The sequence below is a fragment of the Streptomyces sp. E11-3 genome, from assembly GCF_046540415.1.
Lineage (GTDB): Bacteria > Actinomycetota > Actinomycetes > Streptomycetales > Streptomycetaceae > Streptomyces.
This window is the reverse complement of sequence record NZ_JAZGRL010000001.1, coordinates 3,037,909-3,094,361: the sequence shown is the minus strand read 5'-3', so window position 1 is coordinate 3,094,361 and position 56,453 is coordinate 3,037,909. Positions and strand designations below refer to the sequence as shown.

At 69.6% G+C, this 56,453-nt stretch carries 52 protein-coding genes, 4 tRNA genes and 2 pseudogenes (1 of these 58 running past the window's edge); 40 read left to right on the top strand and 18 right to left on the bottom strand.

Annotated features, from left to right (window positions below):
• The 6 genes from U9R90_RS14070 to U9R90_RS14045 all read left to right on the top strand — a co-directional run.
• Window positions 1-738 carry the 3' portion of an FAD-dependent oxidoreductase gene (locus U9R90_RS14070; RefSeq protein ID WP_411056771.1) on the top strand. It extends 471 nt beyond the left edge of the window, so the window shows 738 of its 1,209 coding nt (coding positions 472-1,209); its start codon lies beyond the left edge, outside the window; it ends in the stop codon at window positions 736-738.
• An 81-nt stretch (window positions 739-819) separates the two neighbouring features.
• A complete protein-coding gene (locus U9R90_RS14065; protein ID WP_411056770.1) occupies window positions 820-1,626 on the top strand; it encodes an HAD family hydrolase in 807 nt (268 codons plus the stop codon).
• Window positions 1,627-1,848: 222 nt separating this feature from the next.
• Entirely contained in the window at window positions 1,849-2,859 is a 1,011-nt protein-coding gene (locus tag U9R90_RS14060; RefSeq protein ID WP_411056769.1) for a polyprenyl synthetase family protein, read from the top strand.
• 254 nt (window positions 2,860-3,113) lie between these two features.
• Entirely contained in the window at window positions 3,114-4,388 is a 1,275-nt protein-coding gene (locus tag U9R90_RS14055; protein ID WP_411056768.1) for a LolA family protein, read from the top strand.
• 85 nt (window positions 4,389-4,473) lie between these two features.
• Window positions 4,474-5,466, top strand: a complete 993-nt coding sequence (locus tag U9R90_RS14050; RefSeq protein WP_411056767.1) for an ATP-binding cassette domain-containing protein — start codon at window positions 4,474-4,476, stop codon at window positions 5,464-5,466.
• Entirely contained in the window at window positions 5,453-6,415 is a 963-nt protein-coding gene (locus U9R90_RS14045) for an ABC transporter permease (RefSeq protein WP_411056766.1), read from the top strand. Before U9R90_RS14050 ends, U9R90_RS14045 begins: the two co-directional genes overlap by 14 nt.
• A gap of 16 nt (window positions 6,416-6,431) precedes the next feature.
• On the opposite strand, the gene U9R90_RS14040 is transcribed toward U9R90_RS14045, so the two are convergent.
• Together U9R90_RS14040 and U9R90_RS14035 are read right to left on the bottom strand one after the other, a co-directional pair.
• Complete coding sequence (locus U9R90_RS14040; RefSeq protein WP_411056765.1) at window positions 6,432-7,814, bottom strand: M28 family metallopeptidase; 1,383 nt, start codon at window positions 7,812-7,814, stop codon at window positions 6,432-6,434.
• Between the two features lie 195 nt (window positions 7,815-8,009).
• The gene (locus U9R90_RS14035; protein ID WP_411056764.1) at window positions 8,010-8,459 is read right to left on the bottom strand and encodes a VOC family protein; all 450 of its coding nucleotides are present in this window, start codon (window positions 8,457-8,459) and stop codon (window positions 8,010-8,012) included.
• Between the two features lie 22 nt (window positions 8,460-8,481).
• Between U9R90_RS14035 and U9R90_RS14030 the strand changes: the two genes are divergently transcribed.
• Both U9R90_RS14030 and U9R90_RS14025 read left to right on the top strand, forming a co-directional pair.
• Window positions 8,482-9,096 carry a CGNR zinc finger domain-containing protein gene (locus U9R90_RS14030; RefSeq protein WP_411056763.1) on the top strand — a complete coding sequence of 205 codons (615 nt, stop codon included), beginning with the start codon at window positions 8,482-8,484 and terminating at the stop codon, window positions 9,094-9,096.
• A 2-nt stretch (window positions 9,097-9,098) separates the two neighbouring features.
• Window positions 9,099-9,503 (top strand): SRPBCC family protein, encoded by a 405-nt coding sequence (locus U9R90_RS14025; RefSeq protein WP_411056762.1) that lies wholly within the window; start codon window positions 9,099-9,101, stop codon window positions 9,501-9,503.
• An 8-nt stretch (window positions 9,504-9,511) separates the two neighbouring features.
• On the opposite strand, the gene rarD is transcribed toward U9R90_RS14025, so the two are convergent.
• Window positions 9,512-10,516 (bottom strand): EamA family transporter RarD, encoded by a 1,005-nt coding sequence (rarD, locus tag U9R90_RS14020; RefSeq protein WP_411057737.1) that lies wholly within the window; start codon window positions 10,514-10,516, stop codon window positions 9,512-9,514.
• 192 nt (window positions 10,517-10,708) lie between these two features.
• Window positions 10,709-11,569 carry an SDR family oxidoreductase gene (locus U9R90_RS14015; protein ID WP_411056761.1) on the bottom strand — a complete coding sequence of 287 codons (861 nt, stop codon included), beginning with the start codon at window positions 11,567-11,569 and terminating at the stop codon, window positions 10,709-10,711.
• 133 nt (window positions 11,570-11,702) lie between these two features.
• Here U9R90_RS14015 and U9R90_RS14010 point away from each other — a divergent pair, with 133 nt between their 5' ends.
• Complete coding sequence (locus U9R90_RS14010; protein WP_411057736.1) at window positions 11,703-12,062, top strand: winged helix-turn-helix transcriptional regulator; 360 nt, start codon at window positions 11,703-11,705, stop codon at window positions 12,060-12,062.
• Window positions 12,063-12,102: 40 nt separating this feature from the next.
• On the opposite strand, the gene U9R90_RS14005 is transcribed toward U9R90_RS14010, so the two are convergent.
• The 4 genes from U9R90_RS14005 to U9R90_RS13990 all read right to left on the bottom strand — a co-directional run bounded on the left by U9R90_RS14005 (window position 12,103) and on the right by U9R90_RS13990 (window position 17,563).
• On the bottom strand, window positions 12,103-13,185 hold the full coding sequence (locus U9R90_RS14005; protein ID WP_411056760.1) for a 2-oxoacid:ferredoxin oxidoreductase subunit beta: 1,083 nt from the start codon (window positions 13,183-13,185) through the stop codon (window positions 12,103-12,105).
• On the bottom strand, window positions 13,178-15,109 hold the full coding sequence (locus tag U9R90_RS14000) for a 2-oxoacid:acceptor oxidoreductase subunit alpha (RefSeq protein ID WP_411056759.1): 1,932 nt from the start codon (window positions 15,107-15,109) through the stop codon (window positions 13,178-13,180). Before U9R90_RS14000 ends, U9R90_RS14005 begins: the two co-directional genes overlap by 8 nt.
• A gap of 261 nt (window positions 15,110-15,370) precedes the next feature.
• The gene (locus tag U9R90_RS13995) at window positions 15,371-16,030 is read right to left on the bottom strand and encodes a LuxR C-terminal-related transcriptional regulator (protein ID WP_411056758.1); all 660 of its coding nucleotides are present in this window, start codon (window positions 16,028-16,030) and stop codon (window positions 15,371-15,373) included.
• 189 nt (window positions 16,031-16,219) lie between these two features.
• Window positions 16,220-17,563: a sensor histidine kinase gene (locus U9R90_RS13990; protein WP_411057735.1), complete on the bottom strand. Its 1,344-nt coding sequence runs from the start codon at window positions 17,561-17,563 to the stop codon at window positions 16,220-16,222.
• A gap of 292 nt (window positions 17,564-17,855) precedes the next feature.
• Here U9R90_RS13990 and U9R90_RS13985 point away from each other — a divergent pair, with 292 nt between their 5' ends.
• The 9 genes from U9R90_RS13985 (at window position 17,856) to htpX (ending at window position 27,346) form a co-directional block, all read left to right on the top strand.
• The gene (locus U9R90_RS13985; RefSeq protein ID WP_411056757.1) at window positions 17,856-18,743 is read left to right on the top strand and encodes a hypothetical protein; all 888 of its coding nucleotides are present in this window, start codon (window positions 17,856-17,858) and stop codon (window positions 18,741-18,743) included.
• Window positions 18,740-19,708 (top strand): complex I subunit 1/NuoH family protein, encoded by a 969-nt coding sequence (locus U9R90_RS13980; protein ID WP_411056756.1) that lies wholly within the window; start codon window positions 18,740-18,742, stop codon window positions 19,706-19,708. Before U9R90_RS13985 ends, U9R90_RS13980 begins: the two co-directional genes overlap by 4 nt.
• Window positions 19,708-20,253, top strand: a complete 546-nt coding sequence (locus U9R90_RS13975) for a NuoI/complex I 23 kDa subunit family protein (protein WP_156726472.1) — start codon at window positions 19,708-19,710, stop codon at window positions 20,251-20,253. The genes U9R90_RS13980 and U9R90_RS13975 overlap by 1 nt, the downstream gene beginning before the upstream one ends.
• Window positions 20,250-20,849 (top strand): NADH-quinone oxidoreductase subunit J, encoded by a 600-nt coding sequence (locus tag U9R90_RS13970; RefSeq protein ID WP_411056755.1) that lies wholly within the window; start codon window positions 20,250-20,252, stop codon window positions 20,847-20,849. The genes U9R90_RS13975 and U9R90_RS13970 overlap by 4 nt, the downstream gene beginning before the upstream one ends.
• Window positions 20,849-21,214 carry an NADH-quinone oxidoreductase subunit NuoK gene (nuoK, locus tag U9R90_RS13965; RefSeq protein ID WP_411056754.1) on the top strand — a complete coding sequence of 122 codons (366 nt, stop codon included), beginning with the start codon at window positions 20,849-20,851 and terminating at the stop codon, window positions 21,212-21,214. Before U9R90_RS13970 ends, nuoK begins: the two co-directional genes overlap by 1 nt.
• On the top strand, window positions 21,211-23,187 hold the full coding sequence (locus U9R90_RS13960) for an NADH-quinone oxidoreductase subunit L (RefSeq protein WP_411056753.1): 1,977 nt from the start codon (window positions 21,211-21,213) through the stop codon (window positions 23,185-23,187). Before nuoK ends, U9R90_RS13960 begins: the two co-directional genes overlap by 4 nt.
• A 3-nt stretch (window positions 23,188-23,190) precedes the next feature.
• Entirely contained in the window at window positions 23,191-24,768 is a 1,578-nt protein-coding gene (locus U9R90_RS13955; protein WP_411056752.1) for a complex I subunit 4 family protein, read from the top strand.
• On the top strand, window positions 24,765-26,324 hold the full coding sequence (locus tag U9R90_RS13950) for an NADH-quinone oxidoreductase subunit N (RefSeq protein ID WP_411056751.1): 1,560 nt from the start codon (window positions 24,765-24,767) through the stop codon (window positions 26,322-26,324). Before U9R90_RS13955 ends, U9R90_RS13950 begins: the two co-directional genes overlap by 4 nt.
• Window positions 26,325-26,482: 158 nt before the next feature.
• Window positions 26,483-27,346: a zinc metalloprotease HtpX gene (htpX, locus tag U9R90_RS13945; protein ID WP_411056750.1), complete on the top strand. Its 864-nt coding sequence runs from the start codon at window positions 26,483-26,485 to the stop codon at window positions 27,344-27,346.
• 87 nt (window positions 27,347-27,433) lie between these two features.
• Here htpX and U9R90_RS13940 read toward each other — a convergent pair whose 3' ends face one another.
• The 3 genes and pseudogenes from U9R90_RS13940 to U9R90_RS13930 form a co-directional block, all read right to left on the bottom strand.
• On the bottom strand, window positions 27,434-27,847 hold the full coding sequence (locus U9R90_RS13940) for a YccF domain-containing protein (protein ID WP_411056749.1): 414 nt from the start codon (window positions 27,845-27,847) through the stop codon (window positions 27,434-27,436).
• A gap of 72 nt (window positions 27,848-27,919) precedes the next feature.
• Window positions 27,920-28,648, bottom strand: a pseudogene (locus U9R90_RS13935) (APC family permease); the annotation flags it as partial.
• Window positions 28,649-28,683: 35 nt separating this feature from the next.
• Window positions 28,684-29,304: pseudogene (locus U9R90_RS13930) on the bottom strand (APC family permease); the annotation flags it as partial.
• A 124-nt stretch (window positions 29,305-29,428) separates the two neighbouring features.
• Between U9R90_RS13930 and U9R90_RS13925 the strand changes: the two are divergent.
• Window positions 29,429-29,695, top strand: coding sequence for a GlsB/YeaQ/YmgE family stress response membrane protein (locus U9R90_RS13925; protein WP_411056748.1), 267 nt, complete (start codon window positions 29,429-29,431; stop codon window positions 29,693-29,695).
• A 99-nt stretch (window positions 29,696-29,794) separates the two neighbouring features.
• Here the strand turns inward: U9R90_RS13925 and U9R90_RS13920 are convergent, their stop codons facing one another.
• Window positions 29,795-30,283 (bottom strand): YajQ family cyclic di-GMP-binding protein, encoded by a 489-nt coding sequence (locus U9R90_RS13920; protein WP_411056747.1) that lies wholly within the window; start codon window positions 30,281-30,283, stop codon window positions 29,795-29,797.
• A gap of 220 nt (window positions 30,284-30,503) precedes the next feature.
• On the opposite strand from U9R90_RS13920, the gene U9R90_RS13915 reads away from it, so the two are divergent.
• Window positions 30,504-30,585, top strand: a tRNA-Tyr gene (locus tag U9R90_RS13915).
• Window positions 30,586-30,658: 73 nt separating this feature from the next.
• Here the strand turns inward: U9R90_RS13915 and U9R90_RS13910 are convergent.
• From U9R90_RS13910 to U9R90_RS13900, 3 genes are all read right to left on the bottom strand, one after another.
• Complete coding sequence (locus U9R90_RS13910) at window positions 30,659-31,321, bottom strand: hypothetical protein (protein WP_411056746.1); 663 nt, start codon at window positions 31,319-31,321, stop codon at window positions 30,659-30,661.
• A gap of 112 nt (window positions 31,322-31,433) precedes the next feature.
• Window positions 31,434-32,090: an NAD(P)H-binding protein gene (locus U9R90_RS13905; RefSeq protein ID WP_411056745.1), complete on the bottom strand. Its 657-nt coding sequence runs from the start codon at window positions 32,088-32,090 to the stop codon at window positions 31,434-31,436.
• Between the two features lie 199 nt (window positions 32,091-32,289).
• Window positions 32,290-33,540 carry an amidohydrolase family protein gene (locus tag U9R90_RS13900; protein ID WP_411056744.1) on the bottom strand — a complete coding sequence of 417 codons (1,251 nt, stop codon included), beginning with the start codon at window positions 33,538-33,540 and terminating at the stop codon, window positions 32,290-32,292.
• Between the two features lie 236 nt (window positions 33,541-33,776).
• Between U9R90_RS13900 and U9R90_RS13895 the strand changes: the two genes are divergently transcribed.
• From U9R90_RS13895 to U9R90_RS13860, 8 genes are all read left to right on the top strand, one after another.
• Window positions 33,777-33,849: transfer RNA gene (locus U9R90_RS13895), tRNA-Thr, on the top strand.
• A 45-nt stretch (window positions 33,850-33,894) separates the two neighbouring features.
• Window positions 33,895-33,967, top strand: a tRNA-Met gene (locus U9R90_RS13890).
• Window positions 33,968-34,056: 89 nt separating this feature from the next.
• The gene (gene rpmG / locus U9R90_RS13885) at window positions 34,057-34,221 is read left to right on the top strand and encodes a 50S ribosomal protein L33 (protein WP_003948671.1); all 165 of its coding nucleotides are present in this window, start codon (window positions 34,057-34,059) and stop codon (window positions 34,219-34,221) included.
• Between the two features lie 87 nt (window positions 34,222-34,308).
• Window positions 34,309-34,761, top strand: a complete 453-nt coding sequence (locus U9R90_RS13880) for a MaoC family dehydratase N-terminal domain-containing protein (protein WP_411056743.1) — start codon at window positions 34,309-34,311, stop codon at window positions 34,759-34,761.
• A 2-nt stretch (window positions 34,762-34,763) separates the two neighbouring features.
• Window positions 34,764-35,192 carry a MaoC family dehydratase gene (locus U9R90_RS13875; RefSeq protein ID WP_411056742.1) on the top strand — a complete coding sequence of 143 codons (429 nt, stop codon included), beginning with the start codon at window positions 34,764-34,766 and terminating at the stop codon, window positions 35,190-35,192.
• A gap of 108 nt (window positions 35,193-35,300) precedes the next feature.
• Complete coding sequence (locus U9R90_RS13870) at window positions 35,301-35,855, top strand: TetR/AcrR family transcriptional regulator (protein WP_411056741.1); 555 nt, start codon at window positions 35,301-35,303, stop codon at window positions 35,853-35,855.
• Window positions 35,856-35,972: 117 nt separating this feature from the next.
• Window positions 35,973-37,406 carry an MFS transporter gene (locus U9R90_RS13865; RefSeq protein ID WP_411056740.1) on the top strand — a complete coding sequence of 478 codons (1,434 nt, stop codon included), beginning with the start codon at window positions 35,973-35,975 and terminating at the stop codon, window positions 37,404-37,406.
• Window positions 37,407-37,410: 4 nt separating this feature from the next.
• Window positions 37,411-38,529, top strand: a complete 1,119-nt coding sequence (locus U9R90_RS13860) for a UDP-N-acetylmuramate dehydrogenase (RefSeq protein ID WP_411057734.1) — start codon at window positions 37,411-37,413, stop codon at window positions 38,527-38,529.
• Between the two features lie 13 nt (window positions 38,530-38,542).
• On the opposite strand, the gene U9R90_RS13855 is transcribed toward U9R90_RS13860, so the two are convergent.
• Entirely contained in the window at window positions 38,543-39,184 is a 642-nt protein-coding gene (locus U9R90_RS13855; RefSeq protein ID WP_411056739.1) for an NAD(P)-dependent oxidoreductase, read from the bottom strand.
• Window positions 39,185-39,272: 88 nt separating this feature from the next.
• Here U9R90_RS13855 and U9R90_RS13850 point away from each other — a divergent pair, with 88 nt between their 5' ends.
• On the top strand, window positions 39,273-39,890 hold the full coding sequence (locus tag U9R90_RS13850; RefSeq protein WP_411056738.1) for a TetR/AcrR family transcriptional regulator: 618 nt from the start codon (window positions 39,273-39,275) through the stop codon (window positions 39,888-39,890).
• 5 nt (window positions 39,891-39,895) lie between these two features.
• Here U9R90_RS13850 and U9R90_RS13845 read toward each other — a convergent pair whose 3' ends face one another.
• Both U9R90_RS13845 and U9R90_RS13840 read right to left on the bottom strand, forming a co-directional pair.
• Entirely contained in the window at window positions 39,896-40,939 is a 1,044-nt protein-coding gene (locus U9R90_RS13845; protein WP_411056737.1) for an adenosine deaminase, read from the bottom strand.
• Window positions 40,940-41,083: 144 nt separating this feature from the next.
• Window positions 41,084-42,310 (bottom strand): pyridoxal phosphate-dependent aminotransferase, encoded by a 1,227-nt coding sequence (locus tag U9R90_RS13840; RefSeq protein ID WP_411056736.1) that lies wholly within the window; start codon window positions 42,308-42,310, stop codon window positions 41,084-41,086.
• Window positions 42,311-42,561: 251 nt separating this feature from the next.
• Here U9R90_RS13840 and U9R90_RS13835 point away from each other — a divergent pair.
• From U9R90_RS13835 to U9R90_RS13785, 11 genes are all read left to right on the top strand, one after another.
• Window positions 42,562-42,634, top strand: a tRNA-Trp gene (locus U9R90_RS13835).
• Window positions 42,635-42,744: 110 nt separating this feature from the next.
• The gene (secE, locus tag U9R90_RS13830) at window positions 42,745-43,026 is read left to right on the top strand and encodes a preprotein translocase subunit SecE (RefSeq protein WP_411056735.1); all 282 of its coding nucleotides are present in this window, start codon (window positions 42,745-42,747) and stop codon (window positions 43,024-43,026) included.
• 77 nt (window positions 43,027-43,103) lie between these two features.
• Window positions 43,104-43,991, top strand: a complete 888-nt coding sequence (nusG, locus tag U9R90_RS13825; protein ID WP_411056734.1) for a transcription termination/antitermination protein NusG — start codon at window positions 43,104-43,106, stop codon at window positions 43,989-43,991.
• A gap of 163 nt (window positions 43,992-44,154) precedes the next feature.
• Window positions 44,155-44,589 (top strand): 50S ribosomal protein L11, encoded by a 435-nt coding sequence (gene rplK / locus U9R90_RS13820; protein ID WP_156726493.1) that lies wholly within the window; start codon window positions 44,155-44,157, stop codon window positions 44,587-44,589.
• A gap of 80 nt (window positions 44,590-44,669) precedes the next feature.
• Window positions 44,670-45,392: a 50S ribosomal protein L1 gene (gene rplA / locus U9R90_RS13815; RefSeq protein ID WP_411056733.1), complete on the top strand. Its 723-nt coding sequence runs from the start codon at window positions 44,670-44,672 to the stop codon at window positions 45,390-45,392.
• Window positions 45,393-45,528: 136 nt separating this feature from the next.
• Window positions 45,529-46,506, top strand: coding sequence for a hypothetical protein (locus U9R90_RS13810; protein ID WP_411056732.1), 978 nt, complete (start codon window positions 45,529-45,531; stop codon window positions 46,504-46,506).
• A gap of 418 nt (window positions 46,507-46,924) precedes the next feature.
• Window positions 46,925-47,452, top strand: a complete 528-nt coding sequence (gene rplJ / locus U9R90_RS13805) for a 50S ribosomal protein L10 (protein ID WP_411056731.1) — start codon at window positions 46,925-46,927, stop codon at window positions 47,450-47,452.
• Window positions 47,453-47,566: 114 nt separating this feature from the next.
• The gene (gene rplL / locus U9R90_RS13800; RefSeq protein ID WP_411056730.1) at window positions 47,567-47,950 is read left to right on the top strand and encodes a 50S ribosomal protein L7/L12; all 384 of its coding nucleotides are present in this window, start codon (window positions 47,567-47,569) and stop codon (window positions 47,948-47,950) included.
• A 549-nt stretch (window positions 47,951-48,499) separates the two neighbouring features.
• Window positions 48,500-51,985 carry a DNA-directed RNA polymerase subunit beta gene (rpoB, locus tag U9R90_RS13795; protein ID WP_411056729.1) on the top strand — a complete coding sequence of 1,162 codons (3,486 nt, stop codon included), beginning with the start codon at window positions 48,500-48,502 and terminating at the stop codon, window positions 51,983-51,985.
• 120 nt (window positions 51,986-52,105) lie between these two features.
• Window positions 52,106-56,005 (top strand): DNA-directed RNA polymerase subunit beta', encoded by a 3,900-nt coding sequence (locus tag U9R90_RS13790; protein ID WP_411057733.1) that lies wholly within the window; start codon window positions 52,106-52,108, stop codon window positions 56,003-56,005.
• A 164-nt stretch (window positions 56,006-56,169) separates the two neighbouring features.
• Window positions 56,170-56,453, top strand: a 284-nt coding sequence (locus tag U9R90_RS13785; RefSeq protein WP_411056728.1) for a DUF1707 domain-containing protein, incomplete at its 3' end; no start/stop codon positions are given.

Below are 56,453 nucleotides of genomic sequence, written 5' to 3'. Positions count from 1 at the left end.
GACGGACCCACCCCCACAGGGCCCGTCTCGCACAGCTCCCAACACGCCGGCCTGGACCGCTTCGCCGACCGCGAGCTGATCGTGGTGGGCGCCGGCCAGTCGGCGCTGGAGGGCGCGGTGCTCGCCGCCGAGGCCGGGGCGCGGGTGCGCCTGGTGGCCCGCACCACTCCGGGCTTCGGCGGCCCGCCCTGGGAGCAGCCGCGGCTGCGCCCCCGTTCACCCTTCGGGCGCGCCTGGTCCCTCTACGCGATCAGCTACCACGCGCATCTGTACCGCCACCTCCCGCCGCAGGCCAGGCACTATCTCGTACACCGCATACTGGGCCCGCTCGGCGCCTGGTGGCTGCACGACCGCTTCGAGGGCCGCGTCGAGGTGACCGAGGTCCGCGAGATCACCGGCGCGGCCGTGGCGGACGGCCGCCCGGAGCTGACCGTACGGACCCCCGGCGGCCGGCTCCGCGAGATAGCCGCCGACCATGTGCTGGCCGCCACGGGCTACCGCGTCGACCTCGCCGCCCTGGACTTCATCGGACACGCGCTGCGGGCCCGCCTCGCGGTCAGCCGCGGCACCCCGAAGCTCGGCGCCGGGTACTGCTCGTCGGTCCCCGGCCTGTACTTCACGGGCCTGCCGGCGGCCGCCTCGTACGGCCCCGCGATGCGCTTCGTCTGCGGCACGGAAGCGGCCTCGCCACGCCTGGTGAGGCATCTGGTGCGGGCGCACGGGGCAGATTCCGGGTAGCACGGCAGGGGTCCAGGGCGCCGCCAGACTGCCAACGTCCTCTTTCTCGCAGTTTGTTGGGGTCTCCGTATCCTGGTGGGCATGGCCATCCCACCTGCGTACTCGTTGATCGCCACCGACCTGGACGGGACCCTGCTGCGCCACGGCGACGTCGTGTCGGGGCGCTCCCGGGCCGCGCTCGCCAGGGTGGCGGCGGCGGGTGCGCAGCACATCGTGGTCACCGGGCGTCCGGTGCCCCAGGTCCGGCATCTGCTGGTGGAGCTGGACTACCGCGGCCTCGCCGTCTGCGGCCAGGGTGCGCAGGTGTACGACGCCGGGGCGGACGCCATGGTCAGCTCCAGGACCCTGGACCTGGAGCTGGCCGACACCGCGCTCGGCAAGATCGAGGCCGAGGTCGGCGAGGTGTTCGCCGCGGTGAACCAGGACGGGACCGACGGCCTGATGCTCATGGAACCGGGCTATGAGCTGCCGCACCCGATGCTCCCCGCGGTCCGGGTGGGCAGCCGGGCGGAGCTGTGGTCCGCGCCGATCAACAAGGTGCTGATGCGCCACGCGTCGCTGACCGACGACGCGCTGGCCGCCGCCGCCCGCAGCGCCGTACACGGCCTGGTCACGGTGACGATGGCGGGCCCCGGGACCGTGGAGCTGCAGCCGCTCGGCGTGGACAAGGCGGCCGGGCTCGCGCTCGCCGCCCAGAGCCTGGGGGAGCCCGCCGCGACCACGATCACGTTCGGTGACATGCCCAACGACATTCCGATGTTCCGCTGGGCGGCGTACGGCGTGGCGATGGCCAACGCCCATGAGGAGCTCAAGGCGGTCGCGGACGAGGTCACTCTGTCGAACGAGGACGAAGGTGTCGCCGCCGTCCTGGAAAGACTCTTCGCCTGACCGGGCGACCGGTTGCGATTGGTCCCTTGTGTCCGGCATATCCGCGATCGTCGTATGCTGCCTCGCCCGGTCGGGCAGGTGCTCGCCGTGATCGAAAGTCGACCGGATACGCTGACTTGAGTGATGGCGGCGACACATCGACAAACCGAGTCCCCGAACGGGTGACCGACCTTGTGCTCGTCAGCAGACACTCGTGACCGCCAGCAGACAGGAGACCCCCTCGTGACCGTCGTCGGGCCGTTCGGGCTGAGCGTGCGGGACCAGGCTCTCGAGGCCGATGTCCAGGCCGGATTGGCGGCTGTCGAGGAAGGCCTGCTCGAGGCCACCAAGAGCGAGGTCCCCTTCATCACCGAGGCCGCGCAGCACCTCGTCAGGGCGGGCGGCAAGCGGCTCAGGCCGCTGCTGGTGATGCTCGCCGCGCAGTTCGGCGACCCGCACGCGCCGGGCGTGGTGCCCGCCGCCGTGGTCGTCGAGCTCACCCATCTCGCGACGCTCTACCACGACGACGTGATGGACGAGGCCGAGGTGCGCCGCGGAGTGGAGAGCGCCAACAGCCGCTGGGACAACTCGGTCGCCGTGCTGACCGGCGACTTCCTGTTCGCACGCGCCTCGCACACCCTGGCCGACCTGGGCCCGGAGGCGGTACGCGTCCAGGCCGAGGCCTTCGAACGGCTGGTCACCGGGCAGATCCTGGAGACCGCAGGACCGCGCGACGGCCGCGACCCGATCGAGCACTACCTCGACGTACTCGGCGGCAAGACCGGCTCCCTGATCGCGGTCGCCGGACGCTTCGGCGCGATGATGTCGGGCGCCGACGAGACGGTCGTGGACGTGCTCACCCAGTACGGCGAGCGGCTCGGTGTCGCCTTCCAGCTCGCCGACGACGTCCTGGACATCGCCAGCGACAGCCACGAGTCGGGCAAGACACCCGGCACCGACCTGCGCGAGGGCATCCCCACCCTGCCGGTACTGCACGTGCGGGCCCAGGCCGCCGCGCACGGCAGGCCCGAGGACCTGGCCCTGTGCGAGCTGCTCGCCGGCGACCTCACGGACGACACCCGGCTCGCCAAGGCACTGGCGGGCCTGCGCGTCCACCCGGCGCTCGAACAGGCCAGGCGGGACAGCGTGCGCTACGCCGAGGAGGCGCGGGCCATGCTGGCGCCGCTGCCCGACTGCGGTGCCAAGGCGGCGCTGGTCGAGCTCTGCGACGCGGTGGTGCACCGCGCGGGCTGAGAGCCCGTCTTTGACGCTCACTGTCACTCCTATGCGACTTCCGGTGGCGCTTCCCCTACGGGTTGGGGGAGGCGCCACCGTCGTATGTCATCCCAGGGCAGTACGCGGAGTTGATCCCGGGGTCTGACGCTTTTGGGCAGCCGATTTGGTCGGATAGAGACACGAGAACGACAACCACTCCTGACCAATTCGGGTGAGAATGGCGGCGGAGAGTAGACGCTTACGCCGCCGCCGACCACGGAGGTAGTGCACACATGGCACCCAACGGACCGGAACAGCGACCCATGAGCGACGAGGTGACCGACGACGTGACCGACGAGCTCAGGTCGGGCCGCCGCAAGGCGGCGCGGTACGTCGTCCCGGTCGCGGTGGCGGGTGTCGCGGCGGCGACCATCGGGCTGGTCCCGGCGCTCGCCAGCAGCGGCGACCCCGATCTGCCGAAGATCACCGCAGAGGAACTCATCGAGAAGATCGCCGCGTCGGACACCGAGCAGCTCTCCGGCAGCGTCAAGATCAGTACGGATCTGGGCATCCCGGGGCTCGGCGGCGCCGCCTCGTCCATGCTGGGCGAGGCCGGGGACCACGGCGGCTCGTCGGTCGCCCCCGAGGACAAGCTGATGGAGCTGGCCTCCGGCACCCACACGCTGCGTGTCGCGGCGGACGGCCCCGACAAGCAGAAGCTCTCCGTCCTGGACGACGCGTCGGAGTACAGCGTCATCCACAACGGCGACGACGTATGGGCGTACGACAGCGCGTCGAACGAGGCCTACCACGCGAAGGCGGACGGCTCGGAGCACGGCGAGAAGGGCAAGCACGGCGAGAAGCACAAGGGTCTGCCGGACGACGCCCCCGCCACCCCCAAGGAGTTCGCCGAGCAGGCGCTCAAGGCGGTCGACGACACGACTTCCGTGTCCGTGGACGGCACCGCGAAGGTCGCGGGCCGCGACGCCTACCAGCTGCTCATCAAGCCCAAGGAGACCGACGGGGTCAAGTCGACCGTCGGCTCGATCCGGATCGCCGTGGACGCGGACAACGGCGTACCGCTGAAGTTCACGCTCACCCCGAGCAGCGGCGGCAAGGCCGCGATCGACGCGGGCTTCACCAAGGTCGACTTCTCCGCCCCCGCCGCGTCCACCTTCGACTTCAAGCCCGCGAAGGGCATGAAGGTCACCGAGGCGGACGACCTGCACCAGGACGCGCGGCACGCGCCGAAGTCCCCCGGTGAGGGCAAGGAGTTCGAGGGTATGGAGGACCTCGCCGGGCTGAACGTCATCGGCGAGGGCTGGAGCTCGATCGCCACCTTCGAGATGCCCGGCGGCCAGGGCCTCACGGTCCCGGAGGACAGCGATGTCCCGCCGGAGGCGTCGAAGTTCCTCGACGCGCTCGGGGACAAGGTGAGCGGGAAGTTCGGCTCCGGCACGGTCTTCTCCACCCGCCTGGTCAACGCCCTCGTCACGGACGACGGCAAGGTCTACGTGGGCGCGGTCGACAAGGCCTCGCTGGTGAAGGCGGCCAACGCGGCGAAGTAGCCGCGACATGGGTCAGGGCGCGGCGGGTACGGGGTGCGGGACACCTCGTACCCGCCGCGCTGGTGCGCGATACGACAGGGGAACGATGATCGATACGCCGAGCGTGCGGGGTGTGCCCGGTGCGCCCACCGACCCCGACCGGGGCTCTGGCGGGCCCGTGATCGAGACCCGCGCACTGACCAAGCGCTACGGCGCCCAGGCCGCCGTGGACCGGCTGGACCTGAGCGTGCCGTCCGGCAGCGTCTTCGGGTTCCTCGGCCCGAACGGCTCCGGCAAGACGACGACCATCCGGATGCTGATGGGCCTGATCGAGCCGACCTCGGGCTCGGCGCACGTCCTGGGCCACCGCATGCCCCGCGCGGCCCACACCGTCCTCCCGCACGTCGGCGCGCTCATCGAGGGCCCCGCGCTGTACGGCTTCCTCTCCGGCCGGGACAACCTCCTGCGGTACGACGCCGCCGACCCGACCGCTGATCCCCGCACCCGCCGCACCCGCGTCGCCGCCGCCCTCGACCGGGTGGGCCTGACCTCCGCCGCGGCCAAGAAGGCCAAGGCGTACTCACTCGGCATGAAGCAGCGGCTCGGCCTGGCCGCCGCGCTGCTCCAGCCACGCCGCCTCCTCGTCCTGGACGAGCCGACCAACGGCCTGGACCCGCAGGGCATGCGGGAGATCCGCACGCTGGTACGGGAACTGGCCGACGACGGCGCGACCGTCTTCCTCTCCTCGCATCTGCTGGACGAGATCGAGCAGGTCTGCTCGCATGCCGCGGTGATGGCCAGGGGCCGCCTGATCACCCAGGGCACGGTCGCGGAGCTCGCCGCGACCACTCGCGGACGCCTCGCCGTGACCACCCCCGACCCGGCCGACGCGGCGCGCGTCCTCAAGGAGCACGGCGTGACCGACCTGACCGTCACCGACGACCGCGTCACCGGCGACCCACCCACGACCGACCTCGCGGACCTCAACGCGGCGCTGGTCCGCGCGGAGGTCCGGGTACGCGGCTTCGCCCTGGAGCGGGCATCGCTGGAGGACGTGTTCGTGGAGCTGACCGGGGAGGGCTTCGATGTCGCGGGTTGATGCGCGGGTTGGTGCGCGGGTTGGTGCGCACGTTGATACGCAGGCTGACGCCCCCGTGACGCCTTCCGGCGAGGCGCCTGGCGTCTCCGGCGTACGTCGTCGGCTCTGGACCCTCGGGCTCTTCCGGTCTGAGCTCGGGACCACCCTCCGCCGCTGGCGGACCCTCGTGCTGCTCGGCGTACTCGCGGTGCTCCCCGTCCTCATCGGGATCGCCGTGAAGATCGAGACGAGCGACGGCGGTTCGGCCGGGTCCGGCGGAGGCGGGGGCGGAGGCGCGGGCCCGGCCTTCTTCAGCCAGATCACCAACAACGGCCTCTTCCTGGTCTTCGCCGCGCTCGCGGCGACCCTCCCCTTCTTCCTTCCGATGGCCATCGGCGTCATCGCGGGCGACGGCATCGCGGGCGAGGCGAGTGCCGGAACCCTGCGCTACCTCCTGGTCGCACCGGCGGGCCGCACCCGGCTGCTGCTCGCCAAGTACGCCACGACGCTGGCCTTCTGCCTGATCGCGACGGTCACCGTGGCGGCGTCCGCGCTCGCCACGGGCGCGCTGCTCTTCCCGCTCGGCGACCTGACGACGATCTCCGGCACCCGGATCAGCTTCTCCGAAGGGCTGCTGCGCGCCCTGCTGATCGCCCTGGTCGTGGCGGCCTCGCTGATCGGCTTCGCGGCGCTCGGCGTGTTCGTCTCGACGCTGACGAACAGCGGTATCGCCGCGATGGCCACGACCGTCGGGCTGCTGATCACCGTGCAGATCGTCGGCTCGATCCCGCAGCTCGACGCCGTACACCCCTATCTGTTCTCCCAGCACTGGCTGTCCTTCGCCGATCTGCTGCGGGACCCGGTCCACTTCGACGACCTGGTCGCCAACCTGCGGCTGCAGGGCCTGTACGCGGCGGTGTTCGGGGCCGCGGCCTGGGCGCGCTTCACGACGAAGGACATCAGTGCGTAGGTGAGGCAGCGGGGGTTCAGAAGGTGAGCCGCCAGCTGTCGACGCGACCGGTGTCGTACCGGGCCACGTCCTGGACCCGTAGCCGCCAGGTGCCGTTGGCTGTCTCACTCGACGCGTCGACGGTGTACGTCGTGATGACGTTGTCCGCCGAGTCGCCGCCGCTGGAGTTCTTCAGGCGGTACGCGGTGCCGTCCGGCGCGATCAGATCGATGACCAGGTCTCCGCGCCAGGTGTGCTTGATGTCCACGCCGACCCGGAGCGCGGCGGGCGCGTTGCCGGTACGTCCGGAGACCGTGATCGGGGAGGTCACCGCGGACCCGTTGTCCGGGATCGCGACGTCCTCGGTGTTCTCGTACACGTCGCCCGGCGGGGGTGGCTCCTCGGTACCGAGCGCCCAGACGGTGTGCGCGAGCGCGTCGCTGTTGCGGTCGAGGGCGGTGTCGTTGATGTTCGATGTGGTGTCACACGACGAGTGGTAGCAGCGGTCGAAGGCCTGCCCGGCCGTGCCGCCCCACTTCTGGGCCTGCGCGCTCGTCTTCGTACGGCTGGCCCCGGTGAAGAGCCCGCCGACCGGTATCCCGACGTTCTTGAAGGACGCGTGGTCCGAGCGGCCGTCGCCCTCGGTCTCGATCTCGGTCGGTACGCCGATTCCGGTGAAGTAGTCCTGGAAGGTCTTCTCCAGCACCGGGTCGTCGTCGTAGACGAAGTAGCCCGGGTTCGGGGAGCCGACCATGTCGAGGTTCAGATAGCCGGAGATCTTGGCGCGCTCACCGCTCGACAGGCTGTTGACGTAGTACCGGGACCCGACCAGGCCCAGCTCCTCCGCGCCCCACCAGCCGAACTTCAGCTTCTTGGTGGGCTCCAACTGGGCGCGGGACACGGCGAGCGCGGTCTCCAGTACGGCGGCCGAGCCCGAGCCGTTGTCGTTGATGCCGGGCCCTGACGACACCGAGTCGAGGTGCGCCCCGGCCATCAGGACCTGGTCCGGGTCGCCGCCTGGCCATTCGGCGATCAGGTTGTAGCCGGTCCTGCCGCTGGCCGTGAACTGCTGGACGGTGGTGGTGTATCCGGCCGCGTCCAGCTTGCCCTTCACGTAGCTGATCGAGGCCTGGTAACCGGCCCGGCCGTGGGCCCGGTTGCCGCCGTTGGCGGAGGCGATCGACTGGAGCTGGGACAGGTGGGCCTTGACGTTGGCGAGGGGTATGTCGGGGGCGTCGGCGGCCGCGGGCGCGGCGGGCGGCGCGGTGGGTGAGGCGGCGGAAGCGGCCGGGACCGCGGCGGCGAGCAGACCGGCGAGGGCGAGCGCGACGCCCGCGGCGGCCCGTCTGGAGCTGGACCGGGAACTGACGGCGGACCGGGATCTGGAGGTGGACTGGTATCTGGACGTGGACGGTCTCATGTGTGGGGGCTCCCAATTCCGTACGGGGACAGAGACGGAACGTGCAGGACACCCCGCGGCGTCAGGGCCACGGGGTGCTGGAGCAGTTACTGAGCCGTGCTGAGCTGTGCGTGCTGAATGTGGTGCGGTTTTGACCAACCGTCAAGAGCGGAAACCGGTCACGAGTGTTCGCCCACCGGACACGGGGCGTAAGGCCTAGGCCACGCAGAACTCGTTCCCCTCCGGATCTGCCATCACCACCCACTCCCCGCCCGGGTCCTTCACCTCGCGCACCATCCTCGCGCCGAGCCCCTGCAGCCGTAGGACCTCCGACTCCCGCCGCTCCGCGCCGACATGGAGATCGATGTGCAGCCGGTTCTTGCCGCTCTTCGCCTCCGGTACGCGGTTGAAGAGCAGCCGCCGCCCGAGCCCCGCCCCGCTGTGCTTGTCGAACGGCTCCTCCGGGTGCCGCACGGCCGCGGCGTCCCGCCAGGCGTGGCGGCCGTGGTGCTGGACGGTGATCTCGGGCTGTACGACGCCGAGTCCGAGGAGCTGCTCGATCTGCGGGCTGTTGTCCTCGACCTCGTAGCCGAGTGCGGCGGCCCAGAAGTCCGCCTGCGCGTGCGGGTCGGTGGAGTCGATCACGAGCTTCCATTGCAGAATCATGGTAACCACTTATAGTGGTTACATGACGCAGTCCGCAACGGGCCTGACCCTGAAGACACCCGAAGGGCGGCCGTTCCGCTTCGATCCGGGCGCGCTCTGCCTGGAACTGCTGCCGACCGGCGGTCCGGGCGGCTACGCGCGGTACGAAGTGCTGCACACGCCATCCGACCTGGTGCGCTGGGCGGGCGAGAGCAGGCTCGCCGGAGGCCTCGCGATCTCCGTGACTCCGGCCGAACTGACCGCGGCCCGCGCCCTGCGCGCCGCCCTCTGGTTCCTCACCGCTGCCCGCGCGCACGATCGGGCCCTCGATCCCGCGGACCTGGACGTGGTCAACGCCGCCGCGGCCGGGCCCCCGCTCGTCGCCCGCCTCGCACCGGACGGCACGCGCGCGTGGGCGTCGGGGGCCACCGGGGGGCAGCTCCTGTCGACGGTCGCCCGTGACGCGGTCGAGTTGTTCACCGGCCCGTACGCCCACCGCATCCGCGAGTGCGGCGCCCACGACTGCCTGCTGCTCTTCGTCGACACCTCGCGCCCGGGCCGCCGCCGCTGGTGCTCCATGGAGCGCTGCGGCAACCGCAGCAAGGTCAAGGCCCACCGGACCCGCACGCCCGGCACGCCCGGCATGGAAGGAGATTAGTCATGCCCACCGGACTCACCCAGGACGCGGGCTGGCAGATCGGCGTCTCCAAGACGCTGCCCCAGCCCCTCTCGGCGGTGTGGGAGTTCATCGCGAGCCCAGAGGGCATCGCGCTCTGGCTGGGCGAAGGCGCGGTGCTGCCGTCGTCCCCACCGCCCGCGAAGGGGACGCGGTACGAGACGGCCGACGGCGTCACCGGCGAGGTCCGCGGGTACCGCCCAGGCGACCGCATCCGCGCCACCCACGGCGCGACCACCGTGCAGGTCGCGGTCTCCGCCTCAGGGTCCGACCGGACCGTACTCCGCTTCCATCAGGAGCACTTGGCGAGCGCGGACGAGCGCGAACGCCAGCGCGCGCACTGGCAGGCGGTGATGGCGAGGGTCGCGGCCGCGCTGGGCCGCGCGTAGCCCCTGGCTCACCTAGAGCCGGTCGGCGTCCGGCTGACGTCAGGCGTGCTCGCCGCGGCGGCGGACGAGGCGGTGGATGACACGGCAGACGCGGCGGCGGACGGTGCAGCCGCTGAAGCCGCCGTCCCTGAAGCCGCCTCTGCAGCCGCCGCCGAAGCCGCCCGCGCGGCCGCCGCCCGGATCCGGTTCTGCCGTGCCGTACGCAACGCGTCCCAGGTCAGCAGCGACAGCGCCAGCCAGACCAGGCCGAACCCGGCCCACCGCTCGGGCGGCATCGCCTCGTGGAAGTACAGGATGCCGAGCAGGAACTGGAAGACCGGTGCCAGGTACTGCAGCAGGCCGATCGTGGACAGCGGGATACGGATCGCGGCCGCGCCGAAGCAGATCAGCGGGATCGCGGTCACCACTCCGGTCGCCGCGAGCAGCGCCGCGTGCCCCGCGCCCTCGGTGCCGAACGTGGCGTCGCCCTGGGCGCCGAGCCAGAGCAGGAAGGCCAGCGCGGGCAGGAACTGGATCGCGGTCTCGGCCGCCAGGGACTCCAGGCCGCCGATGTTCACCTTCTTCTTCACGAAGCCGTACGTGGCGAAGGAGAAGGCCAGGGTGAGGGAGATCCACGGCGGGCGGCCGTAGCCGATGGTCAGGACGACCACGGCCGCGAAGCCGGTCGCGACCGCCGCCCACTGCGCGGGGCGCAGCCGTTCCTTGAGGATGAGGACGCCGAGCGCGATGGTGACCAGCGGGTTGATGAAGTACCCGAGCGAGGCCTCGACGACGTGACCGGTGTTCACCGACCAGATGTACAGGCCCCAGTTGACGGTGATCACCGTCGCGGCGAGGGATATCAGGCCGAGCTTGCGCGGCTGCCGGAGCAGCTCACGGGCCCAGCTCCAGCGGCGCAGCACCAGCAGTACGAGGCCGACCAGGACCAGCGACCACACCATGCGGTGGGCGAGGATCTCGATGGCTCCGGAGGGTTTCAGGAGGGGCCAGAAAAGGGGGACGAGTCCCCACATTCCGTAGGCGCCGATGCCGTACAGCAAACCGGCTCGCTGCTCCGTGGCAGACGTCAACGGACCCTCCCCGCGTCGTTCCCTGGTTGAAGCTCGAAGCGTGAACGCTCGAAGTTCGAAGGTAGCGCCGAGAGGGCCCGAGTGTCATGCCCAATATCCGCTTTCGGACCTGTCAGTTCTAGAGGGGCGTGCCCGTCAGTTCTTCAGGGCCGCGGCGACCGCATCCGCGATCGGCGTTGTCGGCCGTCCGATCAGCCGCGCCAGGTCGCCACTGGTCCCGGCGAGCAGCCCGCGCTCGATGGCGGCGTCCACGTCCACCAGGATCGCGGCCAGCTGCTCGGGCAGTCCGGCGCCGGTGAGGATGGCCAGGAGCTGCTCGGCGGGGACGTTCGCGTAGCCGATCTCCTTGCCGGACTGCCGGGCCACCTCGGCGGCGTACTCGGCGAAGCTCCAGGCGACGTCGCCACTCAGCTCGTACGTGGCGTTCTCGTGGCCCTCGCCGGTCAGTACGGCGACGGCGGCGGCCGCGTAGTCGGCGCGCGAGGCGGAGGCGACCCGGCCCTCGCCCGCGCGGGCCACCACGGCGCCGTGCTCCAGGACCGGCGCGAGGTTCTCGGTGTAGTTCTCGTGGTACCAGCCGTTGCGCAGGAAGACGTACGGCAGCCCGGAGTCGAGGATCGCCTGCTCGGTCACCTTGTGCTCGGCGGCCAGCTGGAAGTCGGCCGCGGGCCCGCCCAGTACGCCGGTGTACGCGAGCAGCGCGACGCCCGCCGTACGCGCCGCGTCGATCACGGCCCGGTGCTGCGGAACCCGCTGGCCGACCTCGCTGCCGGAGATCAGCAGCACTTTGTCGCCCGCACCGAAGACGCCGGCCAGGGTCTCGGGTGCGGAGTAGTCGGCGACCCGTACCTCGACACCGCGTGCGGCGAGATCCGCGGCCTTCTCCTTGTTGCGTACGACGGCGGCGATCTGGTCGGCCGGGACCTGGGCGGCGAGCAGCCCGTCGATGACGAGACGGCCGAGGTGTCCGGTGGCGCCGGTGATAACGAGGCTCATGCCTGAAACTCCCTGTTCCTGCTGTTCATCCTGTTCGAAGTGGTCTGCCACTTACCTTAGGAGAGGTACTTACTTCACGTAAGTACCCACTTTGAAGTAAGGTACTGGTGTGGAAGTTAGCTGGCAGCCAGGAATGAAGGCCGACGTCACCGACCCGATGTGCCCGTCGCGTGGCGTCCTGGAACATGTCACCAGCCGCTGGGGGGTGCTGATCCTGCTCGCGCTACGGGACCGCTCGTACCGCTTCAGTGAACTGCGCCGAGCCGTCGGCGGCGTGAGCGAGAAGATGCTGGCCCAGACGCTTCAGACACTGGAGCGCGACGGCTTCGTGCACCGTGACGCCAAGCCGGTGATCCCGCCCCGCGTCGACTACTCGCTGACCGAGCTCGGCCAGGAGGCGGCCCTGCACGTCAGGGAGCTGGCCCTGTGGACGGCGAAGCGCACGGAGACGGTGCTCGACGCCCGTACCGCGTACGACGAAGCCCGGTCCTGAGCACGCTCAGGACCGGGCTTCGCAGGTACGGATCAGCCGGTCAGCCGACGACCGTCCAGGTGTCGCCACCGGCGAGCAGCGCGGCGAGATCGCCCTTGCCGTTCTGCTCGATGGCGGTGTCGAGCTGGTCGGACATCTGGGTGTCGTAGACCGGGCGGTCGACGCTGCGCAGCACACCGATGGGGGTGTGGTGCAGGGTGTCCGGGTCCGCGAGCCGGGACAGCGCGAAGGCCGTGGTCGGCGACGGGGCGTGCGCGTCGTGGACCAGGACCTGCGACTGGTTCTCCTCGGTGACCGCGACGACCTTCAGATCGCCGGTCAGGGAGTCGCGTACGACCCCCTTGGCGCCGTCGACCCCGAAGCGGATCGGCTGCCCGTGCTCCAGGCGGATCACCGCCTCCTCGGCCTGCTGCTTGTCCTTGAGGACCTCGAAGGCGCCGTCGTTGAAGATGTTGCAGTTCTGGTAGATCTCCACCAGCGCGGTGCCCGGGTGGGCGGCGGCCTGCCGCAGCACGTCGGTGAGGTGCTTGCGGTCCGAGTCGACCGTGCGGGCCACGAAGGACGCCTCGGCGCCGATCGCGAGCGAGACCGGGTTGAAGGGCGCGTCCAGGGAGCCCATCGGAGTGGACTTGGTGATCTTGCCGACCTCGGAGGTCGGGGAGTACTGGCCCTTGGTGAGTCCGTAGATCCGGTTGTTGAACAGCAGGATCTTGAGGTTCACATTGCGGCGCAGGGCGTGGATCAGGTGGTTGCCGCCGATGGACAGCGCGTCACCGTCACCGGTGACCACCCACACCGACAGGTCACGGCGCGAGGACGCGAGGCCGGTGGCGATCGCCGGGGCGCGGCCGTGGATGGAGTGCATCCCGTAGGTGTCCATGTAGTACGGGAAGCGCGAGGAGCAGCCGATCCCGGAGACGAAGACGATGTTCTCCTTGGCCAGCCCGAGCTCGGGCATGAAGCCCTGCACCGCGGCCAGCACCGCGTAGTCGCCGCAGCCGGGGCACCAACGCACTTCCTGATCGGACTTGAAGTCCTTCATGGACTGCTTGCCCTCGGCCTTCGGCACCAGCTTGAGCGCCTCGATCGTGCCCGTGCCTTCCGACATCGTCGCCTCAGTCATCGATGGCCTCCTTGAGTGCCGTGGCGAGCTGCTCGGCCTTGAACGGCATTCCATTGACCTGGGTGAAACTCTGGGCGTCCACCAGGTACTTCGCACGCAGCAGGGTGGCGAGCTGGCCGAGGTTCATCTCGGGCACCACTACCTTGTTGTAACGCCCGAGGACCTCGCCCAGATTCCGCGGGAAGGGGTTCAGATGCCGCAGGTGGGCCTGGGCCACGCTGTGTCCCGCGGTGCGCAGGCGTCGCACGGCGGCGGTGATCGGTCCGTACGTCGATCCCCAGCCCAGCACCAGCAGCTCGGCCTGGCCGTCGGCGTCGTCGACCTCCAGGTCCGGGACCTCGATCTGGTCGATCTTGGCCTGGCGGGTGCGGACCATCAGGTCGTGGTTGGCCGGGTCGTAGGAGATGTTGCCCGTGCCGTCCTGCTTCTCGATGCCGCCGATCCGGTGCTCCAGGCCCGGGGTGCCCGGCACCGCCCACGGCCGCGCCAGGGTCTGCGGGTCGCGCTTGTACGGCCAGAACACCTCGCTGCCGTCGTCCAGGGTGTGGTTCGGGCCCTGGGCGAACTGCACCCGCAGGTCGGGCAGTTCGTCGACGTCCGGGATGCGCCACGGCTCGGAGCCGTTGGCCAGATAGCCGTCGGAGAGCAGGAACACCGGCGTGCGGTAGGTGACCGCGATCCGGGCCGCCTCCAGCGCCGCGTCGAAGCAGTCCACCGGCGTCTTCGGAGCGATCACCGGGACCGGGGCCTCGCCGTTGCGGCCGAACATGGCCTGCAGCAGGTCGGCCTGCTCGGTCTTGGTCGGCAGCCCGGTGGACGGGCCGCCGCGCTGGATGTCCACGACCAGCAGCGGCAGCTCCAGGGAGACCGCCAGCCCGATCGTCTCGCTCTTCAGCGCGACACCGGGGCCCGAGGTGGTGGTGACGGCCAGCGAGCCGCCGAACGCAGCCCCGAGCGCGGCACCGATGCCCGCGATCTCGTCCTCGGCCTGGAAGGTCCGTACGCCGAAGTTCTTGTGCTTGCTCAGCTCGTGCAGGATGTCGGAAGCCGGGGTGATCGGGTACGAGCCCAGGTACAGCGGCAGATCCGCCTGCCGGGCCGCGGCGATCAGCCCGTACGACAGCGCGAGGTTCCCGGAGATGTTGCGGTACGTGCCCGTCGGGAACGCCTTCGCGGCCGGCGCGACCTCGTAGGAGACCGCGAAGTCCTCGGTGGTCTCACCGAAGTTCCAGCCCGCGCGGAACGCCGCGATGTTCGCCTCGGCGATGTCCGGCTTCTTGGCGAACTTCTGCTTCAGGAACGCCTCGGTGCCGTCGGTAGGCCGGTGGTACATCCACGACAGCAGCCCCAGCGCGAACATGTTCTTGGAGCGGCCGGCGTCCTTGCGGGACAGCTCGAACTCCTTGAGCGCCTCCACCGTCAGCGTGGTCAGCGGCACCGGATGCACGCTGTAGCCGTCCAGCGACCCGTCCTCCAGCGGAGAGACGTCGTAGCCCACCTTGGCCATCGCCCGCTTGGAGAACTCATCCGTGTTCACGATGATCTCCGCGCCACGCGGCACATCCTCGATGTTCGCCTTCAGCGCGGCCGGGTTCATCGCCACCAACACGTTCGGCGCGTCGCCCGGGGTGAGGATGTCGTGATCAGCGAAGTGCAACTGGAAGCTGGAGACGCCCGGCAGGGTTCCGGCGGGCGCCCGGATCTCGGCCGGGAAGTTCGGCAGCGTCGACAGGTCGTTTCCGAACGACGCCGTCTCCGACGTGAAACGGTCACCCGTCAGCTGCATCCCGTCACCCGAGTCACCCGCGAACCGGATGATTACCCGATCCAGACGGCGGATCTCTTTGTCTCCGGACGGTTTGCGCTGCTCGCCGACCACGGTTCCGTCGGTCTGCTCGGCTCGGCTACTGACCTGGCTGGTCACTGAACTGGACCTCCCTCGAGGCTGCGGCACGGAAGGCATCGGCTGACCGGTCCTCCCAAGGCCACCCTACGTCTGTAAGGGTCGCCTTCCCGGGGCTGCTCGCATAATGAATGCACGTCTGAGACGGTGTGTCGCACTGGTTTGCCACGCTTCATTCGCCCCCCACGATCCCCCCACGGTCCCCTCTGTAGTGACGATCCTCTTGCATACTTTGGTTCTCTGACTACCGTTTCGCTCGACACCTGGCAGAGTTTCAGCGCGCTAGGAGTTGAGGTAAGTGAGGACCGCCAGGACGCGGCGGTGATCTCCGTCACTCTGGGAGAGTCCCAGTTTCAGGAAGATGTTCGAGACGTGCTTCTCGACCGCACCGTCACTCACCACCAGCTGTCGGGCGATCGCCGAGTTGGTCCGCCCCTCCGCCATCAGCCCCAGGACCTCCCGCTCGCGCGGGGTGAGCCCGGTCAGCACGTGCTGCTTGCGGCTGCGGCCGAGCAACTGCGCCACGACCTCCGGGTCAAGCGCGGTCCCGCCCTCGGCGACCCGCACCACGGCGTCCACGAACTCCCGTACCTCGGCCACCCGGTCCTTGAGCAGATAGCCGACGCCGTGGCTGGATCCGGCCAGCAGCTCGGTGGCGTACCGCTCCTCGACGTACTGCGACAGCACCAGCACCCCGAGCCCCGGGTGGGCGCGGCGCAGCTGCACCGCCGCGCGCACGCCCTCGTCGGTGTGGGTCGGCGGCATCCGTACGTCCGCGACCACCACGTCCGGCAGCGCGCCCTGCGCGTCCAGCTCGCCGATGGTCTTGATCAGCGCCCCCGCGTCCCCGACCCCTGCGACGACCTCGTGCCCACGGTCGGTCAGCAGCCGGGTCAGGCCCTCCCTCAGCAGCACTGAATCCTCGGCGATAACCACCCGCACGTCCTGCCGCCCCCCATGTCGCGGCTAAACCGCCGCCGCTCTCGCGGAGGCGGCCGACCGCCGTCGTGGTTTCTCAGTTCCTTGTTGATGTTGAGCCACGAGGACTCTCCTACGTGTATACACGCATGAGGGCTGCTGAGGTTGCGGTACGCGGCACTCCTCAGCCAGGGGTGTCGTCGGGGGCCGGGCTCAGCGGCGCCAGGGCAGCTCCGCCGTGATCGCGGTCGGCCCGCCGGCGGGGGAGTCCACCACGAGGATCCCGTCGACCGCGTCCAGGCGCTCCGCCAGCCCCGCGAGCCCGGAACCCTTGGACGTGTCCGCGCCACCCGTGCCGTTGTCGGTGACCTGGAGCATCAGCCGGTCCTCGACCCGCCACACATCGACCGTCGCGCGGCTCGCCTGAGCGTGCTTGCTGACGTTCTGCAGCAGTTCGGAGACGGTGAAGTACGCGATGCCCTCGATGGCGGCGGCGGGCCGGTACGGCAGGTCGACCTCGACCTGGACGGGGACGGTGCAGCGCGAGGCCACGGAGGAGAGCGCGGCGTCCAGGCCGCGGTCGGTCAGGACGGCCGGGTGGATGCCGCGGGCCAGGTCGCGCAGCTCCTGCAGCGCCGTCTTCACCTCGCCGTGCGCCTCGTCCACCATGCGCGCCGCGGTCTGCGGATCTTCGCGCAACTTCTCCTTGGCGAGCCCCAGATCCATGGCGAGGTTCACCAGCCGGGCCTGGGCGCCGTCGTGCAGATCGCGCTCGATACGGCGCAGATCCGCCGCCGCGGTGTCCACCACGACCCCACGGTCCGACTCCAGCTCGACCACCCGGCTGTCCAGCCGCGAGGGGCCGAGCAGCCCGATCACCAGCACCCGGTCCACCATCGTCAGGGCTCGGATCAGCCACGGCGTCGCCATCGTGATCAGCAGCCCGACCAGCGCGGTGAGCCCGACCTCCAGCGGCGAGTCCAGGTAGAAGGTGTGCGTGTCGTCGCCGTACAGCTGGATGCCGTCCTGGTCGCCGTACACCGGGAAGAGCCACTGCCACAGCGGGTACGTCAGCAGCGTCCAGCCGGTCGTCCAGAACACCACCGCCACAGTGAAGGCGAAGGTCGCCCACGGGAAGTGCAGCACGGTATACAGCAGGTTCCGCCAGGACGTGCCGCTCTTGAGTACCGCGCCCATCCACCCCATCAGGCTGCGCTGCTTCGGACGCAGCGGCGGCGGATCGGCGATGTCCAGGTGCAGCAGCCCGCGGGCCCGTGCCCGCTCCAGCGCCGCGAAGCCGCGGCCGCTCGCGAGGGCGCCGGCGAGCACCGGGACGCCGATGAAGGTGATCAGCAGGCCCGCGCCGAGCGAGACCATGGTGACCGAGTAGACGAACGCCATGAGGCTGAGCGGAAAGCTCAGCAGCAGATAGCCGAACTCGCTCCAGGTCCTGGCCTCGATGGGCGCGCGCAGTGCGGGCGGCAGGACGTGATGGCGCTCGTCGGGGGCGTCGTCCCGGAACTCAGGCCGGGTCTGCTGTCCGTACTCGGTGGCCATCGGTGTCGTCCGTTTCTGCTCGGCGGTGCCGGGAGTGGGGGCGGNGGACGCGGCTGCCCCGCGTCGTACTCGCAGCGCGAGCGAGGGCTCGGCAAGCCAGGCCGAAGCGGCCACGCCACGCCGCGCGCGGACGGCGGGAGAGGGCTCGGCGAGCCAGCCGGACGCGGCTGCCCCGCGTCGTACTCGCAGCGCGAGCGAGGGCTCAGCAAGCCAGACCGCCTCGCCCACGCCGCACACCACGGGCGAAACGGCCACGGGCCAGGCCGACGCCGCCGCGCCTAGCGAGGGTCCGGTGGGCCAGCGGGACACGCCCACGCCACGCACCACAGGCGAGGGGCCCGAGAGCCAGCCCGGCACTACTCCCCGCCGCGCGCGCAGCGCGAGCGAGGGGTCCGCAAGCCAGCCGGACGCTGCCGCCACGCGCCGGGCACGGGGCGCGGGCGACGGATCCGCCTCCCAGCGTGCCGAGGCCGCGCCTCCGGCTGCGGACGCGGAGCAGGGTGATGCCGTACCCGCGTCTGCGCCCGGCGCCGCCGACGCGCCGACACCACCCGAGGCCAGCGACGCCCCCGCGGTCCCGGCCGCCGCGCCCGGCGACGCACCCAAGGCCGAGGAGGCCGCCGAGGCCGCCCCGCCTCCGACCTCCCCCCGCCGTACCCGTACGGCGGGGGAGCGCTCGGCGAGCCAGGCCGGATCGGCCTCGCCGCGCCGTACCCGCAGCGCGGGCGACGGATCCGCCTCCCAGCGTGCCGAGGCCGCGCCCTCGGCTGCGGACGCGGAGCAGGGTGATGCCGTACCCGCGTCTGCGCCCGGTGCCGCCGACGCGCCGACACCACCCGAGGCCAGCGACGCCCCCGCGGTCCCGGCCGCCGCGCCCGGCGACGCACCCAAGGCCGCCGAGGGGGTGCCGCCCACCCCCCGCCGCACCCGCAGCTCCGACGCGCCCTGGCACCACGCTCGACCGGCCTTCGACGAGCAGGGCCGGGGCCGGACGGAACAGTCCGGGGAGGGTGACGCCGGAGTCGAACCCCGCGGCGAGGCGGACGGGGACGGTTCGGCCGATGGCACGAGCGAGGACCCCGCCGAACCCCGCACCCCCCGGCCCAAGGCCGGTACCGACGACGAGCCCGGGACCGACGGGCCGCGGCCTGACAACCCCGCCGGAGGCACCCCCGCATGAACGACGTACTCGACGTCGCCCTGCGACTCCTCGTCGTCCTCGCCGTCTTCCTGGTCCTCCCCCTGGTGATCGGTCAGACCGAGCACAAGGTGATGGCGCACATGCAGGGCCGCCTCGGCCCCATGTACGCCGGCGGCTTCCACGGCTGGGCCCAGCTCGTCGCCGACGGCGTCAAGTTCGCCCAGAAGGAAGACATCGTCCCGGCGGGCGCCGACCGCCGTATCTTCCAACTCGCCCCGGCCGTCGCCCTCATCCCGTACCTCATCGTCATCGTGGCGATCCCGATCGGCCCCGGCGAAGGCGCCGTCGGCACGGTCGTCGACGCGGGCATCTTCTTCGTCCTCGCCGTCATGGGCGCGGGCGTACTCGGCTCACTGATGGCCGGCTGGGCCTCCGCCAACAAGTTCTCCCTCCTCGGCGGCCTCCGCACCGCCGCCCAGCTCCTGTCCTACGAACTGCCGATGCTCCTCGCCGCCGCCTCCGTCGCGATGGCCGCCGGCACCGTCTCGCTGGTCGGCATCCTCGACGCCTTCGAGTGGTGGTGGCTGCCCTGGCAGTTCATCGGCGCCTTCGTCTTCTTCGTCGCCGGTCTCGCCGAACTCCAACGGCCCCCCTTCGACATGCCGATCGCCGACTCCGAGATCATCTTCGGCGCGTACACCGAGTACACCGGCCTCCGCTTCGCCCTCTTCCTGCTCGCCGAGTACGCCGGAATCGTCATCCTCTGCGGCCTCACCACCGTCCTCTTCCTCGGCGGCTGGCACGGCCCCTGGGGTGCCGACGGCCTCGGCTGGGTGTGGACCCTGCTCAAGACGGCCGTGCTCGCCTTCGTGATCATCTGGCTGCGGGTCACCACCCCCCGGCTGCGCGAAGACCAGCTCCAGAAGCTCGCCTGGACGACCCTCGTCCCGCTCGCCCTCGCCCAGATCGCCCTCACCGGCATCGTCAAGGTGGTGATCCAGTAGTGCCCCCCATCCCCGGCAGCGGCCTGGCCAAGGGCCTGGCCGTCACCCTCAGGACGATGACGAAGAAGACCGTCACCGCGCAGTACCCGGACGTCCAGCCGGACCTGCCGCCCCGCACCCGCGGCGTCATCGGGCTGTTCGAGGAGAACTGCACGGTGTGCATGCTGTGCGCCCGCGAGTGCCCCGACTGGTGCATCTACATCGACTCCCACAAGGAGACGGTGCCGCCCGCCGCCCCCGGCGGCCGCGAGCGCAGCCGCAACGTCCTGGACCGCTTCGCCATCGACTTCTCGCTCTGCATGTACTGCGGTATCTGCATTGAGGTCTGCCCCTTCGACGCCCTGTTCTGGTCCCCGGAGTTCGAGTACGCGGAGACGGACATCCACGAGCTCACCCACGAGCGCGACAAGCTCCGCGAGTGGATGTGGACGGTGCCCGCACCGCCCGCCCTCGACCCCGGCGCCGAGGAGCCGAAGGAGATCGCCGCCGCCCGCAAGGCCGCCGACAAACTCGCGGCGCAGCAGCGGCAGGAGGGCCAGGAGTGACCCTCGCAGCAACCGCACCCCAGGGCTTCCTCTCGCCGACCGGCGTCGAGATCGTCTTCGTACTCGTCGGTGTGGTCACCGTCGGCGCGGCGATCATCGCCGTCACCACCAGACAACTGGTGCACGCCGCGCTGTGGCTGGTCGTCGCGCTCGGCGGGGTCGCCGTCGAATACCTCCTCCTCACAGCCGAGTTCATCGCCTGGATGCAGGTCCTGATCTACGTCGGTTCCGTCGTGGTCCTCCTCCTCTTCGGACTGATGCTCACCAAGGCGCCCATCGGCCGCTCCCCGGACGCCGACTCCGGCAACCGCTGGGCCGCGCTCGCGGTGGCCGGCGCCGCCGCGAGCGCCCTGGTCTGGGTCGTGGTCGACGCCTTCCGTACGGAATGGATCGACCTGGACGCCACCCAGGGCTCAACAGGGGATCTCGGCGAGATCCTCTTCCGGCACTGGGTACTGCCCTTCGAAGCGCTGTCCGTCCTGCTGCTCGCCGCCCTCGTCGGCGCGATCGTCCTCTCCCGCAAGAACGCCACGCCGGACGAGGTCAGCCCCACGGCAGACGAGGACAGAGCCGCCAGTGAAGAGGGGAAGAGCTGATGCATCTCGCCTACCCCGCCGTACTCGCCGCCCTCCTCTTCTGCGTCGGGCTGTACGGAGTACTGGCCCGCCGCAACGCGATCCTGGTCCTGATGTCCGTCGAGCTGATGCTCAACGCGGTCAACCTCAATCTGGTCGCCTTCGACGTCTGGCTGCGTGACGGCCTCCACGCCGGCCAGGCGCTCACCCTCTTCACCATCGCCATCGCCGCCGCCGAGATCGGCATCGGCCTGGCGATCGTGCTGATGGTCTACCGCAACCGAGGCACCTCCGACGTCGACCGCCTCCGCGACACCGCGGAGGGCCCCGACGACGGGACCGACGAAGCAGCCGCCGCGGCGAAGAAGGCTGAGGCCACCGCGTGACCACCACGACCCTCGCCGTCCTCGTCCCCCTCCTTCCGTTCCTGGGCGCCGTCACCGGGTTGCTCGTCGGCCGCAAGGCCCCCGGCTTCGTCCGCCCCCTCGCCGTACTGCCCGCCCTGACCTCGACGGTGCTGGCCGTACTGATCGCCATCCGTCAGGGCGGCGGCACCGGCGACGGCACCGCGCCCGTGGACGCGGCCACCGAGCTCACCCCCACCGGTTCGGTCCCCATCGAACTGGCCCTGCACATCGACGGCTTCGCCGCCCTGGTCGCCGTCCTGGTCGGCCTCGTCGCGTCCTGTGTGCAGATCTATTCGACGGGCTATCTGCGCGACGACCCGCGCTACCCCTCGTACGCCGCCCTGGTCTCGCTGTTCACCTCCGCGATGCTGCTCGTCGTCTACTCCGGCGACCTGATGGTGCTGCTGGTCGGCTGGGAGGTCATGGGCATCTGCTCGTACTTCCTGGTCGGCCACTACTGGGAGACCCCCGAGGCCCGTGCCGCGTCCCTCAAGGCTTTCCTGGTCACCAAGCTGGGCGATGTCCCCTTTCTGATCGGTCTGTTCGCGCTCGCCGTCGACGCCGGTTCGTTCCGGATCACGACAGTCCTGGACACCGTCGCGACGGGCGGGCTCGACCATCCGACCGTGATTGCGCTGCTCCTCCTCGCGGGCGTCGCGGGCAAGTCGGCGCAGTTCCCGCTGCACACCTGGCTGCCCGACGCGATGGCCGGCCCGACTCCGGTCTCCGCGCTGATCCACGCCGCGACGATGGTCGCCGCCGGTGTCTACTTCGTGGCCCGGCTCCTCCCCGTCTTCGCGGCCTCGGCTGCCGCCCTGGTCGTCCTCGCCGTGATGGCCGCCGTGACGATGGTCGGTTCCGCCCTCGCGGCCCTCGCCCAGGACGACATCAAGCGGGTACTCGCCTACTCGACCGTCGGCCAGCTCGGCTACATGACCGGTGCCCTCGCCGTCGGTGACCGCGGTGCCGCCGTCTTCCACCTCCTCTCACACGGCGCCTTCAAGGCGCTCCTCTTTCTCGCCGCGGGCGTGATCATCCACGCCGCGGGCACCAACTCGCTGGCCGCCATGTCCCGGATGCGGGGCCTGCGCGCCCGGGTACCCGACGCCTACTGGACGATGACCGTGGCGCTGCTCGCGCTCGCCGCGATCCCGCCGTTCAGCGGCTTCTTCTCCAAGGAGGCGGTGCTCGGCGCCGCCGAGCACGCGGCCACCGGACACGCCGAGGCCGTCCCTGGCACCGCGGGCTGGCTCGTCCTCGTCGCGGGCCTGGCCACCGCCCTGCTCACCGCCGCCTATGCGATGCGGCTGTGGCTGCTCGCCTTCCACGGCAGCGGAGCCGAGGCCCCCGACCACGGCAGGCAGCCGATCGCGATGAACGCCGTGCTCTGGGTGCTCGCCGTCCCCTCGCTCGCCTTCGGCCTGAGCGTGGGGGTGCTGCCCGACTGGTTCGACGGCCACTCACTCGCCCCGACCCTCACCACCTCCGTCCTCGGTACCGGCCTCGCCCTCGTCGGCGGCCTCGTCACCTACGGCACCTGGCGCCACACCACGGCACTCGCCGCCCGAGTCCCGGCCGCCGCCATGACCGGCCCCTCCGACGCGGAGCCACCCGCCCCGGCCGAAGGCCACCCCGTCGCACCGCTGCCGGACGCCGACCCCGGCCGCCTGCTGCTCGGCCCGCTGCGCCGCCACGCGGCCACCGGCTTCCACCTGGACACCGTCTACGGTGCCCTCTTCGTCCGCCCCGTCCGCGCCGCCGCGGCGCTGGTCCGGTTCCTCGACCGCGAGGTCGTCGAGACCTACGTACGCGGCGCCGGCGCCACCCCCCGGTGGCTCGGAACAGCCGTCCGCCGTGCCCAGACCGGCAATGTGCAGACCTACTTGAGCGTCTTGCTCGCCGGCTCCGTCGTGCTGACCGTCGCCGTCGTCCTCGTCGCAGCGGGAGCCTGAGCCGTGATCGATATCAACGACACCGTCATGCAGTTCCTCCTCCTCTTCGTGGTGGTCGCGCCGCTGCTCGGTTCGGCCGCCGCGCTGCTGCCCGCACCGCCCGGACTCAAGGGCACCTCACCGGACCAGGCCGTGCTCCGCCACGGCGTGACCGTCACCGGCGCTGTGCTCGCGGCGGCCCTCGTCCTCGCCGCGGGCTTCGACCACGGCGAACCGGCGCGGATGCAGGCCACGACCGACATCAGCTGGATTCCGGCACTCAACATCCGGCTTCACTTCGGTATCGACGGCATCTCTCTCCCCCTCGTCGTCCTGACCGCGCTGCTGACCTTCCTCTGCGCCCTCTACAGCTACTTCAAGATGCCCGCGGGCCCGTCTCCCAAGGCATTCGTCGCGCTGCTGCTCGTCCTCGAGTCCGGCACCCTCGCGACCTTCGCCGTACTCGATCTGCTGCTGTTCTTCCTGGCGTTCGAGATGGTGCTCATCCCGATGTACTTCCTGATCGCCCGCTGGGGCGGCGGCCAAAAAGCCGAGGCCGCCTGGAAGTTCATCCTCTACACGCTGCTCGGCTCCGTTGTCATGCTGCTGGGCCTCCTCCTCATCGGCTTGAATTCCGGCACATTCGACATGGTGGCACTCGCCACTGACAACGGCCGCGGCCTGACAACGTCCGTGCAGGTCATCGCGGTTCTGGCGATCGGCATCGGGCTCGCGGTGAAGACCCCGATGTGGCCGCTGCACAGCTGGCTGCCGGACGCCCACACCGCGGCGCCCACCGTCGGCTCGGTCCTCCTCGCCGGGGTCCTGCTCAAGATGGGCACGTACGGGTTCGTGCGCATCCTGCTCCCCGTCGCGCCGGACGGGATGCGGACCTTCGCGCCCTACCTCGCCGCCTTCGCGGTCGTCGGCATCATCTACGGGTCCCTCGCCTGCCTGGCCCTGGCCCGGCAGGGCGTCAAGGGCGACCTCAAGCGCCTCATCGCGTACTCGTCCGTCGGCCACATGGGCTTCGTGCTCCTCGGCATCGCCTCCATGACCCCGACCGGAGTCAACGGCGCGCTCTTCGCCAACATCGCCCACGGCCTCATCACCGGCCTGCTCTTCTTCCTGGTCGGCGCGTTGAAGGACCGCACCGGAACCACCGACCTGGACGCGCTCGCGCAGCAGAGTGGCGCCGCACTCTACGGCCGGGCCCCACGCTTCGGCGGACTCCTCGCCTTCGGAGCCGTCGCCTCGCTCGGACTGCCCGGACTCGCCGGATTCTGGGGCGAGATGCTCGCGCTGTTCGGCGCCTTCGACCCCGCCGACGGCCTCAACCGCCCCGCCTTCCTCACCTTCGTGGCGATCGGCGGCTTCGGCACCCTGCTCACCGCCGCGTATCTGCTGCTCGTCGTGCGCCGTGTCTGCATGGGCGCCAAGCCCGAACCGGACGCACCCCAACTCGCCGACGTCCAGCGGTACGAGTTCGCCGCCTGGACCCCGCTCGTCGCCCTCACCGTCCTCGCCGGACTCTGGCCCGCGCTGCTGCTCGGCCTCACCGACCCGGCCGTGCAGAAGCTCCTCGCAGGAGGCAAGGCATGACCGCGACCGCCGCAGGCCTCGTGCAGTCAGTCGACTGGCTCGCGATCGCGCCGCCCGCCATCGCGGCGGTGGTCGGCCTGATCGTCCTCGTCGCCGACCTGTTCGTCCGCGAGACCAACAAGACGGTCCTCGCCTGGATCTCCGTCGCGGGCCTCGCCGCGGCGTGCCTCGCGCTGCTGCCGCTGCTCGACGGCGACCGCGCGACCTTCTGCCTGACGGACGACGCGGGCGTGTGCAGCTACACCGCCGACCGCTTCACCGTCGTCATCCAGTTCCTGGTGCTGGCCGGGGCGTTGCTTACCGCGCTGCTCTCGATCAGCCCCCTCAAGGACAAGGAGCTCCCCGCGGGGGAGTTCTGGTTCCTGCTCCTCTCCTCCGCCGCCGGTGCCGCGCTGCTCCCGGCGTCCCGCGACCTCGCGACCCTCGTCGTCGCCCTGGAGGTCGCCTCGCTGCCCGCCTTCGCGCTCGTCGGCCTCAAGCGCGGCGACCGGCGCTCATCGGAGTCGGCCCTCAAGTTCTTCCTGTCCTCCGTCACCGCGACCGCCGTCACCCTCCTGGGCGTCAGCTTCGTCTATGCGGCGACCGGCACGATGCACCTCACCGAGATCGCCACCCAACTCACCGAGGTCGACGGGCAGCTGCAGACCCTCGCCCGCACGGGCGTCGTCCTCACCCTCGTCGGCTTCGCCTTCAAGACCGCCGCGGTGCCCTTCCACTTCTGGGTGCCCGACACCTACATCGGCGCGCCGCTGCCGGTCGCCGCCTATCTGTCCGTCGTCGGCAAGGCGGTCGGCTTCACCGGCCTCATCCTGGTCACCGTCGTCGCGTTCCCTTCGTACGCCGACGTATGGGGCCCCGCGCTCGCCGTACTGGCCGCCCTCACCATGACCGTGGGCAATGTCGCGGCTCTCCGACAGAGCGCCACGCGCGCGTACAGCGCGGTCCGCCTGCTGGCCTGGTCATCGGTCGGCCAGGCCGGCTACCTCCTGGTGCCGATCGCAGCGGCCGGGTACGCGGACACCGCGGCCGAGACCGAGAAGGCCATCGGCGCCACGGTCGCGTACGCCCTGATGTACGCCGCCGTGAACCTCGGAGCCTTCGCGGTGGCCGCCCTGGTGGCCCGTACGCGGCCGCTGAACCGCATCACCGACTACCGCGGCCTGTACGCGACACGGCCCCTCACCGCACTCGCGCTCGGCTTCTTCCTGCTCTCCCTGGCCGGCCTGCCGCCGGGCATCATCGGGCTCTTCGCGAAGGTCACCGTGTTCTCGGCGGCCGTCGACGCGGGCCTGGGCTGGCTCGCCGTCGTCATGGCGCTCAACGTCGTGATCGCGCTCTTCTACTACCTCCAGTGGACCGCCGTCCTGTTCCGCGCACCGGAAGTCCGCGCACCGGAAGTCCACGCACCCGAGGGGGAGCCGGAAACAAAGGAACGGCCACGGCACGCCGTCCCGGCCCCGCTCACCGCCGCCATCGCCCTGACGGCCGTCCTCGGCATCGCGCTGTCCGGAGCGCCACAGCTCGTCCTGCGCTTCTCGGCCACCGTGCTGTTCTGACGGCCCCGGCCGCATCACCCGTACGGCGTACGCCGCCCTCGGTGCGCACAAGGGAACTAGCACCCCTCGCCTGGCGTTGACCAGGAAGGGAAGGTCCACTGGAGAGTGGAAACCCGTCAGTAAAGGGTTCCCCTGCCGCATCACCAGGAGGGCGCACCGTGCACCGGCGCAACAACGGTCTGAAGACTGCCGTACTTCTCGGAGGACTGTCCGCGCTCATCCTCGTCATCGGCAGCTTCTTCGGTCGTACGGGCCTGATCGTCGCCCTCGTGGTGGCCATCGGCACCAACGCGTACGCGTACTGGAACAGCGACAAGCTCGCCCTGAAGGCCATGCGCGCCCGCCCGGTGAGCGAGTTCGAGGCGCCCGCGCTCTACCGGATGGTCCGCGAGCTCTCCACCCAGGCCCGCCAGCCCATGCCCCGGCTGTACATCTCACCCACCGAGGCGCCCAACGCCTTCGCCACCGGCCGCAATCCGCGCAACGCCGCCGTCTGCTGCACCGACGGCATCCTGCGCCTCCTGGACGAGCGCGAGCTGCGCGGCGTCATCGGGCACGAGCTCAGCCATGTCTACAACCGCGACATCCTGATCTCCTCGGTCGCCGGCGCCCTCGCCTCAGTGATCATGTTCCTGGTCAACTTCGCCTGGCTGATGCCCGGCAGGTCGAACAACAACGGCGGCGGCCCCGGCATCCTCGGCATGCTGCTGATCATGCTGCTCGGCCCGCTCGCCGCGTCCGTGATCAAGCTGGCCATCAGCCGCTCCAGGGAGTACGAGGCCGACGCCTCAGGCGCCCAACTCACCGGGGACCCACTGGCCCTGGCCAGCGCCCTGCGCAAGCTGGAGACCGGCACCAAGCAGCTCCCGCTGCCGCCCGAGCCCAAGATCGAGGCGGCCAGCCACATGATGATCGCGAATCCCTTCCGGCCGGGGGAGGGGATGGCGAAGATGTTCTCGACCCATCCGCCGATGGCCGAGCGCATCAGCCGCCTGGAGCAGATGGCGGGCCGCCAGAGCTGACGCCACGCGCGCGTGCGGACCCACGCGCGTAGGGACGGCCCACGTGCACGTAGGGACGACCCACGCGCGTAGGTGCGCGCCATCAGCTCACCAGGAACCGGCACGCGCCCCGAACTGCTGGTCGGTCGGCACGATTTCGCGCCCCAGCGGCATCAGCGCCATGGGGATCAACTTCAGGTTCGCCCACCCGAAGGGGATGCCGATGATCGACAGGAAGAGCGGAATGCTGGTCAGGACGTGCCCGAGGGCGAGCCACCAACCGGCAACGATGATCCAGATCACGTTGCCGATCATCGACGGAGCCCCGGCACCCGGCTTCTCCACCGTCGTGCGCCCGAAGGGCCACAGCACGAACGCGGCGTTCCGCAGCGCGGCGACCCCGAAGGGGATCGTGATGATCAGGACGAAGCAGATGAGCGCGGCCAGGGTGTAGGCGATCGCCATCCAGATCCCGCAGAAGATCAACCACAGGAGGTTGAGGATCAGGTTGATCAGCTTCATGGTCTGTGCCCTTCGTCGTGAGCTGCCGCGATGGTCCCACTACCAGTATCTGGGCCGAACCCGGTTCCCGGCCTAATTCGCTCCCGCCAGCCGCCGCCTGACCCCGTACGTCACGGCACCCGCCGCGAGTACCGCCGCCCCCGTCAGTACCGACACCAGCGGCAGCGCGAAGGCCAGCACCAGGCACCCGCCCAGCCCCACCACCGGCAGTACGCGCTGTACGCCAGGGCCCAGCGTCCACGCCGAGGCGTTGGCGATCGCGTAGTACACCAGCACCCCAAAGGACGAGAACCCGATCGCCCCGCGCACATCCGCCACCAGAACCACCGCCACGACCACGGCGCCCACCACCAGCTCCGCCCGGTGCGGCACCTGGAACCGCGGATGCACGGCCGCGAGCGGCCGCGGCAGATGCCCGTCCCGCGCCATCGCCAGCGTCGTACGCGACACGCCGAGGATCAGCGCGAGCAGCGACCCGAGCGCCGCCACCGCGGCGCCCACCCGCACCACCGGCACCAGCCCCGGCACCCCGGCCGCCCGCACGGCGTCGGCCAGCGGCGCCGTGGCCCCCGCGAGGCCTCCCGCCCCCAGTACGGAGAGCACCGCCACCGCGACAGCCGCGTACACCACCAGCGCGATACCGAGAGCCAGCGGAATCGCCCGCGGAATGGTCCGCGCCGGATCCCGTACCTCCTCACCCAGGGTCGCGATACGCGCGTACCCCGCGAAGGCGAAGAACAACAGCCCGGCGGCCTGCAACACCCCGCCCACGCCCCCGGAACGCCCCGATCCCAGCCGCGCGAACTCCGCGCTCCCCGNGTCCGCGCCGGATCCCGTACCTCCTCACCCAGGGTCGCGATACGCGCGTACCCCGCGAAGGCGAAGAACAACAGCCCGGCGGCCTGCAACACCCCGCCCACGCCCCCGGAACGCCCCGATCCCAGCCGCGCGAACTCCGCGCTCCCCGACCCCACACACATCACGACCACCGCCGCGAGCACCGCGAGCACCACCGCGACGATCGCCCGTGTCAGCCACGCCGACTTCTGCACACCCCCGTAGTTCACGGCGGTCAGCGCCACCACCGCGGCCACCGCCACCGCATGCGCCTGGCCCGGCCAGACGTATGCCCCGACCGTCAGCGCCATCGCCGCACACGAGGCCGTCTTGCCGACGACGAACCCCCAGCCGGCCAGATACCCCCAGAACTCCCCGAGCCGCTCCCGCCCGTACACATACGTCCCACCCGACGCCGGATACCGCGCTGCCAGCCGCGCCGACGCCGTGGCATTGCAGTACGCGATCACCGCGGCCACCCCGAGCCCGAACAGCAGCCCCGACCCGGCGGCATCCGCAGCAGGCCCCAGCGCCGCGAAGATCCCGGCCCCCACCATCGACCCGAGCCCGATCATCACGGCATCGGTGACGCCCAGCGTCCGGCGCAACTCCTGTGTCATGCGCCGCACCCTACTGAGCACCGCAACCGTGCTCGCACGCCAGTACGTCCCCCAAGTAAGACGCACCAGCGGCAGACAGACCCACCGGGCGAGCTCCGCACAACTCGAAGGGCAGGTTCACGCCATGGGCATCATCAGCTGGATCATTCTGGGACTGCTGGCCGGCGCCATCGCCAAGATCCTGCTCCCCGGCCGTGACCCGGGCGGCCTCATCGGCACCATCTTCATCGGCATAGCCGGGGCGTTCGTCGGCGGCTGGCTCTCGGCCCGCTTCCTCGACCGCCCCATCGCCAACGACTTCTACGACATGGCCACCTGGCTGTCCGCGATCGGCGGCGCGCTGGTCCTACTGATCGCCTACCGCGTCGTGTTCGGCAGGTCCCGACGCTGACCGCGGGCCGCGGCCGCGGGCCGACAGAACGAAGGGCGGGCACCCACCGGGATGCCCGCCCTTTCTCGTGCCTGGCCCAACCGCTCAATCAGCCCACCGTCACCGGTAGTTCACGAACTGCAGCGCGAAGTCGAAGTCCTGACCCTTCAGCAGAGCCTGCACGGCCTGCAGGTCGTCCCGGCTCTTCGAGCTGACCCGCAGCTCGTCGCCCTGCACCTGGGCCTTCACGCCCTTGGGGCCCTCGTCGCGGATGATCTTCGCCACCTTCTTCGCGTTCTCCTGGGAGATGCCCTCCTCGATCGAGGCGAAGATCTTGTATTCCTTGCCGGAGATCTGCGGCTCACCGGCGTCCAGGGCCTTCAGCGAGATCCCGCGCTTGACCAGCTTGGACTGGAAGACGTCGAGGATCGCCTTGACCCGCTCCTCCGAATTCGCCTCCATCAGGATCTTCTCGCCGGACCAGGCGATCGAGGCGCCGACGTTCCGGAAGTCGTAGCGCTGGGAGATCTCCTTGCCGGCCTGGTTGAGGGCGTTGTCGACCTCCTGCCGCTCGACCTTCGAGACGATGTCGAAACTGGAGTCGGCCATGTCCTGTGGCTCCTTGTGCTCGGGGTTCGGGGTGCGCGTGCTCGTCCGTGTGCTCGACGGAACGTACGGCCGGTGGCCCGGCCCGCACCGTCAAAGCCTAGTCATCACCCGCGCGCGGAGCGCCGTTCTATCGAGTGGCGAAGCACCCCTGGGCATCAGGTATCGTTTACGTCGTTGCCACGGACAGCCGCCGCAAAGCGGCTCCCAGGGCGGCACACTTGGCGGTGTGCCCGAGCGGCCAAAGGGAGCAGACTGTAAATCTGCCGGCTCAGCCTTCCCAGGTTCGAATCCTGGCGCCGCCACACGAGACACTGGGCCCCTGCCCTGCGACTATCGCAGGCCAGGGGCCCATTGTCGTGCGGCCAGGTGAGGGCGTCAGTAGCCGCCGGTGACGCCTGGGTCGCCAGTGTCTTGGGCGTCGCCCTCGGCCTTGTCGCCGGAGGCGGTCAGGGCGAACCACGCGGCTCCGAAGCCCTCCACGCCCTGGCCCGTGGTGTCGCCGGGCTTCTTGTCGTTCTGGAAGAAGTACAACGGGTGCCCGTTGTAGGTGACCTGGGTGCTGCCGTCGTCCCGTTCCGTCGTACCCAGCAGCTCGGCGTCGGCTTTCTCCCCGGCCTTCGGCTCGCCCGACGTCGTCAGGGGCGGCCAGGCCACCGCGCATGCGTCGTTGCAGGTGGACTTCTCGTCCTCGTCCGCCTCGAAGAGGTAGAGCGTGCGACCCTCGCCGTCGGTCAGGATCGGCCCCAGATCACCCGCCTCGCGCACCATGACGGTCGCCGCCTCGCCGGCCGTCGCGGTGGGCGACTCCGTGGGCGAGGGCGATTCCGTGGGCGTGGGCGACTGCGTGAGTGTGGGGGACGCGGTGGGGCTGGGCGACGCCCCGCCGTCACCGTTGTCGTCATCGTCGCCGCAGCCGCCCACTGCGGCGAGCAGCGCGACGGTTGCCACCGCCACGCCCACCCGCGTCCGTCTCGTCGTCTTCATCCCGGTCGTCATTCCGGTCTTCCTCCGGTGCTCCTCGGCCGATTCCGCTGTCATGGCTCCACTACGGACGCAGCCGGGAGAGCACGGCAAGGCGGGCGGGCCGTTCGGGGTACGGGGCAGACCGAGGGCAGAAGGAGGGCAGGCCGAGGGCAGACCGTACGTTCGCTCAGTTGCCCGCGACGTCCTTGACCGCGACCGGGATCGGCGTCGTGCCGCTGATCAGTTCCAGGGTCAGGCCCGCTGTCCCCGGGGTGTCCACCAGTTCCGCGATCGCCATCGCCACGTCGTCGCGTGGGATCGGGCCGCGGCCCGTCGAGGCCTCCAGGCGGACCAGGCCCGTGCCGGGGTCGTCCGTCAGCAGACCGGGGCGCAGGATCGTCCAGTCGAGGCCCGTACGGGCCCGGACGTAGGCGTCGGCCTCGCCCTTGGCGCGCAGGTACGCGTCGAAGACCTCGTCGCCCTGGTGGGACGGGTCGGCGCGCATCGCGGAGACCGCGATGTACCGGCGTGCCCCGGCCCGTTCCGCGGCCTCGGCGAAGAGGACCGCGGCCGCCCGGTCCACGGTGTCCTTGCGTCCGATGCCGCTGCCGGGGCCCGCGCCGGCCGCGAAGACCGCCGCGGTGGCGCCCTGGAGATGGGCCGCGACCTGTTCGACGGAGGCCGACTCCAGGTCGCACAGGACGGGTTCGGCGCCGGCTTCCCGTAGGTCGTCGCCTTGGTCGGGGTTGCGGATCAGGCCCGCGACCTCGTAGCCGCGCGCGCTGAGCAGCCGCTCAAGGCGCAGCGCGATCTGTCCGTGTCCACCTGCGATGACAATGCGCATGCTTCCGACCGTACGCCGCGTCGGGCGGCCGCGCCGCACAACCTCGAACGCGCCTCCATAGCGATGAGTTTGCGAAGGGTTTCACGCTACGCGCGCGTGGACGCGAATGTGCGTGCGGATTCCGGGCGCGGATCCGCGGGACATGCCGCCTGTGGGTGCGGATTCGCAGGACCTCCGCGCGAGTTGGCGGCCGCGGCGGTCAGGACGGGCCGGTGCTCTTCGCGCGGCCCTGCCGGGGCAGGTCCAACGCCACCGCGACCGCCGAGTCGCAGTACTCGCGGACCGCGCTGGTACGCGCCACAACCCGCCCCCGGTGCACCACGATCCGGCTGTACGCGAGTGACAGCGCGCCCGCGAGGCAGTCGCCGCGTACGGCCAGCAGCTCGGCCGGGAAACCGGCCTCCACCCGGACCTCGGGCAGCCCCAGCGTCTCCCGCCCCGCCGCACTGACCGCCTCGTACGCCTCGTCGGGCGCGAGGCCGTGCTGCGCGGCCAGCAGATACGCGGCCTCCAGCGGGTCGCCGCGCCCCACCGGGTTCGCCGCGTCCCGCAGCGCCCCGCTGCCCGCCGCCACCCGTACCCCGGCGGCCCGCAGCAGCCGTACCGGCGCCGTGGCGGTCCCGCGCCGGGCCAGGGCCCCGCAGTCGCCCTGTGGCAGGCAGACCACCGACACACCCGCCGCGGCCAGCGCGTCGGCGGTACGGGACGCCACCTCGGCCGGTGCCCTGCCGAGCCCGCCGCACGGCCCGACCGCCACCCCGGGCCGCAGCCCGCCCGCCATCGCCGCGAGCCGGGTGAGCCGCGTCGGATCGTCGCCGTCCGTGTGCAGATCGACCGGGCAGCCGTGCTCGGCCGCGAGCTCCAGGACCGCCTCCACATACCCGGTCGGGTCGGGGTCGAGGTCGGGGCATCCGCCCACCACACCGGCGCCCATCTTGACCGCGTCCCGCAGCATCGCCAGGCCGTCCGCCCCCGCGGTCCCGGTGAGCAGCCGGGGCATCGCGACGGCCGTCAGGTCGGCGAGCCCGCGCAGCGACCGGCGTGCCTGGAGCACCGCCTCCAACGAGCCGAGACCCACCACATCGCCGACCCTGACGTGCGAGCGCTGCGCGGTGGCGCCGTGCCCGAGCTGCAGCAGCGCGGCCTCGGTGGTACGCCGCTGGACCTCCGGGACGTCGTACGAGACCGGGCCGTCGATGGCCGCGGAGAGCGCCGTGTCGCCGTGCGCGTGCGGTTCCGCGGGGGCGGGCAGCAGCAGATAGCCGTCGAGGTCCACGCGCGCGGCGTGCGCGGTGAGACTGCCCGCGGTCCCGACCGCTTCGATGCGCCCGCGCCCGAGCCGTACGTCCACGGTCCTGCCGTCGGTGAGCCGGGCCCCGCAGAGCAGGAGTGACGTGGTGTCCTCGGGGGCCTCGTCACGGCGCGGTGGCTGCGGCTGGCTGTCGGGCATCGCGCTCCTGGAGCTGGAGATCAAGGCAGCTACGGCAAGATCACGCAGCTGACGCGAGCCTAGGACGCGCGGCGGTCCGCTTCGAGGAGGTTCGGGGAGGAGCCCGAATAGTCATACCGGCATGGGCGTCCAGTCATACCGGCGTGGGGCGTCCGATACGGGAGAGGCGGGTGAGGTTGCCGCACCGAAACGGATTTGGGCGATCGGCGGCCGACCGTGTAATGTCTTCATCGCTCGCCCCAATAGCTCAGTCGGTAGAGCGTCTCCATGGTAAGGAGAAGGTCTACGGTTCGATTCCGTATTGGGGCTCTGATGTGCGGCACCCTCGCCTTCGGGTGAGGGGGCTCGCATCAAAGCGGTGTAGCTCAGTCGGTAGAGCAAGCGGCTCATAATCGCTGTGTCACCGGTTCAAGTCCGGTCACCGCTACGAACAGTAGCCGATTGTGGGGTCGGTCCTCCGGTCGGCTACTCTTGTCTGCGTTCATCCGTTCATCTGTCCGTCCAAGGAGCACTCACGTGGCTGCCACCGACGTCCGCCCGAAGATCACGCTGGCCTGCGTGGAGTGCAAGGAGCGGAACTACATCACCAAGAAGAACCGGCGTAACAACCCGGACCGTCTTGAGATGAAGAAGCACTGCCCGCGCTGCAACGCGCACACCGCGCACCGCGAAACGCGCTGAAACAGGCTCGTACACGAGGCCGTCCCCTTTGTGGGGGCGGCCTCGCGTCGTTTGTCACATCGACTCTGTTGTAGGAGGTGCCGAGCCATGGCGCTCGACCAGTCCTTCGTTGGACGGACCTACCCGCCCACCGACCCCTATGAGGTCGGCCGGGAGAAGATCCGCGAATTCGCGGAGTCGGTGGGGGACCCCAACCCCGCCTACACCGACCCGGACGCCGCCAAGTCGCTCGGTCACAGTGATGTGATCGCTCCGCCGACCTTCGTCTTCGCGATCACCTTCAAGGCCGCGGGCAAGGTCATCGAGGACCCGCAGCTCGGCCTGGACTACAGCCGGGTGGTGCACGGCGACCAGAAGTTCGCGTACACCCGCCCGGTGCGCGCGGGGGACCGGCTGACGGTCACCTCGACCATCGAGGCGATCAAGTCCATGGCGGGCAACGACATCCTGGACATCCGCGGTGAGGTCCACGACGAGGCGGGCGAGCACGTGGTGACCGCCTTCACCAAGCTCGTGGCGCGCGCGGCAGAGGAGGCGTGACGATGACGGCGAAGATCTCGTACGAGGACGTCGAGGTCGGCACCGAGCTGCCGGCGCAGACCTTCCCCGTGACCCGCGCCACGCTCGTGCAGTACGCGGGCGCGTCGGGGGACTTCAACCCGATCCACTGGAACGAGAAGTTCGCGCGTGAGGTCGGGCTGCCGGACGTCATCGCGCACGGCATGTTCACCATGGCCGAGGCGGCCCGAGTGGTGACCGACTGGGTCGGCGATCCGGGCGCGGTGGCCGAGTACGGCGTCCGCTTCACCAAGCCGGTCGTCGTCCCCAATGACGACCAGGGGGCGGTCATCGAGGTCAGCGGCAAGGTCGCGGCCAAGCTGGACGACAACCAGGTGCGGGTCGACCTGACCGCGATGAGCGCGGGCCAGAAGGTCCTCGGGATGGCTCGGGCGGTCGTACGGCTGGCCTGAGGGCGAGCCGCACGTGCAGGTGTGGGTAAGGGGCGTCCGGCCATGCTGGACGCCCCTTACCCGTACAGGCTGTTGACTTCGTTAGTGATTGGCCACTAACTTACTCGCATGGTCAGGATGAGCGCGGCGGAGCGACGTGAGAGCGTCATCCGCGCCGCGATTACGGAGTTCGCGCGCGGCGGCTACAAGGGCACCTCCACCGAGGTGATCGCCAAGCGGGTGGGCGTCTCGCAGCCGTACCTCTTCCGGCTCTTCAAGAACAAGCAGGAGCTGTTCCTCGCGGCGGCGACCCGCTGTGTGGGAGACATCCGGCAGGTGTTGGTGGAGTCGGCGCGTGACGTGCCGCCCGAGGGTGTCCACATGGCCATGGCGAACGCCTACAAGGAGCTGCTCGCGGCGGACCCCGACATGCTGCTGATGCAGATGCAGGCCTATGTCGCGGTGGCCTCGGCGGAGGCGGCGGGTGACCGTGAGTTCGGCGAGGGGGTTCGTGCGGCCTGGGAGGACCTGTGGGATTCCACTCACCTGATCCTCGGTGCCGATGCCCACGAGACCACGTACTTCCATTCCTACGGGATGCTCATCAACGCCCTCGTCTCGATGGGCTTCCCTCCGGAGCACCGGGTGTGGTCCGGCTTCGCCGAGTTCCCGGCCCCGGAGTAGTCCCCAGTAGTCCGGAGTAGTACCGAGAGTCGCGCCAGCGGTGCGGCTCATCTATGTCCGTGAAATGTGTCCGTGAAAGTTAGTAATCAATAACTAACCATTGCATCAAGGGGAGTCATGCAAGAGGCACAGCAAGGAGTCCGCACGAGGACCGCGTGGACCCTGGTCATCACCAGCGCCGCCGGATTCATGGCGGCCCTCGACAACCTGGTCGTCACCACCGCCCTGCCCTCCATCCGCAAGGACCTCGGCGGCAGCCTGGAGCACCTTGAGTGGACGGTGAACGCCTACACCCTCACCTTCGCGGTCCTGCTGATGTCCGGCGCGGCACTCGGCGACCGCTTCGGCCGCCGCCGGCTGTTCGTCATCGGGCTCGCGATCTTCACCGGTGCCTCCGCCGCGGCCGCCCTGGCGCCCGGCATCGACGCCCTGATCGCCGCGCGTGCCGTCCAAGGCGTCGGCGCCGCGATCATGATGCCGCTGACGCTCACCCTGCTCGCCGCGGCCGTGCCCGCCGAGCGGCGCGGGACGGCCTACGGGATCTGGGGCGCGGTCAACGGCCTCGCCGTCGCGAGCGGCCCGTTGGTCGGCGGTGCCCTCACCGAGCACATCTCCTGGCAGTGGATCTTCTGGCTTAACGTCCCGATCGGCCTCGCCCTGCTGCCGTTCGCAAGGCTCCGGCTCACCGAGTCCTTCGTACCGAACGCCCGGCTCGACATCCCCGGCACCCTGCTCGTCAGCGGCGGCCTCTTCGGGATCGTCTACGCCCTGGTCAGCGCCGTGTCCCACGGCTGGACGAGTGTCCCGGTGCTCACCGGGCTGATCGTGGGCGGCGCGCTGACCGGCGGCTTCATCCACCACGGGATACGCCACAAGAACCCCATGGTGCCCATGCGCCTCTTCCGCAACCGGGCCTTCGCGGCCGTCAACGCCGCGAGCCTGCTGATGTTCCTCGGGATGTTCGGCTCGATCTTCCTGCTCAGCCAGGCCCTTCAGATGGTGCTCGGCTACTCGCCCACCGAGGCGGGCCTGCGGATGCTGCCCTGGACCGCCATGCCCATCGTGGTCGCGCCCCTCGCGGGCAAGCTCTCCGACCGGATCGGCGGCCGCCCGGTCGTCGCCGCGGGCCTCTTCCTCCAGGCCCTGGGGCTCGGCTGGTACGCGGTGATCGCCGCCCCCGGCATGTCGTACGCGGCCCAGCTGCCCGCGCTGATCATCAGCGGTATCGGGATGGCCCTGTACTTCGCACCGGCGGCCAGCCTGGTGATGGCCAGCGTGCGCCCCGCCGAGCAGGGCATCGCCTCGGGCGCGGCCAACTCGCTGCGCGAGGTCGGCGGCACGCTCGGCGTCGCGGTACTGGCCGCGGTCTTCTCGGCGCGCGGCGGCTACGAGACGCACCAGGAGTTCGCCGACGGCCTGACCGCGGCGCTCTGGCTGGGCGCGGCGGTGGTCGCCGTGGCGGGAGTGGCCGCGCTGCTCATCCCGGCCAGGGGGACGGCGGCGCCGGTGGCCGCCGCGCCACCCGAGGAGCGCACGAAGGTACTCGCCTGACCCCCTGCTCGCACGCCGGCAACGGCCCCGCCCCGACCAGCGGGGCCGTTCTCGTACCCTTGAGCCCGTGCAGGAACTTCACGACGCCCCCCTCGCCCCGCTGACCACCTTCCGGCTCGGTGGCCCCGCGACCCGACTGATCACCGCGACCACCGACGCCGAAGTGGTCGCCGCCGTCCGCGAGGCCGACGCCGCGGGCACCGAACTGCTGATCATCGGCGGCGGCAGCAACCTGGTCATCGGCGACCAGGGCTTCGCCGGAACCGCCCTGCGCATCGCCACCACCGGCTTCGCGCTCGACGGTACGAAGCTGGAGCTGGCGGCCGGCGAGGTGTGGACCGACGCCGTCGCCCGCACCGTCGACGCGGGCCTCGCGGGCATCGAGTGCCTCGCCGGAATCCCCGGCTCCGCCGGTGCCACGCCGATCCAGAACGTCGGCGCGTACGGCCAGGAGGTCTCCTCGGTCATCACCGAGGTCGTCGCGTACGACCGCAGCACCGGCGAGACGGTCACCCTGCCGAACGCCGAGTGCGCCTTCGCGTACCGCCACAGCCGCTTCAAGGCCGACCCCAGCCGCTATGTGGTCCTGCGCGTCCGCTTCGAGCTGGAGGACGCCGACGGCCTGAGCGCTCCCCTGAAGTACCCCGAGACGGCCCGCGCCCTCGGTGTGGAGGCGGGCGACCGCGTCCCGCTGGCCACCGCGCGCGAGACGGTGCTGAAGCTGCGCGCGGGCAAGGGCATGGTGCTCGACCCCGAGGACCACGACACCTGGTCGGCCGGGTCGTTCTTCACCAACCCGATCCTCGACGCGGAGGAGCTGGCGGCCTTCCACGCACGCGTGGCGGACCGTCTCGGCCCGGATGTCACCCCGCCCGCGTACCCGGCGGGCGAGGGCCGCACCAAGACCTCCGCGGCCTGGCTGATCGACAGGGCCGGATTCACCAAGGGCTACGGCACGGGCCCGGCCCGGATCTCCACCAAGCACACCCTGGCGCTCACCAACCGCGGCGAGGCCACCACCGACGACCTGCTCGCACTCGCCCGCGAGGTCGTCACTGGCGTGCGGGACGCCTTCGGGGTCACCCTGGTCAACGAGCCGGTGACGGTCGGCGTCAGCCTCTGACGCGGGCGCGTGGTCAGTAGGCGACGCTCACGCCCTGCTTCACCGTCGTCGGGTCGTCGACCATCGCCAGCATCGCGTGCGCCACATCGGCCCGCCCGATGGTGCCGCCGCCGCGCAGGTTCTCGTTGCGCGCCATCCGGTATGTGCCGGTCACCGGCCTGTCCAGCAGCCTCGGAGGGCGTACCAGCGTCCAGTCCGTCGCGCTCAGTCTGATCTCCGCCTCCATCTGCGCGAGATCCGTGTAGACAGGCCGCAGCAGGGTGCTGACCAGGGGTGTCAGCAGTCGGCGGTGGACGAAGGTCTGGTTCTTCGGCTCGGGTGCCAGCGGCCCGGCACTCACCGCCAGGAAGCGCCGGGTGCCCTCCGCGTCCAGCGCTTTCAAGACCGGGCGCGTGAGGTTCGCCGCGATGCCTGCGCGCGCGTCCTTCACACTGCGCGCCCCGAGACCGGAGAGCACCGCGTCGCGCCCCGCCACCGCGGGACCGAGCGCCCGCGGGTCCCCGAGCCCCGCCGTGAACACCTGGAGCCCTTCGCCGGTCACCGTCAGCCTGGCCGGGTCGCGCACCACCGCCGTCACGCGGTGGCCCGCCGCCAGGGCCTGCCGGACGATCTCCTGCCCGATACCACCGGTCGCACCGAGAACCGTGAGTTCCATTGCCCTGCTCCCCCTGGGTGGGTAAGTATTCACTCACCCATAGGGTGAGTGACCGCTCACCCACGCGTCAAGGTTCGTTGGAGTACTCATGCAGAAACCGGCCAGGACCCGAATCCTGGACGCCGCGCACACCCTGATGCTCAGCGTCGGGCTCGCCCGGGCCACCACCAAGGAGATCGCCAAGGAGGCGGGCTGCTCCGAGGCCGCGCTCTACAAGTACTTCGCGAGCAAGGAAGAGCTCTTCGTGACCGTGCTGCGCGAGCGGCTGCCGCAGCTGGCCCCGCTGCTGCACCGGCTGATCGAGGAGCCGGGGGAGCGGAGCGTCGAGCAGAACCTCACCGACATCGCCCGCGAGGCCGCGCTCTTCTACGAGCAGAGCTTCCCGATCGCCGCGTCACTGTACGCCGAGACCCAGCTCAAGCACCGCCACGAGGCGGCCATGCGGGAGATGGGCACCGGACCGCACGTGCCGATCCAGGGCCTGGACCAGTACCTCCGCAGGGAGCAGCGCCAAGGCCGCATCCGCGCCGACGCGGACACCTTCGCGGCCGCGTCCCTGTTGCTCGGTGCCTGCGCCCAGCGCGCCTTCGCCTACGAGGCCGCCGACCCCGACCCCGAGACCGGTACCGAAGCCCAGAACCCCGCGCCGCCCGTCGACACGTTTGCCGCCGCCCTGGCCCGCACGCTGCTGAGCGGGATCGGCTGACAGCCTCAGTCCGCCAGCCAGTCGTCGATCCCGGCCAGCAGCTTCCGCCGTACGTCCGCGGGCGCGGCCGAGCCTCGTACCGACTGCCGTGCCAGCTCCGCCAGCGCGGCGTCGTCGAACCCGTGCTTGGTGCGCGCCATCTCGTACTGCGCGGCCAGCCGCGACCCGAACAGCAGCGGGTCGTCGGCACCCAGCGCCATCGGCACCCCGGCGTCGTACAGCGTGCGCAGCGGTACGTCCTCGGGTTTCTCGTACACCCCGAGCGCGACGTTCGACGCCGGGCAGACCTCGCAGGTCACCCCGCGCTCGGCCAGCCGCCGCAGCAGCGCGGGGTCCTCCGCGGCCCGTACGCCGTGCCCGATCCGCGTCGCGGACAGGTCGTCCAGGCAGTCCCGTACCGACGCGGGCCCGGTCAGCTCGCCGCCGTGTGGCGCCGCGAGCAGCCCGCCCTCGCGCGCGATCGCGAAGGCCCGGTCGAAGTCCCTGGCCATGCCGCGCCGCTCGTCGTTGGAGAGCCCGAAGCCGACGATCCCACGGTCCGCGTAACGCACCGCGAGCCGCGCCAGGGTCCGTGCGTCCAGCGGGTGCTTCATCCGGTTCGCCGCCACCAGCACGCGTATCCCGAGGCCGGTCTCCCTCGACGCGGAGTCCACCGCGTCCAGGATGATCTCCAGCGCCGGAATGAGCCCGCCGAGCCGGGGCGCGTACGAGGTCGGGTCGACCTGGATCTCCAGCCAGCCCGAGCCGTCCGCGAGATCCTCCTGCGCGGCCTCGCGCACCAGCCGCTGGATGTCCTCGGGCGCCCGCAGACAGGAGCGGGCCATGTCGTACAGCCGTTGGAAGCGGAACCAGCCGCGCTCGTCGGTCGCCCGCAGCTGCGGCGGCTCTCCGCTGGTCAGCGCGTCGGGCAGATGCACGCCGTACTTGTCGGCGAGCTCAAGCAGGGTCGAGGGCCGCATGGACCCGGTGAAGTGCAGGTGCAGATGGGCCTTGGGCAGCTGCCTCAGGTCTCTTGTCGCGGCTTCACCGCGGGCGGGGACGCTCTCCATCCCAGGATCTTGCCGTACGTACCCGCCGTCCCGGTAGCGTCTTTTCCTCAAGGAGTACGCGCCCGAACGAACAAGCGGACCCGAACGAACAAACGGGCCCCCGGCCGAAGCCGGAGGCCCGCTCGCGTGGAGGCGGCGTACGCGTCAGTCCCTGGCCTCGGCCAGCAGCTTCTGCATCCGCGAGACACCCTCGATCAGGTCCTCGTCACCCAGGGCGTACGAAAGCCGCAGGTAGCCCGGCGTGCCGAAGGCCTCGCCCGGAACGACGGCGACCTCGACCTGGTCCAGGATCAGCGCGGCGAGCTCGACCGTCGTGGCCGGGCGCTGGCCGCGGATCTCCTTGCCGAGCAGGCCCTTCACCGAGGGGTAGGCGTAGAAGGCGCCCTCGGGCTCGGGGCAGACGACGCCGTCGATCTCGTTCAGCATCCGCACGATGGTCTGGCGGCGCCGGTCGAAGGCCGTACGCATCTCGGCCACGGCGGTCAGGTCGCCGGACACGGCCGCGATGGCCGCCGCCTGCGCCACGTTGGACACGTTGGAGGTCGCGTGCGACTGCAGGTTGGTCGCGGCCTTGACCACGTCCTTCGGGCCGACGACCCAGCCGACCCGCCAGCCGGTCATCGCGTACGTCTTGGCCACGCCGTTCACGATGATGCACTTGTCGCGCAGCTCGGGCACGACCACCGGCAGCGAGGAGAACTCAGCGTCGCCGTAGACCAGGTGCTCGTAGATCTCGTCGGTCAGGACCCACAGGCCCTTCTCGGCGGCCCAGCGGCCGATCTCCTCGACCTGCTCGCGCGAGTAGACGGCGCCGGTCGGGTTGGACGGCGAGACGAAGAGCAGCACCTTGGTGTTCTCCGTACGAGCGGCCTCGAGCTGCTCGACGGAGACCCGGTAGCCGGTCGTCTCGTCCGCGGTGACGTACACCGGCACGCCGCCCGCGAGCTGGATCGACTCGGGGTACGTGGTCCAGTACGGGGTCGGCACGATGACCTCGTCGCCCGGGTCCAGGATCGTGGCGAAGGCCTCGTAGATCGCCTGCTTGCCACCGTTGGTGACCAGGACGTTGGCGGCCTCGACCTCGTAGCCGGAGTCGCGCAGCGTCTTCGCGGCGATGGCGGCCTTGAGCTCGGGGAGCCCGCCGGCCGGCGTGTAGCGGTGGTACTTCGGGTTGCGGCAGGCCTCGATAGCGGCCTCGACGATGTAGTCCGGCGTCGGGAAGTCGGGCTCGCCCGCGCCGAAGCCGATCACCGGGCGCCCGGCGGCCTTGAGGGCCTTGGCCTTGGCGTCGACGGCGAGGGTGGCGGACTCGGAGATCGCACCGATGCGGGCGGAGACCCGGCGGTCGGTCGGAGGAGTTGCAGCGCTCATGGGCCCCATCGTTTCAGACCGGGAACACCCCCGGCACTCGGGATTCACGGACGGGCGGTACGTCGTCCGAAGGAGGAGCAGGACGCTGTCCGAAGGATGGGCGGGACCCTGTCCGAAGGGCGGGCGCAGCGCAGTCTGTTCGACGCGGAGGCGCAGACCACGTACACTCTTCCCTCGTTGGCCCTCATCGGTCGCACTCACCACGCGCACTCCGTGCACTTGGGCGGATGCGGTACGTTGGGGGAAATCAAAGGGTCGTAGCTCAATTGGTAGAGCACTGGTCTCCAAAACCAGCGGTTGGGGGTTCAAGTCCCTCCGGCCCTGCTACACACACCTTTCGCCAGGATGTGTGCGCATGTACGTACTGCAGAATGCACAGCCGTGCGGCTCAACCGGGCGCGGCACGGCCACGACCCGGAATCAGGTGAGGACGAGTGACGGACGCCGTGGGCTCCATCGACATGCCTGATGCTCCGGACGAGGCAGACAAGAAGAAGGGCCGCAAGGGCGGCAAGCGCGCCAAGAAGGGCCCGTTCGGCCGCTTCGCGCTCTTCTACCGGCAGATCGTTGCCGAGCTCCGCAAGGTCGTCTGGCCGACTCGCAATCAGCTCACCACTTACACGACAGTGGTAATTATCTTCGTTGTCATCATGATCGCGTTCGTGATGATGGTTGACTTTGGCTTCGCAGAAGCCGTCAAGTACGTCTTCGGCTAGAAGTCGAGCGAAGGGCGCCCTCTCCGGCGTCCCATTCGCGCGTTCCACCCATATGTATCCAGGAAGAAGCAGCCACAGTGTCTGACCCGAACCTGAACGACGCCACCGAGTCGGTCGAGTCCGTAGCGGACGAGCTCGGCATCGTCGAGGCGGCGGACTCCGTGGACCCGGACCAGGCCGAGGCTGCCGACGCCGCCGCGGGCGTGCCCGCGGAGGAAGCCGCCCTGCACGTCGAGGTCGAGGGCGAGTCCGAGAGCGCCGACGAGGCCGAGGACGCGGCCGAGGTGGCGTCGGACGAGGTCGTCGCCGAGGCGACCGAGGACGAGGACGTCGAGCCCGCCGAGCCGGTCGACCCGATTGCGGCCCTGCGCGAAGAGCTCCGCACCCTCCCCGGCGAGTGGTACGTCATCCACACGTACGCCGGTTACGAGAACCGCGTGAAGACCAACCTCGAGCAGCGCGCCGTCTCGCTGAACGTCGAGGACTTCATCTTCCAGGCCGAGGTGCCCCAGGAAGAGGTCGCGCAGATCAAGAACGGCGAGCGCAAGACCATCCGTCAGAACAAGCTCCCCGGATACGTCCTGGTGCGCATGGACCTGACGAACGAGTCCTGGGGCGTCGTCCGGAACACCCCCGGTGTCACCGGCTTCGTGGGCAACGCCTACGACCCGTACCCGCTGACCCTGGACGAGATCGTCAAGATGCTCGCCCCGGAGGCCGAGGAGAAGGCCGCCCGCGAGGCCGCCGAGGCCGAGGGCAAGCCGGCGCCGCAGCGCAAGGTCGAGGTCCAGGTGCTGGACTTCGAGGTGGGCGACTCGGTCACCGTCACCGACGGCCCGTTCGCGACGCTGCAGGCGACCATCAACGAGATCAACGCCGACTCGAAGAAGGTCAAGGGCCTGGTCGAGATCTTCGGCCGCGAGACCCCGGTCGAGCTGAGCTTCGACCAGATCCAGAAGAACTGACTTCTGGAACAACCGCTTCCGACCAGGTCAGACAGGCTGCGAAAGCCGGTCTGACCTGCTCGGTTTTTAGCTGCACATGGATACCCGTTATCGTTGTGCGGTATGCCTGCATCCGGATGACCGGATGACGGCGGAACACTCTCACTAGGACCCGGAGAGAGCAATGCCTCCCAAGAAGAAGAAGGTCACGGGGCTTATCAAGCTCCAGATCCAGGCCGGCGCAGCCAACCCGGCCCCGCCGGTCGGCCCCGCGCTGGGCCAGCACGGCGTCAACATCATGGAGTTCTGCAAGGCCTACAACGCCGCGACCGAGTCGCAGCGCGGTTGGGTCGTGCCGGTGGAGATCACGGTCTACGAGGACCGCTCCTTCACCTTCATCACCAAGACCCCGCCGGCCGCCAAGATGATCCTCAAGGCCGCGGGTGTCGAGAAGGGCTCCGGCGAGCCGCACAAGACCAAGGTCGCCAAGGTCACCGAGGCGCAGATCCGCGAGATCGCGCAGACCAAGATGGAAGACCTCAACGCGAACGACCTGGACGCCGCGTCCAAGATCATCGCGGGTACCGCCCGTTCCATGGGCATCACGGTCGAGGGCTGACACCCACCCGTTGTGAACCCCTGTGGCAGGGCCAGCGCTGGCCCGCACCACAACTCCATCCCTGAACTCCAGGAGTAGCAGTGAAGCGCAGCAAGACTCTCCGCGCTGCGGACGCGAAGATCGACCGGGACAAGCTCTACGCCCCGCTCGAGGCCGTCCGTCTCGCCAAGGAGACCTCCGCGACCAAGTTCGACGGCACCGTCGAGGTGGCCATGCGTCTGGGCGTCGACCCGCGCAAGGCCGACCAGATGGTCCGTGGCACCGTGAACCTCCCGCACGGCACCGGTAAGACCGCCCGGGTCCTGGTCTTCGCGACCGGTGACCGTGCCGAGGCCGCGCTCGCCGCGGGCGCCGACATCGTCGGCTCCGACGAGCTGATCGACGAGGTGTCGAAGGGCCGTCTGGACTTCGACGCCGTCGTCGCCACCCCGGACCTCATGGGCAAGGTCGGCCGCCTCGGCCGCGTCCTCGGCCCGCGTGGTCTGATGCCGAACCCGAAGACCGGCACCGTGACCCCGGACGTGGCCAAGGCCGTGACCGAGATCAAGGGCGGCAAGATCGAGTTCCGCGTCGACAAGCACTCGAACCTGCACTTCATCATCGGCAAGGTGTCCTTCGACGACACCCAGCTGGTGGAGAACTACGGCGCCGCGCTGGAGGAGATCCTCCGTCTGAAGCCGTCCGCAGCCAAGGGTCGCTACATCAAGAAGGCCGCCATCACCACCACGATGGGCCCCGGCATTCCGCTGGACTCGAACCGCACCCGCAACCTCCTCGTCGAGGAGGACCCGGCCGCCGTCTGATCGTGACGGCGCGCTGAAGCGTGGCCGGGCCCCGCACCTCTTCGAAGGGTGCGGGGCCCGGCTTTTTTCCGTTCGTACCGCCGTGGCCATGCGGTAGCGTCCAGGAAGAGGAACAACATCACACAGGGGTGGGGACATGAGCACACGTACGTACCGGCGGGCCGGGATGGCACTGGTGGCCTCGGTGGCACTGGCGGGTGTCGCGGGCTGCCAGGGGTCGGGCGGTGACGACGCCGGCAAGGGCGCGACGAAGGCGGGCAAGAAGCTCCAGTCCCGTTCGGCGGCGACGGAGGCCCTCACCGCCGCGTACGAGAAGACCTCGACCGCCAAGTCGGCGAAGATCGACATGTCGATGTCGATGCCGGACGGTATCGAGGGCGGCGGCGAGGTGAAGATGTCCGGCGTCATGGGCTGGGACCCGACGCTGATGGACGTCACGGTTGACGGCTCGGCCTTCGGGTCGGCGCCGGGCGCCCCGGACAAGATCCGGATGCTGTGGCGCGACAACGTCATGTACATGGACATGGGTGATGCCGTTCCCGAGAAGATGGACGGCAAGCGCTGGATGAAGATGGACCTGGCCGCGATGGCCGAGGAGTCCGGCGACGAAGCCCTCACCAAGCAGATGACCGCCAGCCTGGACGACATGAACCAGGACCCGGCGCAGCAGCTGGCGGTGCTCCTTGAGTCGCCCAACCTCAAGCACGTCGGACCCGAGAAGACCGACGGCGTACAGACCCAGCACTACAAGGGCACGCTCACCGTCTCGGAGATGATGGAGAGCAACGACTCGCTCGGCATGCTGGACGAGCAGAAGCGCGACGAGCTCCTGGACTCGATCGAAGAGGCCGGCATCGAGGGGTACGACACCGAGGTCTGGGTCAACGAGGACGGTTACCCGGTCCGGATGGACGTCGGCATCGACAGCCCCCAGGGCACCGTGACGATGTCGGCGAAGTACTCCGACTACGGCACCGCGGCCGAGGTGAAGGCCCCGCCGGCCGACGAGACGTTCGATTTCCTCAAGATGCTGAAGGAGATGGGCGAGGACGGCCCCGGCGGGGGTGCCGGGGACGGCGAGGACGGCTTCGGCGGCATCGACAGCGACGTCTGAGCAGGCGTCCGAGCAGGCATCTGAGCGGGCGTCCGAGCAGGCACCTGAGCAGGCGCCAGAGCAGGCACCTGAGTAGGCGTCCGAGCAGCGTCCGGGCCGGTATTGAGCCCGATTTGCTCGACGCGTACGCCTTCGCGTACTCTTCCACAGAAGCCAAAGACCGCTGGTCGTTGCTGCGCCCACATCGTGGGTGCGGTGGCCGAAGGATCCGCTGAACTGCGGACGACCCGCGCAGGTGTCTGTGGAGTTGCTCCCGGTCGATTCGTCTCGCCCGGTCGAGCCACGCCCCGTGCGCCTGCGCCGGGGCGTTTCGTCATGTAGAGCCCCCTTCTTCACGTGCCTGATACAGGCGGTCCGGCGAACGCGGCTGACCGAAAGGTCAGTCGAGGATCATCACCCCGGAAGGAGGCCGAGGCACATGGCGACGTCCGACAAGGTCGCAGCCGTTGCAGAGATCACGGAGAAGCTCCGTGCATCCAACGCAACCGTTGTGACGTCCTACACCGGACTGTCCGTGGCGCAGCTCAAGCAGCTCCGCCGTTCTCTCGGCGAGAACGCTCAGTACCGTGTGGTGAAGAACACGCTGACCAAGATCGCGGCCAAGGAGGCCGGGGTCGAGCTGGACGAGCACCTCAAGGGCTCGACGGCTGTCGCCTTCGTGACCGGTGACCCGGTCGAGGCGGCGAAGGGTCTGCGTGACTTCGCCAAGGAGAACCCCGCTCTCGTCATTCAGGGCGGTGTCCTTGATGGCAAGGCGCTGTCCGCCGACGAGATCAAGAAGCTTGCGGACCTCGAGTCCCGCGAGGTTCTGCTCGCCAAGCTGGCGGGCGCCATGAAGGGCAAGCAGTCCCAGACTGCCGCGCTCTTCCAGGCGCTCCCGTCGAAGTTCGTCCGCACCGCGGAGGCGCTTCGTGCCAAGCAGGCCGAGCAGGGCGGTGCCGAGTAATTCGGCTCGCGTCATGACCGCCGCCCGCTAGGGCGTCGGTCGAAGCGGGCCCGAACGTACGCCCGCCACACATGTACATCCGGCACCAGCCGAATTAGTGGAAGGACCGCCATCATGGCGAAGCTCACCCAGGACGACCTGCTCGCGCAGTTCGAGGAGATGACCCTCATCGAGCTCTCCGAGTTCGTGAAGGCCTTCGAGGAGAAGTTCGACGTCACCGCCGCCGCCCCGGCCGCCGTTGCCGTCGCCGGTGTCCCCGGTGCCCCCGCCGAGGCCGAGGCCGAGCAGGACGAGTTCGACGTCATCCTGACCGGCGCCGGCGACAAGAAGATCCAGGTCATCAAGGTCGTGCGTGAGCTGACCTCGCTGGGTCTGAAGGAGGCCAAGGACCTCGTCGACGGCACCCCGAAGCCGGTCCTCGAGAAGGTCGCCAAGGACGTCGCGGAGAAGGCTGCCGAGTCCCTCAAGGGCGCCGGCGCCTCCGTCGAGGTCAAGTGACCTCACAGAGTCGATGACTCTTCGTCTCGCGCACCCTCGGGTGTAACGGACTGCTAGCCAAGGGCGATCACCTATACGGGTGGTCGCCCTTTGGCGTTCCCGTGACGGGTGCCTTGCACAGGTGGCTGGGCCGAGTATGGTGATCTTCGTCGTACTCGGGTTTGGGCAGGGGGGCCTTGACGAACCGCACGCAGCGCGCAATTCTCAGGACGCGTCGTCACATCGATCCGTATCCGAGGCATGGATCGTTGGCGAACAGGGCAGTGTGGATATGGCGCCTATGCGGCGAGGGGTCTGCCGCAGGTGCTGACAACAGCAAGCCTCAGAGGGAGTCGTGGGTCGAATCAAAACCCGCTCTGGACATCAGTGGGCCTAGTGGCTACACTGACCCTTTGCGCTGCCTGTTAGCTGCCTCCTGCCCGTCACCAGGGGCATGCCCATGCTTGAGCACCGTTGATTGAACGTCCCTGACCTGGGATTTCTCTTGGACTGCTCAAATATGGGACCGGTACGCGCGTAGTGAGTCCGAGCCCTCGGAAGGACCCCCTCTTGGCCGCCTCGCGCAACGCCTCGACCTCCAATACGAACAACGGCGCCAGCACCGCCCCGCTGCGCATCTCCTTTGCAAAGATCAAGGAGCCCCTCGAGGTTCCGAACCTTCTTGCGCTGCAGACCGAGAGCTTTGACTGGCTGCTCGGCAATGACGCCTGGAAGGCTCGTGTCGAGGCGGCTCTGGACAGCGGACAAGACGTCCCCACCAAGTCCGGCCTCGAGGAGATCTTCGAGGAGATCTCCCCCATCGAGGACTTCTCCGGGTCGATGTCGCTGACGTTCCGCGACCACCGCTTCGAGCCTCCGAAGAACTCCATCGACGAGTGCAAGGAGCGCGACTTCACGTACGCCGCACCGCTCTTCGTCACCGCCGAGTTCACCAACAACGAGACCGGCGAGATCAAGTCCCAGACGGTCTTCATGGGCGACTTCCCGCTCATGACCAACAAGGGCACCTTCTGCATCAACGGCACCGAGCGTGTCGTCGTGTCCCAGCTGGTCCGCTCGCCGGGCGTCTACTTCGACTCCTCGATCGACAAGACGTCCGACAAGGACATCTTCTCCGCCAAGATCATCCCGTCCCGGGGTGCCTGGCTGGAGATGGAGATCGACAAGCGCGACATGGTCGGCGTGCGCATCGACCGTAAGCGCAAGCAGTCCGTCACCGTCCTCCTGAAGGCGCTCGGCTGGACCACCGAGCAGATCCTCGAGGAGTTCGGCGAGTACGAGTCCATGCGCGCCACCCTGGAGAAGGACCACACCCAGGGCCAGGACGACGCGCTGCTCGACATCTACCGCAAGCTGCGCCCGGGCGAGCCCCCGACGCGTGAGGCCGCGCAGACGCTGCTCGAGAACCTCTACTTCAACCCCAAGCGCTACGACCTGGCCAAGGTCGGCCGCTACAAGGTCAACAAGAAGCTGGGCGCGGACGCTCCGCTGGACGCGGGCATCCTCACGGTCGAGGACATCATCGCCTCGATCAAGTACCTGGTGAAGCTGCACGCCGGCGAGACCGAGACGGTCGGCGACAGCGGCGCCCAGGTCGTCGTCGAGACCGACGACATCGACCACTTCGGCAACCGCCGTCTGCGCAACGTCGGCGAGCTCATCCAGAACCAGGTCCGTACGGGTCTGGCGCGGATGGAGCGCGTCGTGCGTGAGCGCATGACGACCCAGGACGTCGAGGCGATCACGCCGCAGACCCTGATCAACATCCGGCCGGTCGTCGCCTCCATCAAGGAGTTCTTCGGCACCAGCCAGCTGTCGCAGTTCATGGACCAGAACAACCCGCTGTCGGGTCTCACCCACAAGCGCCGTCTGTCGGCGCTTGGCCCGGGTGGTCTCTCCCGTGAGCGGGCCGGCTTCGAGGTCCGTGACGTGCACCCGTCTCACTACGGCCGTATGTGCCCGATTGAGACCCCTGAAGGCCCGAACATCGGTCTGATCGGTTCGCTCGCCTCGTACGGCCGGGTCAACGCCTTCGGCTTCGTCGAGACGCCGTACCGCAAGGTCGTCGAGGGTGTCGTCACCGACCACGTCGACTACCTGACCGCCGACGAAGAGGACCGCTTCGTCATCGCGCAGGCCAACGCCACGCTCGGCGAGGACATGCGCTTCGAAGAGGCCCGTGTCCTGGTCCGCCGCCGTGGCGGCGAGATCGACTACATCCCGGGCGACGACGTCGACTACATGGACGTCTCGCCGCGCCAGATGGTGTCGGTCGCCACCGCGATGATCCCGTTCCTCGAGCACGACGACGCCAACCGCGCCCTGATGGGCGCGAACATGATGCGCCAGGCCGTGCCGCTGATCACCGCCGAGTCCCCGCTCGTCGGCACCGGCATGGAGTACCGCTGCGCGGTCGACGCCGGTGACGTGATCAAGGCCGAGAAGGACGGTGTCGTCCAGGAGGTCTCGGCCGACTACATCACCGTCGCCAACGACGACGGCACGTACACCACGTACCGCGTCGCCAAGTTCTCCCGCTCCAACCAGGGCACGTCCGTCAACCAGAAGGTCCTGGTCGACGAGGGCGCCCGGGTCGTCGAGGGCCAGGTGCTCGCCGACGGTCCGGCGACCGAAGACGGCGAGATGGCGCTCGGCAAGAACCTGCTCGTGGCGTTCATGCCGTGGGAGGGCTACAACTACGAGGACGCGATCATCCTGTCGCAGCGCCTCGTACAGGACGACGTCCTCTCCTCGATCCACATCGAGGAGCACGAGGTCGACGCCCGTGACACCAAGCTCGGCCCGGAGGAGATCACCCGGGACATCCCGAACGTCTCCGAGGAGGTCCTCGCCGACCTCGACGAGCGCGGCATCATCCGGATCGGTGCCGAGGTCGTCGCCGGCGACATCCTGGTCGGCAAGGTCACGCCCAAGGGTGAGACCGAGCTGACCCCGGAGGAGCGCCTGCTCCGCGCGATCTTCGGTGAGAAGGCCCGTGAGGTCCGTGACACCTCGCTGAAGGTCCCGCACGGCGAGATCGGCAAGGTCATCGGCGTCCGCGTCTTCGACCGCGAAGAGGGCGACGAGCTGCCGCCGGGCGTGAACCAGCTGGTGCGCGTCTACGTCGCGCAGAAGCGCAAGATCACCGATGGTGACAAGCTCGCCGGCCGTCACGGCAACAAGGGCGTCATCTCCAAGATCCTGCCGATCGAGGACATGCCGTTCCTGGAGGACGGCACCCCGGTCGACATCATCCTCAACCCGCTGGGTGTGCCGTCCCGAATGAACCCGGGACAGGTGCTGGAGATCCACCTCGGCTGGCTCGCCAGCCAGGGCTGGGACGTCTCCGGGCTGGACGACCAGTGGGCGCAGCGCCTGCAGGCCATCGGCGCCGACCGCGTCGAGACCCGTACGAACGTCGCGACCCCGGTCTTCGACGGCGCGCGCGAGGACGAGCTCACGGGCCTGTTCGAGCACGCCCTGCCCAACCGCGACGGCGACCGCATGGTGCTGCCGTCCGGCAAGGCGCGGCTGTTCGACGGCCGTTCGGGTGAGCCGTTCCCGGACCCGATCTCGATCGGGTACATGTACATCCTCAAGCTCCACCACCTGGTCGACGACAAGCTGCACGCGCGGTCGACCGGCCCGTACTCGATGATCACCCAGCAGCCGCTGGGTGGTAAGGCCCAGTTCGGTGGTCAGCGCTTCGGTGAGATGGAGGTGTGGGCGCTGGAGGCATACGGCGCCGCGTACGCCCTCCAGGAGCTGCTGACCATCAAGTCCGACGACGTCACCGGCCGCGTGAAGGTCTACGAGGCCATCGTCAAGGGCGAGAACATCCCCGAGCCCGGCATCCCCGAGTCCTTCAAGGTGCTCATCAAGGAGATGCAGTCCCTGTGCCTGAACGTGGAGGTGCTGTCCTCGGACGGTATGTCCATCGAGATGCGCGACACGGATGAGGACGTCTTCCGCGCCGCGGAGGAGCTCGGTATCGACCTGTCCCGGCGCGAGCCGAGCAGCGTCGAAGAGGTCTGACGGGCCTGGCCGGGGCTCCCTACCAGGAGCCCCGGTCGCCCCGGACCCGTACAGACCATGATGTAGAGCCCATTTTTCGCTAACGCGAGGGGCACGACCCTGAAAGAGGGATTGACGACAGTGCTCGACGTCAACTTCTTCGACGAGCTGCGGATCGGCCTGGCGACCGCGGACGACATCCGAACCTGGTCCCACGGCGAGGTCAAAAAGCCGGAGACCATCAACTACCGCACCCTCAAGCCCGAAAAGGACGGACTCTTCTGCGAGAAGATCTTCGGTCCGACCCGGGACTGGGAGTGCTACTGCGGTAAGTACAAGCGTGTCCGCTTCAAGGGCATCATCTGCGAGCGCTGCGGCGTCGAGGTCACTCGCGCCAAGGTGCGTCGTGAGCGGATGGGCCACATTGAGCTGGCCGCTCCCGTCACCCACATCTGGTACTTCAAGGGCGTTCCCTCGCGCCTTGGCTACCTGCTCGACCTCGCCCCGAAGGACCTTGAGAAGGTCATCTACTTCGCCGCGTACATGATCACGTACGTGGACGACGAGCGTCGTACCCGCGACCTGCCGTCGCTGGAGACCCACGTCTCCGTCGAGCGCCAGCAGATCGAGAACCGTCGCGACTCCGACCTCGAGGCCCGCGCCAAGAAGCTCGAGACCGACCTGGCCGAGCTTGAGGCCGAGGGCGCCAAGGCCGATGTGCGCCGCAAGGTGCGAGAGGGCGCCGAGCGTGAGATGAAGCAGCTGCGTGACCGTGCGCAGCGCGAGATCGACCGTCTCGACGAGGTGTGGAACCGCTTCAAGAGCCTCAAGGTCCAGGACCTCGAGGGCGACGAGCTGCTCTACCGCGAGCTGCGTGACCGCTTCGGCACGTACTTCGACGGCTCGATGGGTGCCGCGGCGCTGCAGAAGCGCCTGGAGTCCTTCGACCTGGACGAGGAGGCCGAGCGCCTCCGCGAGATCATCCGTACCGGCAAGGGTCAGAAGAAGACCCGTGCGCTCAAGCGCCTCAAGGTCGTCTCGGCGTTCCTGCAGACCAGCAACAGCCCCAAGGGCATGGTGCTGGACTGCGTGCCGGTCATCCCGCCGGACCTGCGTCCGATGGTGCAGCTGGACGGTGGCCGCTTCGCGACCTCCGACCTGAACGACCTGTACCGCCGTGTGATCAACCGCAACAACCGCCTCAAGCGTCTCCTTGACCTCGGTGCCCCCGAGATCATCGTGAACAACGAGAAGCGGATGCTGCAGGAGGCCGTCGACGCGCTGTTCGACAACGGCCGCCGCGGTCGCCCGGTCACCGGTCCCGGTAACCGCCCGCTGAAGTCCCTCAGCGACATGCTGAAGGGCAAGCAGGGTCGTTTCCGTCAGAACCTGCTCGGTAAGCGTGTGGACTACTCCGCGCGTTCCGTCATCGTCGTCGGCCCGCAGCTCAAGCTGCACCAGTGCGGTCTGCCGAAGTACATGGCGCTGGAGCTCTTCAAGCCGTTCGTGATGAAGCGCCTGGTCGACCTGAACCACGCGCAGAACATCAAGAGCGCCAAGCGCATGGTCGAGCGCGGCCGCACGGTCGTGTACGACGTGCTCGAAGAGGTCATCGCCGAGCACCCGGTGCTGCTGAACCGTGCACCCACGCTGCACCGCCTCGGCATCCAGGCCTTCGAGCCGCAGCTGGTCGAGGGCAAGGCCATCCAGATCCACCCGCTCGTCTGCACCGCGTTCAACGCGGACTTCGACGGTGACCAGATGGCCGTGCACCTGCCGCTGTCCGCGGAGGCGCAGGCCGAGGCCCGCATCCTGATGCTGTCCTCGAACAACATCCTCAAGCCGGCCGACGGCCGTCCCGTGACCATGCCCACCCAGGACATGGTGCTCGGTCTCTTCTTCCTCACCACGGACAAGGAGATGCGGGACGTCAAGGGTGAGGGCCGGTCCTTCGCCTCGACGGCCGAGGCGGTCATGGCCTTCGACGCCAAGGAGCTCTCGCTCCAGGCGCCGATCGACGTCCGCTTCCCGGTGGGCACCATCCCGCCGCGCGGCTGGACCCCGCCGGCGCGCGAGGAGGGCGAGCCCGAGTGGCAGCAGGGTGACACCTTCCGGCTGCGTACGACCCTGGGCCGCGCGCTCTTCAACGAGCTGCTGCCCGAGGACTACCCGTTCGTCGACTACTCGGTGGGCAAGAAGCAGCTCTCCGAGATCGTCAACGACCTCGCCGAGCGCTACCCCAAGGTCATCGTGGCGGCGACGCTCGACAACCTGAAGGCGGCCGGTTTCCACTGGGCGACCCGCTCCGGTGTCACCGTCGCCATCTCCGACGTCGTCGTTCCCGAGGCGAAGAAGGAGATCGTCGCGGGCTACGAGGCCCAGGACGAGAAGGTCCAGAAGCAGTACGAGCGCGGTCTGATCACCAAGGACGAGCGCACCAACGAACTGATCACCATCTGGACCCGGGCGACCAACGACGTCGCCGAGGCCATGAACGCGAACTTCCCGAAGACCAACCCCATCTTCATGATGGTGGACTCCGGTGCTCGAGGAAACATGATGCAGATGCGTCAGATCGCGGGTATGCGTGGTCTGGTGTCCAACGCCAAGAACGAGACCATCCCGCGGCCCATTAAGGCGTCGTTCCGTGAGGGTCTGTCCGTACTGGAGTACTTCATCTCCACGCACGGTGCCCGTAAGGGTCTGGCGGACACCGCCCTGCGTACCGCCGACTCGGGTTACCTGACCCGTCGTCTGGTGGACGTCTCGCAGGACGTCATCATCCGCGAAGAGGACTGCGGCACCGACCGCGGCCTCAAGCTGAAGATCGCCAGCAAGGGCGCCGACGGTGTGCTCCGCAAGGCCGACAACGTCGAGTCGTCGGTGTACGCGCGGATGCTCGCCGAGGACGTCGTGATCGACGGCAAGGTCATCGCGCCGGCCAACGTCGACCTGGGTGACGTCCTGATCGACGCCCTGGTCGCCAACGGCGTCGAGGAGGTCAAGACCCGTTCGGTCCTGACCTGTGAGTCGGCGGTCGGCACCTGTGCCTTCTGCTACGGCCGTTCGCTGGCCACCGGCAAGCTGGTCGACATCGGTGAGGCGGTCGGCATCATCGCCGCCCAGTCCATCGGTGAGCCCGGCACCCAGCTGACGATGCGTACCTTCCACACCGGTGGTGTGGCCGGTGACGACATCACCCAGGGTCTGCCGCGTGTCGTCGAGCTCTTCGAGGCCCGGTCGCCGAAGGGTATGGCTCCGATCTCGGAGTCGGCCGGTCGGGTCCGTATCGAGGAGACCGAGAAGACCAAGAAGATCGTCGTCACCCCGGACGACGGCAGCGACGAGACGGCGTTCCCGATCTCCAAGCGCTCCCGCCTGCTGGTGGGCGAGGGCGACCACGTCCAGGTGGGCCAGAAGCTCACCGTGGGTACCGAGAACCCGCACGACGTGCTGCGCATCCTCGGCCAGCGTGCGGTCCAGGTCCACCTGGTCGGCGAGGTCCAGAAGGTCTACAACTCGCAGGGCGTGGCGATCCACGACAAGCACATCGAGATCATCATCCGGCAGATGCTGCGCCGGGTGACGATCATCGAGTCCGGCGACGCGGAGCTGCTGCCGGGCGAGCTGGTCGAGCGTGGCAAGTTCGAGACCGAGAACCGTCGTGTGGTCAAGGAAGGCGGCCACCCGGCCTCCGGCCGTCCGCAGCTGATGGGTATCACCAAGGCCTCGCTCGCCACCGAGTCGTGGCTGTCGGCGGCGTCCTTCCAGGAGACGACCAGGGTTCTGACCGACGCGGCGATCAACGCCAAGTCGGACTCCCTGATCGGCCTCAAGGAGAACGTCATCATCGGTAAGCTCATCCCGGCCGGTACGGGTCTGTCCCGCTACCGCAACATCCGGGTGGAGCCCACCGAGGAGGCCAAGGCCGCGATGTACTCGGCCGTCGGCTACGACGACATCGACTACTCGCCGTTCGGCACCGGCTCCGGCCAGGCCGTTCCGCTGGAGGACTACGACTACGGTCCGTACAACCAGTAGGCGACAGCACCACACCGCAGGGCGGCTCTCCCGATGGGGGGAGCCGCCCTGCGGCGTTCTTGCCGGAACCCGTGAGAACCGGTCTCCTGGGAACCTGGCCGTAAGCGCCAAACGTCAGAGACTATGGAGGCGGGCACAAGGGGGAGAGGCGGTGAGGTGCTGACATGTCGATGGAGTTTCACGGCTGGCAGGCCGGACAGAACTCGATGATGCGCGCCTCGGATGCGGACCGGGAGCGCGCGGCCGATGTGCTGAAGGCCGGGTTCGCCGAGGGGCGGCTCACCAAGCCCGCCTATGACGAGCGGCTGAGCAGGCTCTACAAGGCCGGTACCTACGGCGAGCTCAACGCACTGCTCGCCGATCTCCCGCAGGGCCCGGTGCCGGTGTACCGGCCCCCGATGCCCTATCCCCAGCCGCAGATGTACCCACCGCCCCAGATGCCCCCGGT

Excerpts from the sequence above, each read along its gene's own strand:
- U9R90_RS14065 (WP_411056770.1), top strand. The coding sequence starts at position 820 with ATGGCCATCCCACCTGCGTACTCGTTGATCGCCACCGACCTGGACGGG.
- U9R90_RS14055 (WP_411056768.1), top strand. The coding sequence starts at position 3,114 with ATGGCACCCAACGGACCGGAACAGCGACCCATGAGCGACGAGGTGACC.
- U9R90_RS14050 (WP_411056767.1), top strand. The coding sequence starts at position 4,474 with ATGATCGATACGCCGAGCGTGCGGGGTGTGCCCGGTGCGCCCACCGAC.
- U9R90_RS14045 (WP_411056766.1), top strand. The coding sequence starts at position 5,453 with ATGTCGCGGGTTGATGCGCGGGTTGGTGCGCGGGTTGGTGCGCACGTT.
- U9R90_RS14040 (WP_411056765.1), bottom strand. The coding sequence starts at position 7,814 with ATGAGACCGTCCACGTCCAGATACCAGTCCACCTCCAGATCCCGGTCC.
- U9R90_RS14035 (WP_411056764.1), bottom strand. The coding sequence starts at position 8,459 with ATGATTCTGCAATGGAAGCTCGTGATCGACTCCACCGACCCGCACGCG.
- U9R90_RS14030 (WP_411056763.1), top strand. The coding sequence starts at position 8,482 with ATGACGCAGTCCGCAACGGGCCTGACCCTGAAGACACCCGAAGGGCGG.
- U9R90_RS14025 (WP_411056762.1), top strand. The coding sequence starts at position 9,099 with ATGCCCACCGGACTCACCCAGGACGCGGGCTGGCAGATCGGCGTCTCC.
- rarD (WP_411057737.1), bottom strand. The coding sequence starts at position 10,516 with ATGTGGGGACTCGTCCCCCTTTTCTGGCCCCTCCTGAAACCCTCCGGA.
- U9R90_RS14015 (WP_411056761.1), bottom strand. The coding sequence starts at position 11,569 with ATGAGCCTCGTTATCACCGGCGCCACCGGACACCTCGGCCGTCTCGTC.
- U9R90_RS14010 (WP_411057736.1), top strand. The coding sequence starts at position 11,703 with ATGAAGGCCGACGTCACCGACCCGATGTGCCCGTCGCGTGGCGTCCTG.
- U9R90_RS14005 (WP_411056760.1), bottom strand. The coding sequence starts at position 13,185 with ATGACTGAGGCGACGATGTCGGAAGGCACGGGCACGATCGAGGCGCTC.
- U9R90_RS13990 (WP_411057735.1), bottom strand. The coding sequence starts at position 17,563 with ATGGCCACCGAGTACGGACAGCAGACCCGGCCTGAGTTCCGGGACGAC.
- U9R90_RS13980 (WP_411056756.1), top strand. The coding sequence starts at position 18,740 with ATGAACGACGTACTCGACGTCGCCCTGCGACTCCTCGTCGTCCTCGCC.
- nuoK (WP_411056754.1), top strand. The coding sequence starts at position 20,849 with ATGCATCTCGCCTACCCCGCCGTACTCGCCGCCCTCCTCTTCTGCGTC.
- U9R90_RS13950 (WP_411056751.1), top strand. The coding sequence starts at position 24,765 with ATGACCGCGACCGCCGCAGGCCTCGTGCAGTCAGTCGACTGGCTCGCG.
- U9R90_RS13940 (WP_411056749.1), bottom strand. The coding sequence starts at position 27,847 with ATGAAGCTGATCAACCTGATCCTCAACCTCCTGTGGTTGATCTTCTGC.
- U9R90_RS13925 (WP_411056748.1), top strand. The coding sequence starts at position 29,429 with ATGGGCATCATCAGCTGGATCATTCTGGGACTGCTGGCCGGCGCCATC.
- U9R90_RS13920 (WP_411056747.1), bottom strand. The coding sequence starts at position 30,283 with ATGGCCGACTCCAGTTTCGACATCGTCTCGAAGGTCGAGCGGCAGGAG.
- U9R90_RS13910 (WP_411056746.1), bottom strand. The coding sequence starts at position 31,321 with ATGACAGCGGAATCGGCCGAGGAGCACCGGAGGAAGACCGGAATGACG.
- U9R90_RS13905 (WP_411056745.1), bottom strand. The coding sequence starts at position 32,090 with ATGCGCATTGTCATCGCAGGTGGACACGGACAGATCGCGCTGCGCCTT.
- U9R90_RS13900 (WP_411056744.1), bottom strand. The coding sequence starts at position 33,540 with ATGCCCGACAGCCAGCCGCAGCCACCGCGCCGTGACGAGGCCCCCGAG.
- U9R90_RS13880 (WP_411056743.1), top strand. The coding sequence starts at position 34,309 with ATGGCGCTCGACCAGTCCTTCGTTGGACGGACCTACCCGCCCACCGAC.
- U9R90_RS13875 (WP_411056742.1), top strand. The coding sequence starts at position 34,764 with ATGACGGCGAAGATCTCGTACGAGGACGTCGAGGTCGGCACCGAGCTG.
- U9R90_RS13870 (WP_411056741.1), top strand. The coding sequence starts at position 35,301 with ATGGTCAGGATGAGCGCGGCGGAGCGACGTGAGAGCGTCATCCGCGCC.
- U9R90_RS13865 (WP_411056740.1), top strand. The coding sequence starts at position 35,973 with ATGCAAGAGGCACAGCAAGGAGTCCGCACGAGGACCGCGTGGACCCTG.
- U9R90_RS13855 (WP_411056739.1), bottom strand. The coding sequence starts at position 39,184 with ATGGAACTCACGGTTCTCGGTGCGACCGGTGGTATCGGGCAGGAGATC.
- U9R90_RS13850 (WP_411056738.1), top strand. The coding sequence starts at position 39,273 with ATGCAGAAACCGGCCAGGACCCGAATCCTGGACGCCGCGCACACCCTG.
- U9R90_RS13845 (WP_411056737.1), bottom strand. The coding sequence starts at position 40,939 with ATGGAGAGCGTCCCCGCCCGCGGTGAAGCCGCGACAAGAGACCTGAGG.
- U9R90_RS13840 (WP_411056736.1), bottom strand. The coding sequence starts at position 42,310 with ATGAGCGCTGCAACTCCTCCGACCGACCGCCGGGTCTCCGCCCGCATC.
- rplK (WP_156726493.1), top strand. The coding sequence starts at position 44,155 with ATGCCTCCCAAGAAGAAGAAGGTCACGGGGCTTATCAAGCTCCAGATC.
- U9R90_RS13810 (WP_411056732.1), top strand. The coding sequence starts at position 45,529 with ATGAGCACACGTACGTACCGGCGGGCCGGGATGGCACTGGTGGCCTCG.
- rplJ (WP_411056731.1), top strand. The coding sequence starts at position 46,925 with ATGGCGACGTCCGACAAGGTCGCAGCCGTTGCAGAGATCACGGAGAAG.
- rplL (WP_411056730.1), top strand. The coding sequence starts at position 47,567 with ATGGCGAAGCTCACCCAGGACGACCTGCTCGCGCAGTTCGAGGAGATG.